The organism is Sphingomonas leidyi (assembly GCF_011761945.1).
Taxonomy (GTDB): domain Bacteria; phylum Pseudomonadota; class Alphaproteobacteria; order Sphingomonadales; family Sphingomonadaceae; genus Sphingomonas; species Sphingomonas leidyi.
Genome location: NZ_JAASQV010000001.1, coordinates 833368 through 886420 on the forward strand (window position 1 = coordinate 833368; position 53053 = coordinate 886420).

Here is a 53053-nt window from a genome sequence, read left to right on the forward strand (position 1 = left end):
GGGAAAGGAGCTCGGCATGCGTTTCATCGGTTTCGGCAGGACAATTCTGGCTCTCGGCGCGGCGGCGGCGCTGCTGGCGGGGTGCGGCGGCGGGGGCGGCCGCCCGGAGCTGCCGCCCGCGGCTGCGGTAACGCAGCGCGAAGTGCCGAGCGACGAATATGTCATCGGCCCGATGGACCAGCTCCAGATCTTCGTGTGGCGCAATCCCGAGCTGTCGGCGAAGGTGCAGGTGCGCCCCGACGGCCGCATCACCGTGCCGCTGATCAGCGACATGCCGGCGGTGGGCAAGACCCCGGCGATGCTGGCGGACGACCTGAAATTCGCGCTGAGCGAGTATATCAAGGATCCGATCGTCTCGGTGATCGTCGAGAATTTCAACGGGACATACAGCCAGCAGGTCCGCGTCGTCGGCGCGACCGAGAAGCCGGCCTCGATCCCCTATCGCGCCAACATGACCCTGCTCGACGCGATGATCGCGGTGGGCGGCCTCAGCGAGTTCGCGGCGGGCAATCGCGCGCGGCTGGTGCGCTACGACCGGCAGACCGGCAAGCAGACCGAATACAAGGTACGCCTGGGCGACCTGCTGAAGAACGGCGACATCAAGGCGAACGTCAAGCTCGAGCCGGGCGACGTGATCATCATCCCCACGAGCATGTTCTGAGGTAGCGCGGGTGGGGAGCCTCTACGACGAGCTGCGCGGCGCACTGCACGCGATCTGGCAGCGGCGCTGGGTGGCGCTGGCGGTGGCCTGGGGCATCTGCCTGGCCGGCTGGCTGGTGGTGTCGCAGATGCCCAACAACTATGAATCGCGCGCGCGCATCTTCGTGCAGCTGCGCCAGATCATCCCGACCGACGGGACGACGGCGCTCAACCAGCAAAAGGATCTCGACCGGGTCCGCCAGACGCTGACCGCGGCGGTGAACCTGGAGAAGGTGGTGCGCGGCACCGACCTGGCCCGCACCGTGGCGACCGACCGCGACGTGGCGGACCGGGTGGCCGGCCTCCAGAAGGCGATCAAGCTGACCGCGCAGCAGGACAATCTGTTCGAGATCAGCGTAACCGCGCCGAGCGGCAAGCTCGCCCGCCAGATCACCCAGAAGCTGATCGACATCTTCGTCGAGGCGAACCTCTCCGACAATCGCGACCAGTCGAGCCAGTCGCTCGACTTCATGGACCAGCAGCTCGACGCGCGGCAGAAGCAGCTCGCGGACGCCGAGGCGAAGAAGGCGGACTTCCAGAACCGCTATCTCGGTTCGCTGCCCGGCACCGGATCGATCGACGATCGCGTCTCGGCGGCGCGCACCCAGCTCGCCCAGATCCAGTCCGATCTGGCGGCGGCGCAGTCGAGCCTCAACGTCGTCAACGCCCAGATGGCGAGCACCCCGGCCAATGTCGCCGGCGCTGGCGGCGGCGCGGTGACCGGCCCGGCGCGGGCGCGGCTCGCGGCGATCCAGGGCCAGCTCGCCGACGCGCGGGCCAAGGGCTATACCGACAGCCATCCCGACGTGATCGCGCTGAAGAACCAGCTCGCTGCGGCACAGAGTGCGGCGGCGCGCGAACCGGTGGTGAGCGGCGCTTCGGCCGGCGCTTCCAATCCGGTCTATATCGGCCTGCAATCGATGCGGGCCGACAAGCAGGCGACCGTCGCCGCGCTGATCCAGCGCAAGGCGCAGATCGAAGGCGACCTCAACCTGCTCCAGGCGAAGATGGCCGAAGCGCCGGGCGTGGCCGCCGAACAGGGCGAGATCGAGCGCCAATATCAGGTGCTCAAGGGCCAGTACGACACGCTGCTCGCCCAGCGCGAGCAGATGAAGATCGCGAGCCAGGCGCAGAATGTCGCCGATGCCGACAAGTTCAACGTGGTCGATCCGCCCACCCAGCCGCGCGCACCGAGCTCGCCCAACCGGCCGCTGCTGCTCACCGGCGTGCTGATCGCCGGCCTGGGCGCCGGCCTGGCCGCGGCCTTCGCGCTGGGAAAGCTGACGACGACCTTCCCGACCGCCGCCAAGCTCGAAAAGGCGAGCGGCATGCCGGTGATCGGCGCGATCGGCGAAGTGGTGACCGCGGCGCAGACCGCGATGCGCCGCAGGAAGCTGGTGCTGTTCGCCGGCGGGCTGGCCGCCTTGTGCTTCGCCTATGTCGGGCTGATCGGCGTCGAGTTCCTCCAACGCGGCATGGGAGCCTGAGATGAACGACCAGACTCCCCGCCGGCTCAAGGGGTCGCTGCTCGAACGGGCGGCGTCTTCGTTCCATTATGCGCCCCCGCCGATCGAGGCGCCGGAGGAAACGCCGGCCCCGCCGCCGGTGCGCAAGCGCGCCATGGCACCGGCGGCGCAACCCGCGGTGGTGGCCCCGCCGCCGGTGCCGCAGCCCCCGGTGCCGCAGCCCGAAGCCCAGGTCGAGCCGGCGCCCGTGCCGCCGGCGCCCGAGCCGGCCCGGGTGCAGCAGGTGCCCGAACCCATCATCGAGCCCGAGCCCGAGCCCGAGCCCGCTCCCGAACCGGTGCAGCCGGCGCTCGCGCGCGGCATCCCCGCCGAGCCCGAGCCGCAGATCGCCACCGCACGCCCGGCCGGACGCCGCACGGCGTCGCTCGACCGCGACGTGCTCGAACGGGGCGGGATGCTGATGCCCGGCGCGGCGATCACGCCGCTGGCCGAGGAGTTCCGCATGGTGAAGCGCCAGCTGCTGCTCACCGCCCGCGCCGTTGCCGCCAAGGATACCGCCAAGGCGGCCGACCGCGCCCGCATGATCCTGGTCTGCTCGGCCCAGCCGGGCGAAGGCAAGACCTTCTGCGCGATCAACCTCGCGCTCTCGATGGCGACCGAGAAGGACGTTGAGGTGCTGCTGGTCGATGCCGACTTCCCCAAGCCGGACGTGCTGCCGCGCCTGGGCCTGCCGGACGGCCCGGGCCTGCTCGACGTGCTGGCGGGATCGGTGGCGAGCGTCGAGGACTGCATCATCGACACCGACGTGCCGCAGCTTTCGGTGCTGCCGGCCGGCGCGCGCTCCATCAGCGACACCGAGCTGCTGGCGAGCGATCGTGCCCGCGCACTGCTCGACGGGCTGGCCGAGGCCAATCCGCGCCGCATCGTGATCTTCGATTCGCCGCCCGCGCTGGCCGCGTCCCCCGCATCGGTGCTGGCGCTGCACGTGGGGCAGGTGATGCTCGTGGTGCGCGCCGACAGGACCAGCGAGGGCGATCTGCGCCAGGCGGTGAACACGCTCGATGCCTGCGAGCATATCCAGCTCGTGCTCAATTCCGTGTCGTTCCAGCCGGGCGGGCGGCGGTTCGGCAGCTATTACGAATATGGGGAGGAAGGCCGGTGAAGCGGCTCATCGTCACGGGCGCGGCGCTTGCCGCCGTCATGGCCGCCGCGCCGGCCAGCGCGCAGCGCGCGCGCATCACGCCGTATATCGATGCGAGCCAGGTGGTCGCGGCCGATCTCAACGGCGGCGACGTGCTGACCTATTCGACGATCGGCGCGGGGATCGACGCCTCGGTCCAGTCGCGCCGCGTCGAGGTGCAGGTTAGCTATCGCTACGAGCACCGGTTCGATTATCAGAACAAGCTGAACAACGATCACACGCACAGCGGCCTGGCGACCGTGAAGGCGAAGGTGGCGCCGGGCTTCTCGATCGAGGCGGGCGGTATCGCGACGCGCACCCGCTCGGACATCCGGGGCGACGTGCAGACCAGCAATGTCGGCAATTTCAGCAATTCGGCCCAGGTCTTCTCGGGCTATATCGGGCCGAACGTGGCGACGCATCTGGGGCCGATGTTCGTCAACGGCGCCTATCGCTTCGGCTACACCAAGGTCGAGGCGCCCGGGCAGACCGGCGTGGCGCCGGGTCAGCCGCGGCTCGACAATTACGACGATTCCAAGGTGCATGTCGCAACCGCCAGCGTCGGCGTGAAATCGGGCACCGTGCTGCCCGTCGGCATCACTGCCAGCGGTGCCTACACGCGCGAGGATGCCGGCCAGCTCGACCAGCGCTTCGAGGGCAAATATGGCCGCGGCGACGTGGTGCTGCCGGTGGCGCAGGGCCTCGCCGTGGCAGGCGGCGTCGGCTATGAGCAGATCAAGATCACTCAGCGCGACCCGCTGCGCGATACCGCCGGAAACCCGGTGGTCGACGGGGCGGGGCGCTTCAAGACCGATCCCAATTCGCCGCGCCGCATCGCCTATGACCTGGACGGCGTGTTCTGGGACGCGGGCGTGATCTGGCGGCCGAGCCGGCGCACCTTCCTGGAGGCGCGCGTCGGCCGCCGCTACGGCTCGATGAGCTATACCGGCTCGCTCAGCTATCAGGCGAGCCCGGGCAGCGGCATCCAGATCGGCGTCTATGACACGGTGCAGACCTTCGGCCAGCAGCTGAACGGCCAGCTCGCCACGCTGCCGACCGCGCTCGCCAGCACCACCGATCCGTTCGGCAACCAGTTCTCGGGCTGTGTCTACGGCACCACGGGCGCGGCGGCGGGCGGCTGCATGAACGGGGTCTTCGCCTCGGCGGCGACCTCGGCCTATCGCGCGCGCGGCGTGACCGCGGTGGCGGTGGCCGGCCGCGGCGGCACCCGTTTCGGCATCGGCGGCGGCTGGGCGCGGCGCGACTTCATCGCGCCGGCGGGCGGCACTGCCTTCACCACCAACGGCACCAGCGACACCAGCATCTACGCCCAGCTCTTCGCCTCCACCGATGTGGGTCCGAACGGCGCCCTTCAGGGCAGCATCCTCGGCAGCTATTACAATAGCGACATTCCGGGGAATGACGGGATTTACGGTTGGGGAGCGAATACGGCCTATACCCATCGCTTCGGGCGGCTGGGCGCGACCCTTTCCGCGGGCGTGTTCGGGTTCGAGCGGGAGGGCCAGAGCTCGGCCAGCGCCCAGGCGCTGCTGGGATTGCGTTACGGTTTCTAAGCGTCGGGACGAAGCACATGTACGACGACCATTACGGATTGAGCGGCCGGCCCTTCCAGCTGACCCCGGATCCGAAATTCTGGTTCGACACGGCCACCCACCGCAAGGCCATGGCCTATCTCGGCTATGGCCTCAGCCAGGGCGAGGGCTTTGTGGTGATCACCGGCGATCCCGGCGTGGGCAAGACCACGCTGATGGGCCATCTGCTGGGCGAGATCGATCGCGAGCGGCTGAACGTGATCAAGATCGTCTCGACCCAGCTGCGCCCCGAGGATCTGCTGCGGCTGGTCTGCCAGGGGCTGGGGATCGACTCGTCGAACCTCAACAAGGCCGAGATGCTGGGCGCGATCGAGCGCGGGCTGCACACCGTCGCACGCACCGGGCGGCGCACGCTGGTGGTGGTCGACGAGGCGCAGTCGCTGCCGATCGAGAGCCTGGAGGAGCTGCGCATGCTCTCCAACTTCCAGGCCGGCGGCTATCCGCTGCTGCAGATCTTCCTGCTCGGCCAGCCCGAGTTCCGTCTCACGTTGAGCGATCCCCGTCTCGAACAGCTGCGCCAGCGCGTGATTGCGATGCACCACCTCCAGCCGATGCAGGTGGATGAAGTCGAGCCCTATCTGATCCACCGCCTTTCCTGCGTCGGCTGGCGGGGCAAACCGCGCTTCACCAACGATGCGGTGGCGGCGATCCATCGCTGGTCGGGCGGCAGCCCGCGCCGGATCAACCAGCTTGCCAGCCGCGTGCTGCTGTTCGGCGCGGTCGAGGAGATGGAGACGTTCGGCGCGCACGAACTGGCCGCAGTGATCGCGGACCTGAACGACGACACGCCGGTCTCGGGCTATCGGCCCGCGCCGGTGGCGGCGCCAGCACCTTCGCCCGCGCCCGCGCCCGCGCCTGTGCTCGCGCCCGCGCCGCAGCCGGAACCCTATGAACTGACCGATGTCGCGCCGATGCCGATGGGCGCCCCGGTGCCGCCGCCGCGCCCCGCCGATCCGGTGCCGCTGCGCCCCGAAATGGCCGTGCCGGCGAACGATCCGGCGCTGCAGCGCCGCATCACCGAGCTGGAGGGCCAGGTGCGCGACCAGGACGAGGCGCTGCGCCGCGTGCTGGGGTTGCTGGTCGACTGGGTGGAGCAGGGCGAAGGGCAGGGCCGCCGTCCCGACCTTTCGGCCATCCGCGGGAACGCGGCCTGATCCGCATGGTGGTCAACGCCCTCTCGGTCGATGTCGAGGACTGGTTCCAGGTCGGTGCCTTCGAGAACACGATCCGGCGCGATGCGTGGGATTCGCTCGAGCACCGGGTCGAGGCGAACACCGACAAGGTGCTCGCGCTGTTCGAGGCGGGCGGCGTGAAGGCAACTTTCTTCACGCTCGGCTGGGTGGCGGAGCGCTATCCCGCGCTGATCCGCCGCATCGCCGAGGCCGGGCACGAAGTCGCCAGCCATGGCTGGGACCATCAGCGCGTCTTCACCATGGGGCCCGAGCAGTTCCGCGCCGACCTGGCCACCGCCAGAAAGGCGCTGGAGGATGCGAGCGGAACCCGGGTGACCGGCTATCGCGCGCCGAGCTTCTCGATCGACCGCCGCACGCCCTGGGCGCATGAAGTGCTGGCCGAGTCGGGCTATGCCTATTCCTCCAGCGTCGCGCCGGTGAAGCACGATCATTATGGCTGGCACGATGCGCCGCGTGGAGCCTTCTGGCCGGTGCCGGGTGCCGAGCTGGTCGAGATCCCGATCACGCTGGCGCGTTTCCTGGGCCGCGAAGTGACCACCGGCGGCGGCTTCTTCCGCCTGCTGCCGGGCGAAGTGACCTATCGCGCGGTGCGCGCGGCGAACGACGCGGCGCGCCCCGCCATCTTCTATTTCCATCCCTGGGAGATCGACCCGGGCCAGCCGCGGGTGCAGGATGCGCCGTTCAAGTCGAAGCTGCGCCATTATAGCCGGCTGGGCGCGATGGCGGGCAAGCTCGAGACGCTGATCGCGGGGCACGCATGGGGACGGATGGACGAGATCGCGAGCCGCGAAGCGGAGCGGCTGAAGGCGGAGCGGCGCAAGTGAACGCGCCTCTGCTGGCCAAGCCCGTGGCGCTGCGCATCGCCGATCTGGGCAACGCGATCGAGCGGGCGCGGATCGGGGCGTTCGTGCACGATCACCCCGAGGGCACGCCCTTCCACTTGCCGGCCTGGAGCATCGCGGTGGCGCGGGGCTGCGGGCAGCGGAGCCATTATCTGGTCGCCGAGAATGCCGGGGGCGACCTGGCCGGCGTGATGCCGCTGACCGAGATCCGCTCGCCGCTGTTCGGCAACGTACTGGCATCGGCGGGGTTCGGCGTGGGCGGCGGAATCCTGACCCACGATCCGCGCATCGTCCCGCAGCTGGCCGAGGCGGCGTGGACCCTCGCCGGCCAGCGGAAATGCCCGGTGGTGGAAGTGCGCGGCGGGCCGCTGCCCGGGCCGGAATGGCGGGTGGACGACACGCGCTATCTCGGCTTCGTGCATGCGCTGGCCGAAGACGACGCCGCGCAGCTCGCGGCCATCCCGCGCAAGCAGCGCGCCGAAGTGCGCAAGGCGCTGGAGAACGACCTCGACGTCGCGACCGGCTGTAATCCCGGCGACATCGCGGCCCATTATGCCGTCTATGCCGAGTCGGTCCGCAATCTCGGCACGCCCGTATTTCCCCGGACTCTGTTTTCCGAGGTTTTACGCGAATTTGGCAATTCGGCGGACGTGCTTATAGTCCGCCGCGGCGGGGTGGCAGTGTCGAGTGTCTTGAGCCTTTACTGGAACGGCACCGTGTATCCCTATTGGGGAGGCGGCACGCGGGAAGCGCGCGCGCTGCGTGCCAACGACCGCATGTATTTCGAGCTGATGCGCCATGCCCGCACCCGCGGCTGCCGGCGCTTCGATTTCGGCCGCTCCAAGACCGGCACCGGCGCCGCTTCGTTCAAGAAGAACTGGGGCTTCGATCCGCAGCCGCTGACCTATTACGAGCGGGTGGCGGAAGGCGCCAAGGCGCGCGACGCGAGCCCGGTGAACCCGAAATATTCGCTCCAGGTGCGCGTCTGGAGCAAGCTGCCCCTGTGGATCGCCAATCGCGCGGGTCCCCTGATCGCGAAGGGTCTCGGCTGATGGGCGACATCCTCTTCCTCGCGCACCGCGTTCCCTATCCGCCCGACCGGGGGGACAAGATCCGCGGCTTCAACATCCTGAAATATCTCTCGACGAAGAAGCGCGTCCACCTGATCGCCTTTGCCGACGACCCGGCCGACCTGAAGCAGAAGGGCGGGCTGACCAAATATACCGGCAACCGCTCGATCGTGTGGCGGGCCAAGTCGCAGCTGGTGGCGGGGTTCCAGGCGCTGGTCCAGCACCGGCCGGTGTCGCTCACCGCGTTCGATAATGATGCGCTGCGCCAGGCGGTGGAGAACATCCTCGAGCGCCACCGGATCGACACGATCTACGTCTTCTCGAGCCAGATGGCGCAATATCTTCCGCCGCGGCCGCGCCAGCGCGTGATTATGGACTTTGTCGACATGGATTCGGCCAAGTTCGCCGCCTATGCCAAGAGCAGCAAGGGCCCGATGGGCTGGATGCTGGGCCGCGAGGCGCGGCTGCTGCTTGCGCACGAAAAGGCGATCGCGGGGCGGGCCGATGCGAACCTGTTCGTGAGCGAGGCGGAGGCGGAGCTGTTCCGCCAGCGCACCGGCGCCGACCGGGTGCATGTGATCGAGAACGGCATCGACACCGACTATTTCGATCCCTCGGCGCATTTCAAGCGCGTCGACGTGATGGGGTCGACGATCGTCTTCACCGGCCAGATGGACTATCGCCCGAACATCGAGGGAGTGACCTGGTTCGTCGAGACGATCCTGCCGCATATCCGACTGGCCCATCCCGACGCGCGCTTCATCATCGTCGGCCGCAACCCGACCGACGCAGTGAAGGCGCTGGCCAGGCATCCGGGCGTGGCGGTGATCGGCGAAGTGCCCGACGTGCGCGGCTGGCTGGCCCAGGCCGCGGTGGTGGTCGCGCCGCTCAAGCTGGCGCGGGGCATCCAGAACAAGGTGCTCGAGGGCATGGCGATGGCGCGGCCGGTGGTGGCGAGCGAAGCCGCCGCGACGGGCATCGACCATGGCGGCACGATCCTGGTGGGCGCGACGGTGGGCGAGATGGCAGAGCACGTCACCCGGCTGCTCTCCAACCGCCGCAAGGCGGCCGAGCTGGGCGAGGCGGCGCGGCAGCGCGTGATCGACCGCTACAGCTGGGAAGCGCGGCTGAGCCCGCTCGACGAAGTGCTCGGCCAGCCGCTGCGCCCCGCCAAGGAAGAGCGCGTCTCCCGTATCACCGACGTGCCGAAGAAGCCGCGCCGGGCGGCGTAATTCGCTGTCTCCGTTACCCATTTCTTCGTCATTCCCGGCTATTCTCCCGGCGTCCCCGCGGGGATGACGGGAGAATTTGCTTGGCCGAGATATCGATCCCCTCAGGCGTGGGTGCCAGCAGCAAGGGCCCCGCAGTTGCCGTGTTCGACGCGCGCTGGAAGCGGCATGCCGCGATCCTGGCCGGCGTGTGGCTGGCGCTGCTGGCGATCTTCCACCGCGACACCGCGGACCTGGCGACGATCTACTGGACCAACACCACGTTCGGGCATTGCCTGTTCATCGCGCCGGTGATCGCCTGGCTGGTATGGCAGCGCCGGGCCGAGCTTGCCCGGGTGGCGCCGCAGGGCTGGTGGCCCGGCCTCGCGGTCGTCGCGGCGGGCGGGTTCGGCTGGATGGTGGGCGATGCCGCGGGCGTGGCGCTGTTCCGCCACGCCGGGCTGGCGCTGATGCTCCAGGGCGCAGTGGTGACCGTGCTGGGGCCGAACGTCGCCCGGGCGCTGCTCTTCCCGCTCTGCTACATGGCGTTCCTGGTGCCCTTCGGCGATTTCCTCGAAGGGCCGCTACAGGACATCACCATCGCGATGGTGATGCCGATGCTGCATCTGTTCGGCGTGCCCGCCAGCGTGGACGGCGTGCTCATCACCACTTCCAACGGCTATTTCGAAGTGGCCGAGGCCTGTTCGGGCGCCAAGTTCGTGATCGCGATGATCGCGTTCGGCGTACTGGTGGCCAATGTCTGCTATGTCTCGTGGCGCCGGCGCGCGGCCTTTCTGGTCGCGGCGATCGTGGTGCCGATCCTCGCCAACGGCCTGCGCGCCTTCGGGACGATCTATGCGGCCTGGTGGACTTCGGTGGAGGCGGCGACGGGGTTCGACCATATCGTCTATGGCTGGGTGTTCTTCGCGCTGGTGATGGCCGCGGTGCTGGCGATCGGCTGGAAATGGTTCGATCGCGACCCCGATGCGCGCTGGTTCGATCCCGCGGCGCTGCAGGCGGTGCCGGCTCGCCGGGCGGATGCGCCGGTCGCGGGGCTGCTGGTGCTGCTGGTGGCAAGCCTGTTCCTCGGCTGGTCCAGCTTCAACGATGCGCGCGCGGCGCCCGTGCCGGCACGCGTGGCGCTGCCCGATCTGCCCGGCTGGCACCGCGTGCCCTCCAGCATTCGCGCGGCCTGGTCGCCCAACTTCCCGGGCGCGGACCATTTCCTGATCGGCCGCTATGCCGATGCGACGGGCCGGAGCGTCGACCTGGCGGTAGCGGTCTATGCGACGCAGCACGAGGGGCGCGAGCTGGTCGGCTTCGGCATCGGTGCGATCCGCGAGAATGATCGCTGGGTGAAGATCGAGGACCTGGGCCCCATCCGCCGCGGCACCGCGCTGCGCATGACAGGCCCCGGCCGCATCGAGCGCGAAGTGGTCACCTGGTACCGGATCGGCGGCGTGCTGACCGGCAGCGACAAGCGCGTGAAGCTGGAGACGCTGAAGACCAAGCTGCTCGGCGGCAGCCAGGCCGGCGTGGCGGTGCTGCTCTCGGCCGAGCAAGGGAGCGACAAGGGCGCCCATGCGACGATCCAGGACTTCCTGGGCGCGCTTGGTCCCGTGGAGAACCTCGCCGATCGCATGGCAGGGGTGCGCTGACTTCCCTCCTGCCGTCATCCCCGCCATCGCAGGGATGACGGCAGGAGGGAGGCGGGCTAAGCCGGCACATATGAGGAAGCATCGCTGAATGTGCGGCATCGCCGGCCTGTATTATCCCGCCCTCGCCAAGCCGGTGGACCCCGCGCGCATCGTGCAGATGACCGATGCGCTGGTCCATCGCGGACCGGACGGCTCGGGGGTGTGGACCAGCGCGGGCGTGGGGCTGGGGCATCGGCGCCTCGCGATCATCGACCTCGAAGGCGGCATCCAGCCGATGGCCACGCCCGACCAGGGCCTGGTCGTCACCTACAATGGCGAGATCTACAATTTCCGGGAAGTGCGCGCCGAGCTGGAGGCCAAGGGCGCCCGCTTCGCCACCGACAGCGATACCGAGGTGCTGCTGCACGGCTGGCGGGCCTGGGGCCCCCGGATGCTCGACCGGCTGAACGGCATGTTCGCCTTCGCGCTCTATGACGCCGGTGCCCAGAGCCTGTTCCTGGCGCGCGACCGGTTCGGCGTGAAGCCGCTCCATTATGCCGAGCTGTCGGACGGAGCGCTCGCCTTCGCCTCGGAGCTGAAGGGGCTGCTCGCGCATCCGCTGTTCCGGCGTACGCCGGACTTCAAGGCGGTCGAGGACTATCTGGGGCTCGGCTATGTGCCCGACGATTCCTCGATCCTGGCGGGGGTGCGCAAGCTGCCGGCGGGGCATTTCCTGTTGCTGGAGCGCGGCAAGCCGGTGCCGCAGCCGCAGCGCTGGTGGGACATCGACTTCTCGCAGCGCGCAAGCGGCAAGCTGCGCGACCTCGAGGCCGAACTGATCGACCTGATGCGGAGCGCGGTGCGCGCGCGCATGATCGCCGATGTGCCGCTCGGCGCGTTCCTCTCGGGCGGCGTCGACAGCTCGGCGGTGGTGGCGCTGATGGCCGAGGCGAGCAAGGCGGCGGTGAAGACCTGCACGATCGGCTTCGACGAGGCGGATCATGACGAGACCGGCTATGCCCAGATGGTCGCCGAGCGCTTCGCCACCGCGCATCGGACGCGCAAGGTGGCGGCGGACGATTTCGCGCTGATCGACACGCTGGTGGGCGCGTTCGACGAGCCCTTTGCCGACGCCTCGGCGCTGCCGACCTACCGGGTGTGCGAACTGGCGCGCGAGAGCGTGACGGTGGCGCTGTCGGGCGACGGCGCGGACGAGGCGCTGGCCGGCTATCGCCGCTACCGGTTCTTCGCCGCCGAGGAACGCGCGCGCGCGCTGCTGCCGCAGGGGCTGCGCGAGAATGTGTTCGGCACGCTCGGCCGGCTCTATCCCAAGGCGGACTGGGCGCCGCGCCCGTTCCGCGCGAAGACGACATTCCTGGCGCTGGCCGAAGGGGGCGAGTTCGCCTATCCCAAGGCCGTGGGCGTCACCGGCCCGGCGCTGCGCAACGCGCTCTATTCGGATGCCATGAAAAAGGCGCTGGCCGGGCACAGCGCCGAGCAGCGCTATACCGATACGATGCGCCAGGCGCCGGCCCGCGATGCGCTCGACCGTGCGCAATATGCCGATATCCGGCACTGGCTGCCGGGCGATATCCTCACCAAGGTCGACCGCACGAGCATGGCGGTGAGCCTGGAGGCGCGCGAGCCGCTGCTCGACTATCGGCTCGTCCAGTTCATGGCGACGCTGCCGCCGTCGCTGCGGATCAGGGCGGGGCAGGGCAAGTGGCTGATGAAGAAGGCGATGGAGCCCTATCTGCCCAAGGATGTGCTCTACCGGCCGAAGATGGGCTTCGTGACGCCGATCAGCGCCTGGTTCCGCAAGGCGCTGGCCGATGAGGCGGCTGCGCTGGGGCGCTCGAAGCTGCTCGCCAGCACCGGCTGGTTCGACCTGCACGCGATCGAGAAGCTCGCCGCCGATCACAAGGCGGGGCGGGCGGAGCATGGCCGGACGCTCTGGCAGCTGCTGATGCTGGAGCGCAGCCTGAACCGGATGTTCGGCTAGTCCTCAAAAATCCCCCCCCCCCGGAGGGGGAGGATTGTTCAACCGGCGCTCACCGTCATGGCCGGTGCGAAGACCGCCACCCCCGCGCTCGCCGTCAGCGTCACCAGCGCCAGGGTGGAGAGCAGGAAGAACAGGAAGCGGACCGAGACCTTGTTGAAGGTCGCCTGTACCAGGCTGTGCGCGATGCGCAGGAGCACATAGGCCCATGCGAGCCACAGATTGGGGCCCTGGCCCTGGCCGAGCAGCGCGAGCGTCAGTGCGATCGCATAGAACAGCGTCGGCTGCTCGTGCAGATGGTTGTAGTTGTGTGCCTTCCACTGGACCGCCGGTGGCAGCACCTTGTCGGCATCGGTGCCCTTGCTGCCGATCAGCTTGCCCATGTCGATGCCTGCCGCCTTCATCGCGGGAACGCGGGTGACGATCGTCCAGACCAGCATGACGAGCGTCCAGGCGACGAGCACCACCACCGGCGCCAGGATTTGACTATGCATTGCAGCCCCTCCCACTGCGTGTGAAGCCGGGAGGCTGGCCCAATCGGTTCGCAAATGCAACTAAACCGGCGCGAGCAGGCTTTCGAGGAGCAGATGCGTGCCGCGGCGCAGCGCCGCCGCGTCCTGTGCCGGCCAGACCGCGTTGCGGCAGAGCACGCCCATCACATGCGCCTGGACCAGCCAGCCCACCGTGGCGGCATCGGCATCTGCCCGTGCCTTGCCGGCGGCGATCAGGCGGTGGGCTGCGGCTTCCACTGCGTGACGGAGCCGCTCGAGATTGGCGGTATTGCGCTCGCGCAGGCCGCTATCGCCCGTGCTGGCGGCGGTGACCTCGATGCCAAACCGGGCATGGGCCGGGGGGAGGGCGGGGGCGATTCGGCGTTCGAACACCGAATCGGCCAGCGTCGCGATGCTGCCATCCTCGATCGGACCCAGTTCGGCGGCGAGCATGTCCGTCACGGCGTGGATCAGCGCGTCGCGGCTCGGGAAATGGCTGTAGAAGGCGCCCTTGCTGATCCCGGCCTGGGTGCAGACATTGTCGACCGAAGTGGCGAGCAGCCCGCGTTCGAACAGGCAATGCGCGGTCGCATCCAATATGTGCATGCGCCGCTTGGCGGCAGTCGCTTCGGTCAGACGGGGCATTCATCTCTCACTGATGCGTCAGCCGGTGCACTGCATCCGGATTGATGCCGCCATGTTGCAGCGAGGCAAGTCGAGGATAGCCGGCGATACCCTTCAGGTGCGTTCGGCAAGCGCCTTTCGGAGCCCGCGCGCCATGTGCTGCGCCAATGCGCGCTGCAGGGGCAGATAGTCGTTGGTGTCGGTCGCCCCGACGAACTGCCCCGACCACAGCAGGCGCCCGCCGCTGCGATCGACGAGATTGATCACGACGACCGTCTGACGCGGTGTCTGCCGCACGCTGATGCGGGCGAGGAGATCGGCGCCCTCGTCGGTGGTGGCGACGCTATAGCCCCGGGGCAGGCCGTTGCCGACCTCGGCGAGGAAGCTCTCGCGCAGGCCCGCATTGAACTTGGGGAAGAGCACATATTCGCACAGGCCCTGGACCCCTTCGATGGCGATACGGTGCTGGGGCCGGAAGACCGTGGCCTGCGCCCAGACGGCACCGCCGACGGCAAGGGCGGCGAACAGGCCGCCCGCGGCCGCGAGGCGACCAAGACGGCGGGACGGCCCGGCCACGGCTGTGGCTTGGATCGCGCCGATGAAGCGATAGCCGGATCTCGGCCGCGTCCGGATGTAGCGCGGCGTGTCGGCCTCGTCGCCGAGCAGGGCCCTGATGCGGCGGATACAGGTGTTGAGCGATGCGTCCCCGCCCGTTCCGGCGCGGGGCCAGAACCGATCGAGCAGTTCCTGCCTGCCCACGGTCCGCCCGCCATTGTCGATCAGATAGCCGAGGACTTCCACCACCTGCGGCGGCGCATCGAGCTGCGCGCCTCCCCGGAAGATCTGCAGCGCGGCAGGATCCAGGCGGAAATCGTCGAAGCGAAGCATCACATCGTCCACTACAAAGAAACGCCCATGCCGGTCCGGTCGCCCGATGTCAGATCAGGTCACGAGATGTCATTCGGCCCTTTCGACCGGGTACGATAGCCGATTCCCGATCGACACGCATCACGCAAGGGAATCGCCAAATGCCGTCAGAGGATGACCTGTTCCTGCCCGGTCGGCGCCATGTCCTGGGCCTCGGCCTGGCGGGGATGGCGGCGTCGGCACTCCCCATGCCGGCGGCGTGCGCGTTCGCCGGCGCGTCGATGGCGAAGCGGCTGGACGATCTGCTCGACGCCACGGCATCGGGCTATGGCACGGTCGGCTATTCCGCGGCGGTGCTGCGGCGCGGCAGGCTCGTCCATGTCCGCCACGCCGGATTGGCGGATCGCGATACCGGCGCGCGGATCACGGCCCGATCCGTCTATCCCATCTTCTCCGTCTCCAAGCTGTTCCTGATCGTCGAGTTGGCGAAGGCCGTCGGGCGCGGAGCGCTCGACCTGTCCACGCCGCTCGCCCGGGTCCGGGACGGGCTGCCGGAAGCGTGGCGCGGGATCACGCTGGCGCAGGCGCTTGCCCATGTGTCGGGGTTGCCGGACTATATCCCGGATTTCGTCGCGCCGACCGAGGACCAGGCGCTCGCCGCCATCCGCGACAAGCCGCTGCGCTTCGCGACCGGCACCCGCAACGACTATAACCAGACCAACATGTTGTTCGCCCGCATGGCGCTGGAGCAGGCCAGCGGCGCCGCGCTCACCGCGCTGGCGGCCCGCCAGTTCCGGGCGGCCGGGATGCGCCGCACCGGCTATCATACCGGCTATCCGGACGGCGCGGTGCGATTGCCGGGGCTGGTATCGAGCTATCGGCCGATCCTCGGGCGCGGCGGGCTGCCGGCTCCATTCGCGCTGCCGTCCATGCCGAACTATGCGTTCGGTTCGACGGGGGTCTTCACGACGATGGCCGACATGGTGCGGTGGAGCCAGGCGCTGCTGCGCGGCGACCTGTTGCCGCTCGGAGCGCTGCGTGCGTCCTGGCCGCCCTTTCCGATGCCTGGCGGTGCGGCCGCCTGGCACAGCCATGGCTGGGAATATTACCGGCACGGCGACGTCACCATCGTCGGCCATGGCGGCGACGTCCGCCTGGTCTGGCGGCATTTCTTCCGGACGGCGGATCCGGGCGATTGTGCGACCGTGATCTATTTCGACAATGGCGGGCGCTCGACCTTCGACCGGCACCGGCTGGCGACCCTGCTCGCCGACCTGGTGATGCCGGGGGCCGCACGCGCGACCGAACTATGGGAGGAGGAGCTGTTTCGCGGCCTCGCTTCCGGACGCTGGCGCCAGGCGATCGACCTCCTGGACGCGGCCGCACCGCCGGATGCCGTGGAGGCGATCGTGAACCGCGTCGGCTATGACGCCATGCAGATCCTCGACGTGGAAGCCGCGCTGTTCCCGTTCGCGTGGAACGTGCAGCGGTTTCCCGGTTCGTCGAACGCGCATGACAGCCTTGGCGAAGCCTGTCGCGCGCTGGGGCGCATCGAAGCCGCGCGCGCAAGCTATGCGCGTGCGCTGGCGCTCGATCCGGGCAATGCGCGGATCGCGGCGATCCTCAGGGATCTTGCCTCGCCGCCGGCCGCCAACTGATGCGATGCCATCCATTTTCTTCTTCGAGGAGCATGACGATGCGTTTCTGCCCGGGTCTCGCGATGTGCGCGGCCGCTTTCCTGGCCCAGCCGGCAATGGCCGATCCGACCGATGTGGACGTCCGCGTGATCGCGCGCGGTGCCAAGTTCCTCGGCGGCTATGCCGCGCCCGTCCGAATCGTCCTGACCGATGCCGATACCGGCGAGACGCTCGCACGGGGCACGACTTCGGGCACGACGGGCGACACCCAGCGGATCATGGGCGGGGAACGGGGCGCCAGGAAGTCCGACGCGGATTCCGCCGTGTTCCGGGCCCGGCTGGACATCGACCGCCCGCGCCGGGTGACGGTGCAGGCGACAGGCCCCCTCGGCCAGCCCCAGGCGGTGACGACTGCGACCAGCACGCAATGGATCCTGCCCGGGCATCACCTGACCGCCGGGGACGGCTGGCTGATCGAACTGCCCGGGCTGATCGTGGATATCGCCGATCCCGTCGCCTATCAGTGGACGAAGAAGGGCGAGAGGGTGGGGCTGCGCGTGGGGGTCACCATGTTGTGCGGCTGCGCGCTCTCGCAAAATGGCCCCTGGCAAGCGAGCGATGCCGAGGTCGAAGCCCATGTGACGGTCAACGGCACGGCCTCTCGCCCGGTGAGACTGCAATTCGACGTGGTATCGGGCACGTTCGCCGCGAGCCTCCCGGCCACGGCTTCCGGCCTCTACGAAGTCGAGGTCCGCGCATGGATGGGGCCGACCAACAATGCGGGCGTCGCGCGCACCGCCTTCTTCGTGCGCTGACCGGCAAAGGAAAAGGGCGGCCGGGAATGTCCCCGGCCGCCCCGTTTCCTTCGTCCTGAGGCAGGCGATCAGGCGAACAGCTTCGCCCAGCCGCGCTTGACGCGCTCGCGCCAATGGCCGCGATGATAGGCGTCCGACGCCAGCAGCGGCATGACCGAGCCCGCTTCGGCGAACACCATCTGCTCGATGCCGGTGTTGACCTTGCCCCACGACGCCGCCTCCTGGAGGGTCGAGGACGAGCAGGCGCCGTCGCGCACGTCGGCGACGGTGATCTGCACGGCGTATTTGTGCACTTCCACATCCTCATGGCCGAGGATCTCGGCGCAGACGACGGTGTCCTGGATGAAGTTCTTCGGCACGCCGCCGCCGATCATCAGCAGGCCGGTGGTGCCCGCCTGGATCTTGATCTCGGTGAGCTCGCGGAAATCGGCGATGGCATCGAGCACCATGTACGGACGGCCTTCCTTGGCGGCGTCCACCTGGTGCTTGACCAGGCCGAAGCCGGCCGACGAGTCGACGAACGCCGGGCAGAAGATCGGCACGTCATGCTCATAGGCGAGCTTGACCAGGCTGTTGTCCTTCTTGCCGTGCTCGACGAGATACTTGCCCATCTCGCGGATGAAGGCGCGCGACGAATAGGGCTTGGGATCGAGCGATTCCGCGATCTTGTTGATCGTGTGGTCGCAGTCCTGGAGCTGCTCCTCGTCGATGTAGGTGTCGTAGATGCGGTCGATATAGAGCGAGCGCAGCGTGTCGTCGTCGGGGATCTCGAGCGCCTGATAGTGCTTGTGGCCCAGGCCCTCGAAGAAATCCATGTCGACGATGGTGGCGCCGGTGGCGACGATCACGTCGACCATGTTGTTGCGCACCAGCTCGGCATAGAGGTCCATGCAGCCGCCGGCCGAAGTCGAGCCGGCGATCACCAGGACGACGGTGCAGTCCTTGTCGGCCAGCATGTCGTTGTAGATCTTGGTGGCGCGGCCGAGGTCGCGGCTGGTGAAGCTCATATCGGCCATCGCGTCGACGATCGGGCGCGCGTCGAACGACTTGATGTCGATGTGCTTGACCTGCTTCGACAGCAGTTCCGCCTTGCGGGTGTCGTTGATCGGGGCGTTGGCCGCCGCGGTCTTGGTGAGGGTGTCGGTCATGGGGTCTCCCATATCTTGCCATGCCGCCGTCATTCAAAGGGGACGCGGTAACCCAGATGCGGGGCCGATAGCCCCGAAACAACAATCCGTCATCCCCGCGCAGGCGGGGATCCATTTTCGCCGAATGCAGTGAGCCTCACTGTTACCAGCCAGAATGGATCCCCGCCTTCGCGGGGATGACGAACTTAAAGACCTGTGACGTTACAGCTTTACGACGTTCCACGCCGGGCGGCGTTCCGAAAGCTCGACATACATCGAGGCCATCGGCTCGTCCGTCACGGTGACGGTCGCGTCGGTGCCGAAGCCGTTGAACGCGGTGCGCATCGCCGAGCCATAGGCACCCAGCATGCCGATCTCGAAATAATCGCCCGAACGGGTGTCGGCCGGCAGAAGGAACGGGCCCTTCATGTAGTCGAGATCGTCGCAGGTCGGGCCGTAGAAGCTGAACTCGACGTCCTTGGCGTTCGATTCCGGCTCGCGCAGCAGCTCGACCGGGAACTTCCAGCCGATGTGCGCGGCATCGAACAGCGTGCCATAGGCGCCGTCGTTGATGTACAGCTCCGCGCCGCGGCGGCGCTCCACGCGCACCACGATCGAACTGTACTCGGCGCACAGCGCACGGCCCGGCTCGGCCCAGAGCTCGGCCGAATAGGAGATCGGCAGGCTCTCGAACGCGCGGTGGATCGTCTCGAAATAGGCTTCGAGCGGCGGCGGAGTCATGCCCGGATAGACCGAGGGGAAGCCGCCGCCGACGTCGATCACGTCCACGGTGACGGCCGACTCGACGATCGCCGCGCGCACGCGTTCCATCGCGTTCGAATAGGCATCCGGCGACATCGCCTGCGAACCGACATGGAAGCAGATGCCCAGCGCATCGGCGACCTGGCGGGTCTCGAACAGCAGCTTGGCGGCTTCGCCCGGGCCGGCGCCGAACTTCGACGCGAGGCTGAGCTTCGAATGCTCCGACGAGACGCGCAGGCGCACGCAGAGCGTCAGGTCGCTCGCGGCCACGCCGTCGCGGCTGGTGGCGCGGACGATCTTCTCCAGCTCCTCGAGGCTGTCGAGCGAGAAGGTGCGGACGCCGTGCGTGAAATACGCCTCTTCGATCGCTTCCTCGGCCTTGACCGGGTGCATGAAGCAGAGCGTCGCTTCCGGCAGCGTGCGCGCGACCAGGCGAACCTCGCCGATCGACGCCACGTCATAGGTGGCGATGCCGTTGTCCCACAGGATCCGCAGCAGTTCGGGCGAGGGATTCGCCTTCACGGCATACATTGCCCTGCCCGGGAACTTCTCGACGAAGAACCGGGCGGCCCGTGCCGCGGCGTGCGGACGGACGAGCGTGACCGGCTGAACCGGACCCTGCTTGGCGATGTCGAGGCCGGTCACGGTGGAGCCGGCGGTCGAGAGGGGCGCTAACCCCAGCGCGCGATGATGCTTGTGCAACTCAAGGGACCTCCAAGTGCCTTACGGCGATCGTTGACAAAAGCTGCCTTGCGGTTGGAAGTCCCATGGGGCAGCGGAAGGCGGCACATAAGGACGTTGGATCGGGGTGTAAAGTGATTCGAGGCCCGGAATATTACGGCGGGGGTGAATTGTGACAATTGTGCGACAACCTACACGCGCGGGCGTTCGCGACGCTGCCTCGAAGGTCGCCGAGATCCTTCCGCAAACTCCTCTGTTCGTTCAGGAAATCCGTGGAGTGCCGGTGTGCTTCAAGGCCGAGTGCCTGCAACCGATCGGCGCGTTCAAGATCCGCGGCGCCTGGCATCGACTCACTGCGCTGGACGATCCGGCGCGCGAGAAGGGCGTGGTCGCCTTTTCCTCGGGCAATCATGCGCAGGGAGTCGCCTGGGCGGCGAAGAAGCTTGGCATCCCGGCGGTGATCGTGATGCCCGCCGACGCGCCCAGGGTGAAGCGCGACGCAACGCTGGCGATGGGCGCGGAGATCGTCTCCTATGACCGGATGACCGAGAGCCGCGAGAAGATCGCCGCGCACCTTGCCCATGCCCGCGGCGCGACGCTGGTGCCGAGCTTCGACGATCCCTGGATCATCGAGGGGCAGGGGAGCGCCGGGATCGAGGCGATGACGCAGATCGTCGAGGCCCGGTTGCCCGATTTCGCGAACGTGCTGGTGCCCTGTGGCGGCGGCGGGCTGGCGGCGGGCCTGGCGCTGGCGCTGCCCGATGCCGAGATCGTCACCGTCGAGCCCGAGGGCTGGGACGATATGCGCCGCAGCCTCGATGCCGGGTGGATCGAGCCGGTGGGAGACAATCCGCCGCCCACGGCATGCGACGCGCTGCAGACCACGCGCGTCTCGCCGCTGACTTTCGACGTGCTGTCGCGGCGGGGGGCGACCGGGCTGGCGGTGAGCGAGGCGGAAGTGCGCGCGGCCCAGCGCTGGGCCGCGGCCAGGCTGCGGGTGGTGGTGGAACCGGGCGGGGCAGTGGCGCTGGCGGCGTTGCTTGCGGGCAAGCTGGACGTGAAGCCGGGCTTGCTCGTGATCCTTTCCGGGGGCAATGCCGATCCCGATGCCTATGCCCAAGTCCTTGCCGGGAAAGACTGACCCGGTGGCCAGCCGCCTCGGCGCCGTGATTGCCAACGTCATGAGCGTCGGTGCGCGCGCGCTCGGCTATTTCCTCTGGGGAGTGCTGCGCATCGCCTATCGCGGCGATCCCCGGATGATCGCGCTGTTCGGCGGCGTGATCGGGATGACCGGGCTGCTCGTCTGGCTGATCGCCGGCTGATGCCCGATCCCGGCCTGGAGCCGCTCTGGCTCAGCATCGCGGTGATCGCCATGGGCGCGCTCGTCTGGGGCGGGTGGGAACAGTTCCGGGCGGACCGGACCAAGGCGATCCTGATGTGGGTCTGCGCCGTCGTGATCCTCGGCAATCTGCTGATCCTGCAGATCTGAAACGCGCCGGGGTCGCATCGACATCAGCATTGCGAGGTGTCGCCAATATTCCTCTCCCTCCGGGGGAGGCTTTCCGAATGCCGAGCGGGCCCATGCCCGGCTGACACATCTGGTTACACAAGATCGTTGGACGCGCCCGTGTGCCGCGCGCATATCCTTCGCCTGCCCGGCTGATGAGGTGCGTGATGCGCAAATCCCTGATCCTGCTGCCGTTCCTGCTCGCCGCCATGCCCGCGTCCGCGCAATCCGCGCCGGCGCGCGAGATCGCCTATGGCACGGCGCAGCTGCAGAAGCTGGATTTCTACAAGGGCGCAGGGGATGCCGCGCCGCTGGTGGTGTTCGTCCATGGCGGCGGCTGGCAGCGGGGCGACAAGGGCAATGCGACCGGCGCGGCGAAGATCGCCCATTTCACCGGGCGCGGTTTCGCCTTTGCCAGCGTCGACTATCGGCTCGTGCCGGGCGCGACAGTGGAGGAACAGGCGCAGGACGTCGCCGATTCGCTGGCCTATCTGGCGCGGCATGCGCGCGCGCTGGGCGTGGATCCGGGCAAGATCGTGGTGATGGGGCACAGCGCGGGCGCGCATCTGGCGGCGCTGGTCGCGACCGATCCCGTCTATCTCCGCAAGGCGGGCTGGGGCCTGGACCGGCTTGCCGGCGTCGTGCTGCTCGACGGCGCGGCCTATGACGTGCCCGCGCAGATGGCCGATGGCCCGCGGATCATGGGCGGCACCTATGATGCCGCGTTCGGCCGCGATCCCGCCCGTCAGCGCGCGCTCTCGCCCACCTTGCAGGCCGCCGCGCCCAATGCCCGCGACTTCCTGATCCTGCACGTGGAGCGTGTGGACGGCACGCGCCAGTCCGAAGCGCTGGGGCGCGCGCTCGCGGCGGCGGGCGCACGGGTGACGGTGCAGGGCTTTGCCGGCCGGGGACTGCGCGGCCATATGGAAATCAACCGGGCGCTGGGCGATCCCGTCTATCCGGCGACGGCGGTGGTGGATCGCTGGATCGACGGCGTGCTGGCGCGCTGAGCATTGGCGTAGGAGGCGCGAGCCCCTAGATGGGCCGCATGTCGCTTCTCGCCGAACTCCATTACGACGCGTCCGATTTCGACGTGATCCGTCCGGGCACCCATGTCGTCTGCGCCGTCAGCGGCGCGCCGATCCCGCTCGACCAGCTCAAATATTGGAGCGCCGAGTTCCAGGAAGCCTATCGCAGCGCGGCCGAGGCAACCGCCGCGATCCTGGCGGGCGGAGCGAAGAATCTGAAGAAGGATTGAGGGGCGGCGGAGCCAGGTCCGCCAGTCCGCCCCCGGCCGTCAGCCCCGTCCTTGCAGGGGTGACGGCGTCCGGCGGGCGTCTGCCAGCCCCTCAGCGGATCGGCGAGTTGGGGTCGAGCCGCATGTCGAGATAGCGGTCCACGCTCTTCATCAGGTCGTCCATCTCGTGCTCGAAGAAGTGGTTCGCGCTCGGAATGGTGTCGTGATGGATGGTGATGTGCTTCTGGGTGCGCAGCTTGTCGACCAGCTTCTGCACCGCGCCCGGCGTGACCACCTCGTCATTCTCGCCCTGGATGATGATGCCCGAGGACGGGCAGGGGGCAAGGAAGGTGAAGTCGAACATGTTCGCCGGCGGCGCGATCGAGATGAAGCCGCGGATTTCCGGACGGCGCATCAGCAGCTGCATGCCGATCCAGGCGCCGAAGCCGAAGCCGGCGACCCAGGTGCTGCTCGCTTCCGGGTGGAAGCTCTGTACCCAGTCGAGCGCGCTCGCCGCGTCGGACAGTTCGCCGATGCCGTTGTCGAACGTCCCCTGGCTCTTGCCGACGCCGCGGAAATTGAAGCGCAGCGTCGCGAAGCCACGGCGCTGGAAGGTCTTGTAGACTTCCTGGACGATGCGGTTGTTCATCGTGCCGCCCGCATTGGGATGCGGGTGGAGGATCATGGCGACCGGTGCGCGCGGCTTGGGAGCGGGAGCGAAACGGCCTTCGAGGCGCCCCTCGGGGCCGGGAAAGATGACTTCGGGCAAGGCAGACCTGCTTTGAATTGGAGGCGCGCTGTGGAGCGCGGTGCGTTGGGCGCTATATAGGCAGCGCGCCCCTTTGCGCAATTACAACGAGATTCGCTTGGCCGACCGCATCTATCTGGACCATGCCGCGACCACTCCCATGCTGCCGCAGGCGCTGGCGGCGGTGGAGGCGGGGATGCGCCACTGGGCGAATCCCAGCTCACCCCATGCCGAGGGGCGCGCGGCCCGCGCCGCGCTGGAGAAGGCGCGCAGCGACGTCGCCGCCGCCTATGGTTGGGCGCACGAGCTGGTCTTCACCAGCGGTGCCAGCGAATCGCTGCAGATCGCGCTTGGCCGCTCGATGGCGCCGCGCCGGCTGATCAGCGCGGTCGAGCATGATTCGGTGTTGCGCCATTCGGAGGGTGCGCAGGTGCTGCCCGTCGACGGCGACGGGGTCCTGGATCTCGACGCGTTGCGCGGCGCGCTGGCGGCGGGGCCGCGCGCGCTGGTGGGAGTGCAATGGGCGAACAGCGAGACCGGTGTGCGCCAGCCGATCGCCGAGATCGCGGCTATCGTGCACGCGGCGGGCGCCATCCTGCTGGTCGATGCGGCACAGATGCCCGCGCGCGCCGACGATGCGGTGCTGCGCCATGCCGATCTCGTGGCGGTCTCCGCACACAAGCGTGGTGGACCGCCGGGGATCGGTGCGCTGCTGGTGCGCGATTTCGGCGTGCTGCTGCCGATGGGCGGGCAGGAAAAGGGCTATCGCGCGGGCACCGAGAATCTTCCCGGTGCACTGGGCTATTCGATTGCCGTCCAGATGCCCGAGGATCTGGCGCGAATGGCGGCGCTGCGGGCCCGGCTGGAGGCGGCGATCGTCGCGGCGGGCGGCGACCCAGTGGGCGCGAACCGTCCGCGCAGTCCGCTGATCGGAGCCTATCGGATGCCGGGCGTCTCCTCCGCCGCCCAGCTGATCCGCTTCGACCTGGCCGGCATATCGGTCTCGGCGGGCAGCGCCTGTTCCTCGGGCAGCATGCGGCCGAGCCATGTCCTCGCCGCGATGGGCTGGGAGGAGCCGGCATTGCGCGAAGTGGTGCGGGTGAGTTTCGGGCGCAATACCACCGAAGCGGAGGTGGATGCCTTCACGACGCTCTGGCGTCAGATCGCGATCGAGGCCAGAACCAGAGCCGCATGACCTATCTCGACTATCAGGCGACCACACCGCTCGCGCCCGAGGCGCTGGCCGCGATGCTGCCCTTGCTGGAAGGCAATTTCGCCAATCCGCATTCCGCCCATGCCCAGGGCCGCGCGGCAAGGGCGGCGGTGGAAGTGGCGCGCGACGATGTCGCCGGATTGTTGCCTCCGGGCGGGACGGTAAGCTTCACCAGCGGCGCGACCGAGGCGCTCAACTGGGCGATCAAGGGCACGAGCGGCGGGATCGTGACGATCGCGACCGAACATGCCGCCGTGCTCGACACGGCCGCGGCGGAGCGCCGCAGGGGCAGGGACGTCGTCGTGCTGCCGGTCGGCACCGAAGGGCTGGTCGACCTCGCCGCCGCGCGTGCGGCGATCGGTCCGGGCGTCGGCCTGGTCGCGGCGATGCTGGTCAACAACGAGATCGGCGTGATCCAGCCGATCGCGGAACTGGCGCATCTCGCCCATGCCGCCGGCGCGCTGTTCCTTTGCGACGCGGTGCAGGGCTATGGCCGGGTGCGCATCCCCGATGGCTGCGACCTGATCGCCGTCTCGGCGCACAAGATCCACGGGCCCAAGGGCGTGGGCGCCCTGTGGATCCGCGACGGGGTGACGCTGGAGCCGCTGATGCATGGTGGCGGGCAGGAGCCGGCGGGCCGTTCGGGCACGCTGTCGCCCGCATTGTGCGCGGGGTTCGGTGCGGCGGCAAGGCTCGCCAAGCAGCGCCTCGGTGCCGATCATGCCCATGCCGAGCAGCTCTTTCGCGCGGCGCTTGCCCGTATCCCCGGCGATTGGGTGCTGAACGGCGCACAGGGAGACCGCTATCCCGGCAATCTCAACCTGCGCCATGACGGGCTCGACGTCGCCCGGCTGATGTCGGACCTGCGCGACATCGCCTTTTCCGCCGGATCGGCCTGCGCGAGCGGATCGGGGCGGCCGAGCCATGTGCTCGAGGCGATCGGCCTCTCCGCTGCCGAGGCGCGCGCAAGCATCCGCATCGGCTTCGGGCGCTATACCACCGAGGACGCGTTGCTCCATGCGATCGACCGGATCGCCGCCGCCGCCCGGCGGCAGAGCCGCGCGGCATGATCCGCGTCACCTTCATCAGCGCCGACGGGCGCGACCGGCACGAAGTGACGGCGGAGACGGGGCTGCGCCTGCTCGAAGTGGCGCAGAATGACGGCCAGCCGCTGGAGGGCACTTGCGAGGGGCAGATGGCCTGCTCGACCTGCCACGTGATCGTCGATCCCGAATATTTCGCCCGGCTGCCCCGCGCTGCGGAGGAAGAGGAGGACATGCTCGACCTGGCGGTGGGCGCGGTGCGCACCAGCCGGCTCGCCTGCCAGATCCTGCTAACGCCGGACCTGGACGGGCTGGTGGTGCACATGCCGGCCGGTCATCGCGACATGCAGGGGCGCTGAGGCGTATCGCGGGGGATTCCGGATGACCCTGGGCTGAGCGATCCGTTCAGCCTGTCGAAATCGGTTCAATTTCAGGATCGAGCATGGAACCGAAACGATCGTTCCGGTTTCCGACATCGGGGGGCTCTTTCCCCCGCAAGCAGGAGAGAGAAGATATGAAATTGCTTCCGATCCTCGCGGCCGCCGCTGCCGCGACCCTCGCCATCCCGGCCGCCAATGCCGCCGCTGCCCCGGCGGCCCCGGCGATCGCCGGCAAGGCGGACATCCAGCACCACCGTCCGCACCATCGCAAGCGGCCCCAGTGGCGCACGGTGTGCAAGACCAAGTGGCATCACGGCCATCGCCAGCGCGTGTGCCGCAAGGTGCGCGTCCACCGCTAAGGGTTTCGGGCGGGAGCGTGCCTGCGTTCCCGCCCTTGCCTAACCGCCTGACTTTGCCCATATGCGCCGCGGGAGTCGGGCGGACGCAGTCGTCGCCAACCTGGTCAGATCCGGAAGGAAGCAGCCACAACGATTTCGCTGCGGGTCGTTCCGGCTCCCACCGCATCCTCGCATCGCCCTCTTGCCCGCGACCGCCGCGTAATCACCTGAACGGCGGCGAATAGTCGGTCAGGCGCATGGTCCGGTCCTCTATCTCGCCCATGATCGGCGCGTCGGGGCTCAGCGTCGCCTTCTTGATCGCGATCCATTCCGAATCGGCCATGAACGCCGCCCAGCAGGCCTTTTGCGTCGCCTCGTCGGGCCAGCGCAGCAGATAGACGAATTCCGGCTTCCCGTCGCGCCGGGCTTCCCAGGTTGCGACGATGTCGAAGCCGTGGCGCTTCATGATTCGCATCGCGTGGTCGCGGAAGCGGGAATGGAAGACGGGCCTGCTGGCTTCGTGGAGCGCATAGACGCGAAGCTGGTAGAGCGGCCCGTCTTCGGCGCGCGCCCGGGTCGGGGCCGTCGCCAGCGTCGCCGCCATCGCCAGTCCGAGCGCCATTCTGGTCATCGTCATCGCATTCCTCCCATGCCGGGCTTAGTCCATCGGCTTGGACGCGGCGACGGGAACACGCTAGGAACGCAGACGATGTCCGATTCCCTGCTTGGCCTCGACGAACCCCCGCAGCCGCGCGACCCGAATGCGTCCGGGGCCTATCGCGTGCTGGCGCGCAAATACCGGCCGCAGACCTTTTCCGAACTGATCGGCCAGGACGCGATGGTCACCACGCTGGGCAACGCGATCAAGCGCGACCGGCTGGCGCACGCCTTCCTGCTCACCGGCGTGCGCGGCGTCGGCAAGACCTCTACCGCGCGGCTGATTGCCAAGGCGCTCAACTGCATCGGCCCGGACGGGCAGGGCGGACCGACGATCGATCCCTGCGGCGTCTGCGAGCCGTGCCGGGCGATCGCCGAGGGCCGTCATATCGACGTGATCGAGATGGACGCCGCCAGCCATACCGGCGTCGACGACGTACGCGAGATCATCGAGGCGTCGCGCTATTCCGCCGTCTCGGCGCGCTACAAGATCTACATCATCGACGAAGTCCATATGCTCTCCAAGAGCGCGTTCAACGCGCTGCTCAAGACGCTGGAGGAGCCGCCGGCGCATGTGAAGTTCCTGTTCGCCACCACCGAGGTGAACAAGGTGCCGGTGACGGTGCTCTCGCGCTGCCAGCGTTTCGACCTGCGCCGCATCCCGGCCGAGCTGCTCGCCGAGCATTTTGCCAGAGTGACCCAGGCCGAGGGCTTCGAGGCGGAGCCCGAGGCGCTGGCGCTGATCGCCCGCGCCGCCGAGGGATCGGCGCGCGACGGGCTGTCGATCCTCGACCAGGCGATCGCGCATGCGGGCCTGGAGGGCGAAGGCGTGAAGGCCGAGGCGGTGCGGCAGATGCTGGGCCTGTCCGACCGTGGCGCGATCCGCACCCTGTTCGGGCTGCTGCTGGAGGGGGACGCGCCCGGCGCGCTGGCCTCGCTCCGGGGGCAGTACGACCTTGGCGTCGATCCGCAGGCGGTGCTGCGCACGCTGCTCGAGACGGTGCACGCAGTGACGCTCGCCAAGCTCGGCACCGATGCCAATTCGGGCCAGTCGGCCGAGGAGCTGAAATCGCTCGAGCGCTGGGCGGCGGGACTGAGCTTCCCGGCGCTCCACCGGCTGTGGCAGCTGGTGCTGCGCGGGCATGACGAAGTGGCGCGGGCGGTGCTGCCGATCGAAGCGGCGGAGATGGCGCTGCTGCGCGTCATCCATGCCTCGCAACTGCCCGATCCGGGCGAGCTCGCGCGCCAGATCGCCAGCGGCAGCGTCACCATCTCGGGTGGCGGCGCTCCCGCGGCGGCGGGGCCGAACGGTGCGGCGATGCCCACCAGCCTGGGCCAGCTGGCCGACTATCTCGAGGAGAAGCGCCGCTTCCAGCTCGCCACCCAGGTGCGCGACTATCTTCGCCCGGTGCGTTTCGCGGGTACCGAGGTGGAGTTCGCGGCGGCGCGGCCGCTGCCGTTCGATTTCATCAAGGAACTGGGGGCGGCGCTCAAGGAGTTGACCGGCACCAACTGGAAGCTCCTGTGCGTCGACGTGCCGGCCCAGGCGATGACGCTGCGCGAGGAACAGGCGGCGAGCGAGCAGGCCGAGCGCGATGCAGTGCTTGCCTCGCCGATGGTCGCCGCCGCGATGGAAGCCTTTCCCGATGCCGAGCTGATCGGCTGGAGCAAGACCGGAAGTTAGGAAGTATTTATGAAGAGTCTCGAAGACATCATGGCCATGGCGCAGAACGTCCAGGCCGAACTTACCAAGGCGCAGGCCGATCTCGACAAGATCGAGGTGGAAGGCGCGTCGGGCGGCGGGCTGGTCAAGGTCCAGGCTTCCGCCAAGGGCCGGATCATCGGCATCCAGATCGACGATTCACTGCTGAACCCGGCGGAGAAGGGCATGCTCGAGGATCTGCTCGCGGCAGCCTTCAACGACGCCCGCGCCAAGGCCGACGCCGCCTCGCAGGAGGCGATGTCGAAAATGACGAGCGGCTTGCCGCTGCCGCCGGGCTTCAAGCTGCCCTTCTGATTTCCGGAACCATTCCAACACCTTCTCGGTTGCCGATGGGCAAGATCGAGGAGGAGTGCAATGGTCGAACGCGGAACCGGGCGTCGCGGCGGCGGCGGCAGCCTGCTGATCGGGCTGGCGCTGTTGGTCGCGGTGGTGATCGGCGCCATCTATCTGTTCAACCAGGATGGCCGCGAGGATGCGAAGGCCGACGCGACCGGCAAGGCGGCCGACAAGATAGGCGACGCAGCCAGGGATGTCGGCGACGCGGCGAAGAGCGCGGCGAACAGGATCCAGTGACTGCATTCCTCCCCGAGGCGGGCTCGGGGAGGAATTCTATCGGTCAAGCAGTTTCAAGGCGATCGGCAATACGTGCTCGCGCGTCATCGGTGCGAGCGGGAGTTTGCCGGCACAGGCGATAGCCACCCAGATCGCTTCCTCGATCTCTGCGGCTATCGCGGGATCATGGGGCGCGGTGAGGTGGAAGAGCTCTGCCTCCACCCTATGGCCCGGCTCGTTGGCGGCGGAGGCGTGGAAGCGGCCGAGCCAGGGAGCATCCGTGATTGCAAGGCCGATCTCCTCGGCCAGTTCGCGGCGCAGCGCCTCGATCGGCGCTTCGCCGGGTTCGATCTTGCCGCCCGCCTGCATATAGGCCGCGGTCCCCCTTTTCCGGACCAGCAGCATATGGCCCGCACCGTCGTCGATCAGCGCGGCGGCGATGCGGATCGGCGGCATCGCCCCATCCGCATCAACGGACACAATCGTCCAGCCCATCACCACGCACGGTGCCGATGCGGGCAGTTATTGCGTTTCCGTAACGACGCGTGAAGCCGCGCGGATCGATGCCGGCGCGCTTCTTGGGCAGCGGCAGCACCGCGGCGATCTGGGCGGCTTCGCGAGGAGACAGGCGCGAGGCGTCGTGCTTGAAATAGCGCATCGCGCCGGCGTTGACGCCATAGGTGCCGATCCCCGTCTCCGCGACGTTGAGATAGACTTCCATGATCCGCCGCTTGCCCCAGATATTCTCGATCAGGACCGTGAAATAGGCTTCCAGCGCCTTGCGGACATAGCCGCCGCCCTGGAACAGGAAGACGTTCTTCGCGGTCTGCTGGCTGATCGTCGAGCCGCCGCGGATGCGGCCGCCCTGCTGGTTGCGGGCATAGGCCTGTTCGATCGCAGTGAGATCGAAGCCGTGATGGGTGCAGAAGCGCGCATCCTCGGCAGCGATCGCGGCGCGTGTCATGTTGGGATCGATCCGGTCGATCGACATCCAGCGCTTGGTGGCGCCATGGCCTCCGACAATGTCGCCGATCTGCGTCCAGGTGATCGGCGGCGGCACGAACCTGTAGATCGCCACCATGCCGATCGAGACGGCCAGGAAGGCAAGGATTGCCTTCAGGATCCAGAACGCGATGCGGCGGAGCAGGGGCTTGCGGGGCTTGGATGCACGCTCTTCCTTCCCCGGCCTTCGCCGGGCAGGAGCTTGTGGAGGCGCTTCGCTGCGGGACGCGAAAGGATCGGGCTCCTCGCCCAGCGGGCGGAGGTCCGCCATCGGCGGCGCGCCCAGCCCGGGCTGCTGCGCCGTGGTCGCGCGCGGAGTCCAGTCGCGCGGACGCGGCGCGGATGCGGAAGGCGCCGGCGGGATGTCCGCCGGCGCCTCGGGCTGGCGCGGAGGCTCCGCGCCGGTATCGCGATCCTGATCCCCCATGGCCTCGTCAGGCGGTCAGCAGGCGCTTCTCGCCGGCGATGCGCATCATCGCCTTTTGCAGCTTCTCGAACGCGCGCACCTCGATCTGGCGGACGCGCTCGCGGCTGACGTCATAGACCTGCGAGAGTTCCTCGAGGGTCTTGGGATCGTCCGTCAGGCGGCGCTCGGTGAGGATGTGCCGCTCGCGCTCGTTGAGGTCCTCCATCGCCGACACGAGCATCTCGTGGCGGACGGTGGCTTCCTGGGCCTCGGCGACGCGCTCGTCCTGCAGCTGGTCCTCGTCGGCCAGCCAATCCTGCCACTGACCCTCGCCATCCTCGCGCATCGGCACGTTGAGCGACGTGTCGCCGCCCATCGCCATGCGACGGTTCATCGAGGTGACTTCCTCCTCGGTGACGCCCAGATCGGTGGCGATCTTGGCGACATGCTCGGGGGAAAGGTCGCCGTCCTCGAACGCGTCGAGCTTGGCCTTCATCCGGCGCAGGTTGAAGAACAGCTTCTTCTGCGCCGCGGTGGTGCCCATCTTCACGAGCGACCAAGAGCGCAGGATGAATTCCTGGATCGAGGCGCGGATCCACCACATGGCATAGGTCGCCAGGCGGAAGCCCCGATCGGGCTCGAACTTCTTCACGCCCTGCATCAGGCCGATATTGCCTTCCGAGATCAGCTCGGAGACGGGCAGGCCATAGCCGCGATAGCCCATGGCGATCTTCGCCACGAGGCGCAGGTGCGAGGTGACCAGCTGGGCCGCGGCATCCGTGTCGCCATGCTCCTGGAAGCGCTTGGCGAGCATGAACTCCTGCTCGGGGCTCAGGATCGGAAACTTCTTGATCTCGGCCAGGTAGCGGTTGAGGCTGGCCTCACCACCGAGCGCGGGGATCGTCGCCGGGACGTTGCTTCCGCTTGCCATGATCATATCTCCCTTTCACTTAAAGGGCGCGCCCGGCCGAAGCCTGCGCCGCCTGAAATCATACGATGAGGTTATCGAACAGTTCCTGCATATCGGCAGGGATTTCGCTTTCGAACGCCAAAGCGGTGCTATCGATGGGGTGAATGAACCCCAGATGGGCCGCGTGCAAGGCCTGGCGCCGGAAATTCAAGGTTTCCAGAAGTTGACGGTGCCCCTTGCGGACACTGCCATAGACCGGATCGCCGACCAGCGGATGGCCCAGAGAAGCCATATGGACCCGCACCTGATGGGTGCGGCCCGTTTCCAGCCGGCATTCGACCAGCGTCGCGTCCTGGAGTTCGCGAAGCCTGCGCCAATGCGTGACGGCGCGCTTCCCGTTCTTCACGATCGCGACCTTCTTGCGATTGTGCGGCGAACGCGCGAGCGGCGCATCCACCGTACCTTCGGATAGTCTCAAAAGTCCTGACACGATCGCACGATAGCGCCTGTCAATTGAATGGGACTTGAACTGCTTCGCCAATCCCTCGTGCGCCCGGTCGGTCTTGGCCGCCACCATCAGGCCCGAAGTGTCCTTGTCGATCCGGTGGACGATCCCCGGCCGCGCCACGCCGCCGATGCCGGAGAGCGAGCCCCGGCAATGGTGGAGCAGCGCGTTGACCAGCGTCCCGTCGAGATTGCCCGCCGCCGGGTGGACGACCAGCCCGGCCTGCTTGTCGATCACGATCAGATGCTCGTCCTCGAACACCACCTTGAGCGGAATCTCCTGCGCTTCGTTGTGCGCCGGCTCGGGTTCGGGCACCGCGACGCTGAACAGCGTGCCGGCCGGTGCCTTCTTCGCCGGATCGCGCACCAGCCCCTGCGGACCGGTGACCGCGCCCGAGGAAATCAGCGCCTTCAGCCGTTCACGCGACAGGGTCGGCACCGCGTCGGCGAGCGCACGATCCAGACGCCAGCCATCGGCTGTGTCCGCGATACGTGCCTCGATGATGGAAACCCCCGGATTCATGTTTGACCTTAAATGGGGACGAGGTTGGCGATTTCAAGATCTGTACCGATCGGTATCCGACAGATTTCCGCGGGTTTCGACGCCCTGTCAAGATGTTGGAATCCCTGGGGTGGGGACTTGCCGCCGCGGATGACGCGCGCCGGGCCATGTCCTATCGTGAACGGCGATGCCCGTGCGAATTCCCCTGGCCGTTCTCGATGCGATCCGACGGGAAGCCGTCCTTGCCGCCCCGCTTGAGGCGTGCGGGCTGCTGTTCGGTTCGGACAGCGCAATCAGCAGCTATCAAGCTGTTGAAAATGTGGACGAAGCGCCGGATAGGCATTTCGAGATCGATCCTGCCGCGCTGTTCGCAGCGCTTCGAGCCGAGCGCGGGGGCGGGCCGAAGCTCCAGGGCTATTGGCATTCGCATCCAGGCGGCGACGCGACTCCTTCGGTCACGGATGCGGCGATGGCTGCCCCCGACGGCAAGCTCTGGCTGATCGTCGGGGGAGCCACCGTCACCGCCTGGCGCGCCGTGGAGCGGGGGGAACTCCACGGGCGCTTCGATCCGGTGGCGATCGCCTGACGCTCAGTTGCCGGGTGCCGGCGCGGCGGGTGCCGCGGGCGCGGGCTGTCCGGCCGGCGGGGGCGGGCCGAAGCGGCGATGCGGGCCGCCCGGGCCTTCGCGGCCGGGACCGAAGCCGGGGCCGCGATGCGGTCCGCCATGCTGCCAGCCGTGGCGGTGGCGGCGGTGCATCCGCTCCTCGAAGCGGCCGAAGCGCAGCTCCTGGCGCGAGATCTTGCCGTCCTTGTTGACGTCGAACCGCTCGAAGCGTGCGGCGGCGGCCTTCATCCATGCGTCGCGCGTGATCATGCCGTCCTTGTCGAAGGGGCTGTGATGGGGGCGGCGGGCCATCTGGGCCTTGGGTGCCGTTTGGTCCTGCTGCGCCGGGGCGGCCAGCGCGGCGCCTCCGCCGAAAGTGATCGCGCCGGCAGCGAGCAGCGCGGCGAGCTTCAGTTTGATCATGCGATTTCTCCGCTCCAGTGACGTCTGGACGAGACCGGGGATAGGACGGGCCTGTCGCGAAGGTTTCTCGGCCGGGGGGCGAAATTGTCGCAATTTGTCGGCTGCTGGGGTCAGGGCGCATTCCGCGAACCCCGTCATCCCCGCCTGCGCGGGGATGACGACAGAAAATCACATATTTGTTTGGGTTCTCAACCTAGCGGGCGTTCGCGCCATCCTCGTCGAGCGTCGGCAGGGTGAAGACGAAGATGGCGCCCCCCTCGGGGGCGTTCCCGGCGGAGAACACGCCGCCGTGCAGCTCGATGATGCGCTTCGATATCGACAGGCCGATGCCCATGCCGGCGCTGGTCCGGCTGGCCGAGAAGCGCTGGAAGAGATGCGCAAGCGTTTCCGGCGGAAGGCCGGGGCCGTTGTCGCGGCAGCGCAGCTCGATCATGGGGCCGTCGGCACGTCGGGCGGTGACCCAGATGCGCGGGTCCCGCTGCCCGCTCGCGCGCAGCGCCTCCACGGCATTGCGCATCAGGTTGACCAGCACCTGCTGGACCTGGACGCGATCGACAAAGGCACACAGATCGACCGGCGCGACATCGCAGTCGATCTGGGCGGCGAGGCGGCTCGATCCGACCAGCACGAGCCGCGCCGCGTCCTCGATCATCGGGCGGAGCGGCTCGACGCTTCGCTCGGTATCGTTGCGCTCAGTGAAGCTGCGCAGGCGGCGGATGATCTCGCCGGCTTGCATCACCTGCGCGCGGGCATGGTCCACCATCTCGGTGCCCGGCCCCTCGGCGCCGGTGCTCCGCGCGAGCATGGCGGCGGCCGAGAGATAGTTGGCGGCGGCGGTGAGCGGCTGGTTGAGCTCGTGCGCAAGGTCGGCCGCGGCTTCGCCCATTGCGCTCTGCCGCGCGAGATGGGCCAGCTCGGCATTGAGCTGGGCGATCTGGTCCTCGACGCCGAACTGCGCCGACATGTCGCGAACGAAGATGGTCAGGCATGCCATGTCTTGCGCCTGGACCCGGCCGGCGCGCGCCTCGAGCGGGAAGAGCGAGCCGTCGCTGCGCTGCCCGACGGCGCTGAGCGGCTCGGCGTTCCATGGGCTCAGCTCGCGTTCGCGCAGGTCGGCCAGCTCCTGGCGCGTGCGTTCGGCATGCGACGGCGGAGCGAGAAGGATGACCGGCTCGCCGACGACCTGCTCGGCGCGATAGCCCCAGAGGCGCTCGGCGGCGGCGCTGAAATCGAGGATCGTGCCTTCCTCGTCGACCAGGATCACGGCGTCGGGCACCATCGTCAGCACCGCGCTGAGCTTCGCCTCGCGGATCGCCAGCGCCCGGCTCTGCGTATCTGCATGGCCGATCGCGCGCATCAGCACGCCCGCCAGGATCACGACATTGGCCGCGAGCACGGCGAACTGGGCCGCGCCGAAGCCGAGCAGGTCCGCCTGATATGCCGCGAAGCCGAGCAGCGAGGGGATGGCGGGCAGAATGATGATCGCGGGCGCCAGCCGTATCAGTAGATGCCATCCCCGCTCGTTCGGTTCGTGGCGCATGGCATGGAGGATGAGCCCGGCGGCCGGGAGCAGGGCGAGCGCGCTCGAGATCGCCGAGCGCCCGAGAAAGGCCGGCGAGATGCCGCCCGGCTCGCTGACGAGCGCGGCCGTTGCCAGCAGGGTGAGCGCCGCCGTTCCGCTGGCCAGGATGATGCCGATGACGCGATAGGCGCGGCGATCCACGGTCAGGGCGAGCGCGGCGAGCCCGCCCAGCGCCTGCACCGCCACCGTGCCGCCCGGGCTGAGGCCGTCGTTGCGCACGCCGAGGCGTTGCACCGCGTCGAAGAAGAAGAGGCGCTCGATGGCGATCGCGCCGGTGAGGTACTGGAAGGTGATGAGGCTGAGCAGGATCGCTGCCGGGGCGGCGGCCAGCCGGGCCAGCCGGGGGTGGCCGCTCACTGCCAGGAACGCCGCCAGGGTCACGCTGCAGCCGTTGATCGCGCTGAGCGGCGCCACTGCGTAATGGGGATTGCCGAAGCCGCGCAGCACCGGCAGGTCGAGCAGCCAGCCGAGCAGCGGCAGCGAGAGGACGATGCAGCCGATCCCGGTCATCCATTGCGGCAGGGCGGCCGCGCCGAAGCCGATCCGATCGCGGCCCGGTATCGCGGCGTCCTGCCTGTCTGCGGCCCTGCTCGTCATGGCTCGTTCCGGGTACCGGGCCAGTGCCTGCCCGGCGGCATTGTAGCAGCAAGCGCGGCATGGTGCGTAATCCGGAAAAACCGCAGGGAGGCCGGGGAACGTTTCGGCGGCGCAACCCGTTGATGGACGAACGCTAAATGGAGAGCATGAAGATGCTTTGGACCATCGTTGTCGTCCTGCTGATCCTCTGGCTGCTGGGCTTCACCTTCCACATCGCCGGCGGGATCATCCACCTCCTGCTGGTGATCGCCATCGTGGTCGGCCTGATCCAGCTCTTCACCGGGCGGAAAGTGGTCTAGGGGCCTCCGGGCGCTTCATCGCCCGCCGGCACCGTACAGGCGCTGCCATGCGCGGCGCGATCGGTGCGTGCCTTGCCGATGCGCGGATTCGCGCAGGCGATTGGTCTCTCCCGTGTTTTCCGGGGATGGTAGCGTTGCCCGGATGGCGCGTACAGGCATGCGCTTGCAGCATGGCGCGCCCTGCGCCAAAGAGGCTGCACCTGCGGGGGAGCAAGCATCTTGAACATCAGCCCGACCGATTTCGCCAGCCTGCTCTGTTCGCGGCTCTGCCACGATCTGCTGAGCCCGGTGGGGGCGCTCAACAACGGGCTGGAACTGCTCGCCGACGAGCATGACCCCGAGATGCGCGCCCGCTGCCTGGAGCTGCTCAACGAGAGCGCCAAGGCGAGCGCCAACAAGCTGAAGTTCTTCCGCCTGGCCTTTGGTGCGGCGGGCGGCTTCGGCGAGACGGTCGACACGCGCGAGGCGCAGGGGGCGATCGAGGGGCTGTTCGGCGAGAACCACCGCGTGAATGTGGGCTGGATGGTCGAGGATCCGGTGCTGCCCAAGCAGGCGATCAAGGTGCTGATGAACCTGGCGCTGATCGGTGGCGACGCGCTGATCCGCGGCGGCCAGCTCGATATCGGCGCCGAGATCGTCGACGGCCAGATCGAGATCGTCGTGCGCGCCGACGGCCCGCGCATCGTGCTCGATCCCGAGCTGCGCGGCGCGCTGGCCGGCGGCAAGGACGACATGCCGATCACGCCGCGCGCGGCGGCGGCGTATCTGATCCACGCGCTGGTCACCCAGGGCGGCGGCATGCTCCAGGTGAGCCCGCCCGATGCCGAGGTGCTGCTGTTCGGGGCGTCGTTCCGGGTGGGATAGCGATGCCGTGCCTGTAGCTCCGAGTTCAGGCGATGGCGACAAGACAAGGGCCCTCCGCCAAATCCTTCGCATCTGGGTTTCAGGCCGCTCACGGCGAGGTCTGAAGGGGAGCGCGCATGGTCAACAGCACATCGCGCAGGGATTTCGCCGGCCGGCCCGCGAGGCGCTCGACGTCGCCCGTCACGATGTCGAAGCTGCCCGCTACATAACTCCTTTCGATATCGACCATCGCGTCGATATATTCCGGCGGCATGCCTGACCGTATCATCCCGGCGCGCAGTTGCGGTTCGTCCAACTTGATGAAACGCATCGGCTTGCCCATGGTCTCGGAAAGAAGCGCGGCGCGCTCGGGGCCGGAGAGCGTTTCCGGGCCCGTGGCATTGTAGATCGCACCAGCATCCGAGTCGCTGTCGCCGAGCAGGATACCGGCGGCCGCGGCGCCAAGGTCGTCGCGGGAAACATACCCGATCCTGCCATCGCCCAATCCCGCAAGCGTGCCTGACGGGAGAAGCATGGGTGCCATCTGTGCGAGTGTTTCGGCATAATAATTCATGCGCAGGACGGTCCATCGCGGCGCGGTTCTGAACAGATGCTGCTCGCCGACGAAATAGGGCGCATACATCGACTGTTTGGGCCAGTCGCGGGTGGCGCACGACGAAATCAGCACGCTATGGCGTATGTTTGCCCGAGTTGCCGCGTCGATCGCGGCGATGAAGTGGCGATCGCGGACGCCCGGCCGGGTATCGTGGCTGGGAATGATGACGAGGCGGTCCAGGCCGGCATAGGCGCTGACAAGTGAGTCTGGACGGTCGTAATCCCCGTACCGCGCTTCAATCGATACCGCGCCGATTTCCGGCGTTCGGGAGATCGCGACAATCTCATGAGCCGCCCCCCGCGCCTTCAGATCCTCGACGATGGCCTTGCCGAGCTGGCCGCTGGCGCCACTGACTCCGATTTTCATAGACTGTCACTCCCACGAACAAATTGTTCGTGACGATATGATCGGACGTGCTTAGTGGCACAAGAATGCACAAATTTGTGCGTGCCAACGATCTTTGACGAGGGATGGATTGAGGATGCGCAGAAGGACCCTTCATCTGGACGCGTCCAAGGTTGGTGCGGAGTGGCAGAACGGCGATGATTGCCGCGAGATTCTGCAGTTGCTCGACCGGATCGGCGACAAATGGACGGTCATGGTCGTTGGCGCGCTCACGCCAGGGCCGATGCGGTTCAACATGCTGATGCGGGAGATCGACGGAGTGTCGCATCGCATGCTGACGCTCACTCTGCGGGGGCTGGCCCAGGATGGTTTGGTCAAGCGGACGGCATATCCCACCATCCCGCCCAAGGTGGAATATGAACTTACCGAACTTGGTCGGTCGCTGATCGAGCCGTTGAGTGCGCTCGCGGCGTGGGTGACCCGAAATCGCCCGGCGATCGAAAAGGCCCGTGCTTCGTTTCCAGATGCCGCTTGAACCGGGCCGTCCATATCTCCGGTTGCGAGACACTGTCATGCGACGGAGTGAGAGGAGGGCAATGATCGCGAAGGAGCTAACGCCCTTTTAACCACCCATCCCGCACAACCGCCCCGCAAATTTGCTTTCCGGGGCCCCATGGACGACCTGCTGCAGGAATTCATCGCCGAGACGCGTGAGACGCTCGAAGCGCTTTCGGGCGAGATCGTCGCGTGGGAGGCGCATCCTGCGGACCGCGCCCGCCTCGATGCCATCTTCCGCTTCGTGCACACGGTGAAGGGAAGCTGCGGCTTTCTCGACCTGCCGCGTCTCGGCCGGCTCAGCCATGCCGCCGAGGACGTGCTGGCCCAGGTGCGCGAGGGGAGGCGCGCGCCGGATCGCGGGCTCGTCAACGCCGTGCTCGCGGTGGTCGACCGGATCGGCGAGCTGGTGGAAGCGATCGAATCGGGCACCAGCCTGGACGACAGCGGCGACGACCTGCTGGTCGCCGCGCTGGCCGAGGGCGCCGAGGAAATCGCCCATGCCGGCCCGATCGTCAGCCGCGCGCCTTCGCGCAGCGTGCGCCTCAACGTCGACCTGCTCGACCGGATGATGTCCGGCATGTCGGACATGGTGCTGGCCCGCAACGAACTGGCCCGCCGATTGCGGAACGGCGAGATCGACCCCGCCATCGAGGCCGCGCTCGAGCGCCTGTCGCTCACGGTGGGCGAGATGCGCGACACGGTGACGCGCACCCGCATGCAGAAGATCGACGCGCTCTTCTCCGCGCTGCCGCGCATGGTGCGCGACACGGCGGCGGGGCTGGGCAAGTCGGTGATGCTCCAGGTCGACGGCTCCGACGTCGAGCTCGATCGCGAGATGATCGAAGTGATGCGCGATCCGCTGGTCCACATCATCCGCAACTCGATCGACCATGGCATCGAGACGCCGGCCGAGCGCCGCGCCGGCGGCAAGCGCGAGAATGGCCGGCTGTCGGTCTCCGCGCGCCAGTCGGGCAATCAGATCATCATCGAGATCGCGGACGATGGCCGCGGCATCGATACCGAGCGGCTGATCCAGAAGCTGGCCGCCAATGGCCGCGACGAGGCCAAGCTGCGCAGCCTTTCGGCGCGTGCCAAGCTCGACCTGGTGTTCGAACCGGGGCTTTCGTCCAGGGACGTGGTGACCGAGATCTCGGGCCGGGGCGTGGGCATGGACGTGGTGCGCGCCGCGATCGAGCAGATCGGCGGCCGCGTCGAGCTCGACAGCACGCCGGGCAAGGGCCTGCGCATTGCCATCCATGTGCCGCTGACGCTTTCGATCATCTCGACGATCGTGGTGGGGGTGGACGGCCAGCGCTTCGCCATTCCGCGCCAGTCGATCGAGGAGATCGTGACCGAGCGCGGCGAGGCGATCCGGGTCGATCTGGTCGGCGGCTCCCCGGTCGCGACCGTGCGCGAGCGCCGCATGCCGCTGATCCACCTGGCCGACATGCTCGGCCTGCCCGCCGCCGTCGCGCGCGACGAGGGCAGCCAGATGCTCGCCATCGTCAGCGTCAGCGAGGGCAGCTATGCGCTCGCGGTCGACACGGTGCTCGACAATGAGGAGCTGGTGATCAAGCCGGCCTCGCCCGCGGTGATGTCGACCGGCCTCTATGCCGGCCAGACGCTGCCGGATTCGGGCCTGCCGATGCTGCTGCTCGATTGCGCCGGCATGGCCAAGGCGGCGAGCCTGGATTTCAGCCGCGACGGCCAGCAGATCTTCGAGGAGGAAGAGGAGGCCGAGGCCGCGCCGGGCCTGCCCGCCCTGCTGTTCCGCGACCTGGACGGCGTGCGCCGCGCGGTGCCGCTGGCGGCGGTCGACCGGGTGGAGCAGGTCGATGCCGGCAATGTCCGCTTCGCCGCCGGCCGCTTCCGGGTGACGATCGACGACCGCATCCTGCCGCTCGCCGCGCATGGCGACCTGGACGGACTGGAGCGGATCAACGTGCTGCGCCTCAAGGACGGCACCAACGAAGTCAGCTATGCGATCGAGGAAGCCGCCGACATCGTGATGCTGCCCGAGGAGATCGCGCCGGCCCGCGAGCCGGGGCCCATCGCCGGGGTGGTGCTGGTGGATGGCGAGCAGGTCGAACTGGTCGACATGCTGTGGATCTTCGACGAGCATGCCGAGCGCGAAGTGGAGGACAGCCCGCCGCTCTGCCTGATCGCAGGCGACGACGATGGCTGGATGGCATCCTTCGTCAAGCCGCTGCTGGAGGCGTCGGGCTACCGCGTCGCGCTGCGCCTGGCGCCTGGCGAGACGCCTGCCGTGGTGCTCTCGACCGAGGATGGCCGGGAGACGACCGGCCTGCCGGCTCCGGTCGTCCGGCTGCGAAAGAAGCGCGCCGCGGGCGGCTCGGGCGACGACAGCGTCTATAGATATGATCGTGCGGGATTGCTTTCCGCGCTCCAGGCCCGGGTTTCCGGCAAGGCAGGCCGTTGATGTCGCATCTCTATCTCATCGCCCAGATCGCCGGGCGCGCCGTGGCGATCGATTCCGAGCAAGTGGAATCGGTGGTCGATATCGGCGAGGTGACGGCGGTGCCGCGCGCCTCGGCGCATGTCCGCGGCCTTGCCGCACTGCGCAGCCGCGTGGTGACGGTGGTCGACACCCAGTCGGCGCTCGGCATGGCGGGCGGCAGCCCGGCGCGACGCGCGGTGATCACCCATGTCGAGGGGCATCATTATGCGATGCTGGTCGATGCGCTCGACGATGTCGCGCCGTTCGAGTTGCTGCCGCTCGCGCATGGCGTCACGCTCGACCCCGCCTGGCGCGGGGCGGGGCGGGGAATCGTGGAGCGCGACGGCGAGCCGATCCTGGCGATCGACCTTGCCAGCCTGGTGCCCGGCTATGCCGGGCCGAATTAATCTCGCGATTAACGTGGCGCTTACGCCTTTCGTGCACTGTCCACTCCACCTAGAGCGCTGAAAGCGGGGAACAGGGGAAAATGAAGACTTGTCTGGTCGTCGACGATTCCAAGGTGATCCGGAAGGTCGCCCGGCACATCCTGGAAACGCTCGACTTCGAAGTGCGCGAGGCGGGTGACGGCCGCGAGGCGCTCGACTCCTGCCTGCAGACGCCGCCGGACGTGATCCTGCTCGACTGGAACATGCCCGTGATGAGCGGCATGGACTTCCTGCGCGCGCTGAAGGATTCCGGGCTGCCGCAGCGCCCGAAAGTGGTGTTCTGCACCACCGAGAACGGCATGGCCTATATCCGCGCCGCCATCGAGGCCGGCGCCGACGAATATGTCATGAAGCCGTTCGACCGCGAGACGCTGGAAAGCAAGCTGCAGATCGTCGGCGTCGCCTGAGCGGCGCATGAGGGAGCCACAAGTGGCGCAGGCATCTCTTGCGGACACCGGATATGGCGGCACCCCCGCCGGACCGGCGCAGGTGCTGATTGTCGACGATTCGGTCGTCGCGCGATCGGTGCTGGGGCGGATGGTGGAAGGCACGCGCCGTTTCCGCGTCGCTGCCGCCTATAGCGATGTGCGGGCGGCGCTCGAGTATCTGAAGACGCACAGCGTCGACATCATCCTGCTCGATATCGAGATGCCGGGGATCGACGGCATCACCGCGCTGCCCGATGTGATCGCGGCGGGACGCGGGGCCAAGGTGCTGATCGTCTCGTCGGCGGCCGAGCAGGGCGCGGCGGTGACCGTGCAGGCGCTGGCGCTGGGCGCGGCGGACACGCTGGTAAAGCCCGGCATCGGCGCGTTCGGCGGCCGCTTCGCCGAAGTGCTCGAGGAGCGGCTCTCCCGCCTGATCGAGGCCCAGGCCCATGCCCATGCGCAGCCCGAGCCTGCGGTGCAGCATCCGCAATATCAGTTTCCCGCCCAGGCGCCCGAGGGCTTCGATCTGGTTGCGATCGGCGCCTCGACGGGCGGCATCCACGCGCTCAGCCAGTTGCTGCGCGCCATCCCGGCGCGCTTCCAGGTGCCGATCCTGGTGACCCAGCACCTGCCGGTCTCGTTCATGAGCTATTTCGCCACGCAGCTCGCGGTGCTCGGCGGCCGGCCCTGCGAAGTCGCGGCCGACCGGATGCGCATCCGGCCCGGCCGGATCATCGTCGCCCCGGGCGACGCGCATCTGCGCGTGGTCCGCACGTCCGACGGCGCGGCGATCCGCCTGACCCATGAGAAGGCGGCGAGCGGCTGCATGCCCTCGGTCGATCCCATGTTCGAAAGCGTCGCGGAAGTGTTCGGGGCGCGCGCGCTGGGCGTGGTGCTGAGCGGCATGGGGCGCGACGGCTGCGAGGGCGCCAGGGACCTGGTCGATGCCGGCGCGCGCGTGCTGGCGCAGGATCGGGCCAGCTCGGTGGTGTGGGGCATGCCCGGCGCGGTGGCCAATGCGGGCCGGGCGAGCGCGATATTGCCGCCGGACGAGATCGGGCGGCTGATCGCCCGCGGCGGAGGCGGGGCATGATCCCGGGCTCCACGCCGATCGCCTCGGCAGGCGCGATGAACATGATCGCGGCACTACTCGAGCAGCGCGCCGGCCAGCAGATCGCGGCGAACCGCACCTGGCGGATCGAGACGGCGCTGAAGCCGATCCTGCGCGCGCGCGGGCTGGCCAGCCTGGACGAGCTGGTGGCCCAGCTGATCGCGGCGCGGACCGGGGAACTGGCGGACCTGGTGGTCGATGCGCTGCTCAACCAGGAGACCAGCTTCTTCCGCGACGCCGCCGTGCTCGACATGATCGTCGACGCGGCGGCGGAGATGCAGGCCGAGATCGGCACCCGCCGGCTGCGCATCTGGTCCGCCGGCTGCTCGACCGGGCAGGAGCCGCTGAGCCTCGCCATGCTCTTTTCCGAACGCGGCCTGCCCGATCCCGAGATCGTGGCGACCGACGTCTCCCCCGCGGCGCTGGCGCGCGCACGGAGCGGCCGCTTCTCGCAGTTCGAGATCCAGCGCGGCCTGCCGGTGCGCCGGATGATGACCTGGTTCGACACGGTGGGCGCCGATTGGGCCGCCAAGCCCGAGCTGGTGCGCAAGCTCCAATTCCGCCAGCACAACCTGACTCTCGATCCCGCTCCGGCGGGCATGTTCGACATCATCCTGTGCCGCAACGTGATGCTCTATTTCTCGCTCGCGGTGCGCCGCAAGGTGTTCGACAGCCTGGCTTCGGCGATGCGGCCGGGCGGGTTGCTCGCTCTGGGCGCGGGCGAGACGGTGATCGGCCAGACCGATCATTTCGCACCCTGCGAGCGCTATCGCGGCTTCTATCGTCCGGTCGACGCGCCGGGGACGCTGCGCGCGGCGGGTTGATCGCGGCGGCCCTGCGCGGCTAGCGTCGTGCGCGATGCACAACGGCCTGGCCTTTCTCGACGCGCCTTCGCCCAATTTCGACGCGCGGGCGCTGCCGGTCACCATGATCGTGCTGCACTATACCGGCATGGAGAGCGCCGCCGCCGCGCTCGACCGGCTGCGCGATCCCGCGGCGAAGGTCTCTGCCCATTATCTGGTCGACGAGGACGGAACGATCCACCGGCTGGTGCCCGAGGAGAAGCGCGCCTGGCATGCCGGCCGCTCGCACTGGCGCGGGATCAAGGACGTGAATTCCGCCTCGGTCGGCATCGAGATCGTCAATCCGGGCCATGAGCATGGCTATCGCCCGTTCCCGGCCGGGCAGATGGGCGCGCTGATCCCGCTCGTCGCCGAGATCAAGGCGCGCTACGGCATCACCCGCGGCAACGTCGTCGGCCATTCGGACGTGGCGCCGGCGCGCAAGCAGGATCCGGGCGAGCTGTTCAACTGGCACGCGCTCGCCCGCCTGCGCCTGGCGCTGCCGCGGCCCACGAAGAACCTGATGGATCCCGGCTGGCCCGATGCCGGCTTCATCATGGCGCTCGAGCGTTTCGGCTATGACGTGACCGACGAGCAGGCCGCGGTCGTCGCCTTCCAGCGCCGTTTCCGACCCGAGATGATCGATGGCGAGATCGACATGGAATGCCGCTGCCTGCTGCTCGCGCTGCTCCTGCCCAAGCCCCAGGGCGACGAATAGTTACGCAGGCATGCACCATTCCCATGCAGGATATTGCAAGTATAGGATGATCTATAGGAAGGGGGAGGTGGTTCCGCCGTGAGCAGCAATATCGGCCTTACATCCCTGGGCCCGGTCCAGGCCTATCTCTCCGGCGTCGCCCGCGCCGACGCGCGCGGCGGCGTGCCCGCTTCCGTCAACATCCCCACCGTCAGCGAGGCGACCGAAGCCGTGCAGCGGATCGCGCGCGTGCGCGGTGCCGATGGCGTGACCGGGCTGGGATCCGACTATCGCAAGATCGCGCTGGCGTCGGGCCTGAACGTTACCTGGCGAGTCGAGGTGATGGCCTGGGGTACCGCCGTGCTGCGCGCCGCCGAGCCGGGGAAAACGCCCTGAGCCCTTGCAGTCGCGCGCGGCTTCGCTAGAGCGGTCCGCGCCAGAGGGTTGGGCGGCCGCGGGTGCGCAAGCACGCGAGGAAAGTCCGGGCTCCACGGAAACACGGTGCCGGGTAATGCCCGGCGGGGGCGACCCCAGGGAAAGTGCCACAGAGAGCAGACCGCCTACCTCCTTCGGGAGCGGCAAGGGTGAAAGGGTGCGGCAAGAGCGCACCGCGCGACCGGCAACGGAAGCGGCACGGCAAACCCCACCGGGAGCAAGACCGAATAGGGGCGGCGCATGGGCCTGGTTCCGGCCCGTCGCCCGGGTTGGTTGCTGGAGCGGCGGAGCGATCCGTCGCCTAGAGGAATGGTCGCACATCGCCGTCAGGCGAGGACAGAACCCGGCTTATAGACCCTCTGGCATTTCACCTGATGGAGCGGCATCGCGCTTGCGCCGACCGAACGAGGGGCTATCTGGGCGGCATGGCAAGATCGACACGCTCGACCGACTGGGGGTTTCCGCGCTGGCGCGCCTATGGCGCCGAGCGCGAGGCCGTGCAGGTGCGCATGTGCGATCGCCATGGCTGCGACCAGCCGGGCGACCGGCCCGCCCCCAAATCGCCCAACAGCCGCGAGCGCTGGTATTTCTGCGAGGCGCATGCCGCCGAATATAACCGCAACTGGGATTATTTCGCCGGCCTGACCGCGGAAGAGGCGGCAAAGCGCGAGGCGGACGAGCGGCGCGACGCGTCTGGCTTTGCCGAGGCGAAGTATAATGGCTGGGCGGGGCCGGGCGACGGCAGCCGCTCGCGCGACGAGATGCGGGCGCTCGAAGTGCTCGAGCTCGAGGTCGATGCCGATTTCGAGGCGGTGCGCGGCGCGTGGCGGCGGCTCGCCAAGGTGAATCATCCCGATGTGAAGCCGGGCGACGCCGAAGCCGCGCAACGCTTCCAGGCGATCCAGGCGGCCTATGACGTGCTCAAGGCCGCCGAGGAACGGCGGACATGGAAGGGCGATTGAAGCCTCGCGTCCCCTCCAATTGGGGGCAAACCATCCTGGTCTGCGCGAAATGCTCGAAGAAGCTGAAGGGCGGCTTCGGGGCCAGGGAACGCACGCCGCTCGCCAAGGCGCTGCGCAAGCATCTCGGCTTGAAGAAGGGCCGCAAGGCCGAGTTGGGGATCGTCGAGGTGAAGTGCATGGGCGTCTGCCCGCGCGGCGCGGTGACGGTGGTCGATGCCGGTGGGCCGCGGGAATGGCTGCTCGTGCCGAAGGGGACGGACCTGGATGTGGTGGCCGCGGAATTGGGGCTGGGGCACAAGCCGTCCTAGCCGTCACGCGTCCCCTCCGGACCGGCTCCAGGATGACGATGGTGCGTGCGCGAATTCAGCCGGCGTAGCGTAGCGCCGTCTCGCGCACCAAGGCGATCATGTTCGGAATTCCCTGGGTCCGGTTCGAGCTCAGCTGGTTCTTCAGGTCGAACGGCGCGAGCGCGGCTTCGATGTCGGTCGCCAATATCTCGGCCGGGGCCTTGTCCTGTACCGTGAGCAGCACCAGCGCGATGATGCCCTTGGTGATCGCCGCATTCGAATCGGCGAGGAAATGGAGCCGGCCGTCGTCGCGCCTGGTGGGGTAGACCCACACCGCGGCGGAACAGCCGCGGACCAGGGTGGCGTCGGTCTTGAGCGCATCGGGCATTGCCTCCAGCCCGCGGCCCAGGTCGATCAGCAGGCGATAGCGGTCATCGGCTTCGAGGAACGCATATTCTTCTGCCAAGTCGTCGAGGCTGGTCATGCCCCGCCGCTAGCCGGGTGGACCTCAGAGGTCCACCCCGGCCGCGATCGCTTCGAGCTTGCGGATGCGCTCCTTGAGATCGGCGATCTCGATCCGCGAGGCCGCAGTGGGCATGGCGGGGGCCGCTTCCGGCCCGTGATGGGCATCCAGCTCCTGGCGCTTCAGGGCCAGCCAGCCGCGCCAACCCGAAAGGCCGGCGGTGGTGATCATGCCGAGCCCGGCGAGGCCGGAGACGGCGAGGGTGAGGTACATAGTCGGATCCTGGGTCACGTCATGCCTCCCTTGGTCTGACGCATTCAGTTCTTGTCGCGCAGCGATTCGATCTCGCGGTCGAGACGAAGGCTGCCTTCGGTGTCGGTGATCACGCGTTCGAGGACCTGGACGCGCTCCTTGAGAGCGCGGATCTCGTCGCGGAGCCGGGCGTTCTCGACGGCGGCGACGCCATCCGTGGCAGTGCCGCCGCGATGGAGCTCGTCGCCGTCCTTGTCCTTGCGGATGCCGTAGCGCGCCTTGATGACGCTGCCGATCGTGACGATCACGACAATCGCGAAAACCATCTCGAACGGGTTCATTCCATTACTCCTTCAAGCGCGCTGCGTGGGATCAGTTCTGCTGGGCGGCCCGGGCGAGCCGCTCGGCGCGGCGGACGGGGCGGTCCCGCTTCTCGGCGAGGACAATAGCTCCCCCGCACAGTGCCGTCAGCACTGCGAACACTATGATGGCAATCATGTCGGACTTTCCTCTTACTGGCGGCGCATGCTGCGCCGCGTGGGAACTCTCAATTCAGTGGCGGGGCATCCCGCAGCTTCTCGATCTCGTCGGAGAGGTCGATGCCCTTGTCGGTCACGATCCGCTCCAGCACCCGGACCCGCTGTTCGAGCCGTTCGGTCTGCGCCGCATATTGGGCGGCCTTTTCGGCGACCATCTGCGCCTCGAGCTCCAGCTTGCGCTGCTGCAGGGCGATCCAGGGCTTGATGAACACGCCGCCGAGGATCGCCAGCAGCCCGCAGGAGATGCCCAGGATGGGGATGAGCAGGGGGCTGATCGACATCGGTATCTCCTCAGTTGTGCGGGCCGCGCAGCTGCTCGATCTCGCGGTCGAGCATATGGGCGCCGTCGGTCACGATCCGCTCGACATTGGCGAGCCGGTCCTTGACCGCGCCCAGTTCGGCGCGGAGCTGGGCATTTTCCTGGCTGAGCAGCTTGATCCGCTCCATCGCCTCGTCGCTGTTCTGCGGGTAGATCGCCTGGCCCCACGAACCGTCGAGCGGGTAGCCATGCTTCACGCGCATCCAGGTGGTGAGCACCCAGCCGAGGATCCCCGCGATGCCGACGATCGTGATCGCCGGGGCGAAGGCGGTGAAGAGTTGAACCTTTTCCATCTCTTTTCTCTCCTTGGGCCGTCGCTCAGCGCAGGCCGTCGATTTCGCGGGCCACGCGCTCGGCGGGGTCGGTGGCGATCCGTTCCAGGACCGCGATCCGCTCCTCCAGCCGGCTGATCTGGCCGGTCAGCCGCTCATTCTCCGAGGCGAGCAGCGCGATCTTGCGGTCTGCCTCCAGGTCTCCGCCCTGGCCCCGGAAGCTGCGGCGGCCGCGGCGGCCATCCTCATCCTCGATCGGGTAGCCATGCTTGGCGCGGACCCAGGTCTGGAAGGCCCGGGACGCCATCACCGCAGCGACGATCAGTACCGGTACCAGCCAACTCAACTCCCTCATTTCATCCTCCCTGTTGACGACCTGGCGATTGGCTCAGCGCAGGCTGTCGATCTCGTCGGCGAGCCGGGTGTTGCGGCTCGTATAGTACATCTCGATATCGGCCAGGCGGCGGTCGATGTCGCGGAACTTCGAGCGGACCTCGGCGGTCGAGCGGCTCGGGTTGCTGCGCACGCCCTGCCAGAACTTGGCTTCCTCGGGCCCCTGGTAGAGGCCATAGGGCTTGGCCGGGGCCAGCCAGGCGATCAGCAGATAGGCGACCAGGCCCATCGGAAAGGTGCTGAAGGTGACCAGCACCATGCCGAGGCGGAGCCAGATCACGTCGATGCCCGTATAGTCCGCCAGGCCCGAACACACGCCCAGCCACTTGCCGTTGGCCTTGTCGAGATAGAATTTGGTGCGGCTCGACATCTCAGTTCCTCCGGGAAATATCGTAGGGGCTCTGTTCGGGAAGCGGGTCCCGGACCGGGCGGAAATCGGGGTTGTCGGCGGCGATGATCCGCTCGACGGTGAGCAGGCGTTCCTCGAGCTGGCGGGCGGTATAGTGCAGCTCGTCCAGCAGCTTCTCGTCCTCGTTGGTGATCGTGCCCGACTGCTTCCACTTGGTGATGTAGTGCATGATCACCCAGGGGAGGCCGATGAAGAGCATCCCGACGATGACGATGGGAAGGAAGACGTCTTCCATCGCTTATTCTCCCTTGCCGAGGCGCTTCTTCAGGGCTTCGAGCTCGGCATCCACCTTCTCCGACGAGCGGAGTTCGGCGATTTCCTCGTCGAGCGTCTTCGGCGCGGCGCCCAGGCCGGCGGCATCGGCGCGGCCCTCGGCCAGGTCGACCCGGCGCTCCAGCACGTCGAAGCGCGAGAAGGCGTCCTGCATGCGGCTGCCATTGGTCATCTCGCGCAGGCGGACCCGGTTGCTCGCCGTCTCCAGGCGGGTGACGATCGAGTTCTGGCGGGCACGGGCCTCGCGCAGCTTGGTCTGGAGCTTGTTGATGTCCTCCTCCGAAGCGCGCAGCGCCTCGTCGAGCACCGAGATCTCCTCCGAAAGCTGCTCGCACATGTCGACGGCCTTCTGCTTCTCGACCAGCGCGGCCTTGGCCAGATCCTCGCGGCCCTTCGAGAGCGCCAGCTCCGCCTTCTCGGTCCAGCTCTCCTGGAGCTTCTCGAGCTTGGCGATATGGCGGCGCATCTCCTTCTGGTCCGCGATGGTGCGGGCCGCGGAAGCGCGGACCTCGACCAGGGTTTCCTCCATCTCGAGGATGATCATGCGGACCATCTTCGCCGGATCCTCCGCCTTGTCCAGCAGGTCGGTGACGTTGGCTGCGATGATGTCACGGGTTCGCGAGAAGATACCCATTTCGTCGTTACTCCTTCGTTTCTGTTTCCCGCCGGGAGGGGCCTAGGGGGTGACCCCTCCCGTCAGGTTTCCGCTCGCGAGGGGCTGCGAGCGGGAGACCCTTGTCGTTTCGTTCAGGCCATCACCGGGCCGACCGTGCCGGCCATGATGACCAGGCTGGCGGCTACCGAAAGAGCCACCGAGAAGAAGGCGTTGCGGTAGTAGGCGGCGTTGGCGGTCATGTTCCTGTTCCTTGAACCTTGGCGTTTTCCTGGCCCGTCAGCGGGCTTGCTCAAAGCATTGCAGGGGGCGTGCCAATTTGTGAAAACCGCAGAAATCTGCCGTTTTTACCATTCATTCGGCGTTCAGGTGCGGGATTGCACTTGCCAAGTGTTGGGAAAATACACCAAGGATTTGGCATGGAGCGCATAACCCAGGTCATCGGCCAGTCCTCGGCATTTCTCGACGCGCTGGAACGGGCCAGCCGGGCCGCGGCGCTCGATCGCCCGGTGCTGGTGATCGGCGAGCGCGGCACCGGCAAGGAGCTGGTCGCCGAGCGCCTTCACCGCCTGTCCCCGCGCTGGGACCAGCCGCTGGTCACGATGAACTGCGCGGCCCTGCCCGAGACGCTGATCGAGGCCGAGCTGTTCGGCCATGAGGCGGGAGCCTTTACCGGCGCGACCAAGGCGCGGGTGGGCCGGTTCGAGGAGGCGCATCGCGGCACGTTGTTCCTCGACGAGCTGGGCACGCTTTCGATGGGCGCGCAGGAACGGCTGCTGCGTGCCGTGGAATATGGCGAGATCACGCGGATCGGCTCGTCGCGGCCGGTACAGGTCGATGTCCGCATCGTCGCGGCGACCAACGAGCATCTCCCCGAGCGCGTGGAGAAAGGCAGCTTCCGCGCCGACCTGCTCGACCGGCTGAGCTTCGAAGTGGTGACGCTGCCGCCGCTCCGGCACCGCGGCGGCGATGTCGAAGTGCTGGCGGAATTCTATGGCCGGCGCATGGCGTCTGAGATCGGCTGGGTGGACTGGCCGGGCTGGGGCCCCCACGCGCTCGACATCCTCACCCATTATGACTGGCCCGGCAACGTCCGCGAGCTGCGCAACGTCGTCGAGCGCGCGGTCTATCGCTGGGAGCAGGATGGGCCGATCGACGCGATCGAGATCGATCCCTTTCAGTCGCCCTGGCGGATGCGCCCGATGCAGGGCAGCGCTTTGTCCGCGCCGGCGCCCGCCGCCGAGCTCGCGCCGATCGTGCTGGAGGCGCAGCCCGCGATCGTCGCGGGGGCGGCGGACTTCAAGGGCCGGGTGGCGCGCTTCGAGAAGGAACTGCTCCAGCGTGCGCTCGCCGATCATCGCTTCAACCAGCGCGCCACGGCGGAAGCGCTGGGGCTCACCTATGACCAGCTGCGCCACGCGCTGAAGCGGCATGAACTGCTCCAGGCGGGGGGCTGATCGTCGGCCCGTCGCCATCTCCATTCTACTCCTCGTCATCCCCGCCTTCGCGGGGGTGACGGCGTAAGATAAGCTCTTGCAAATCAAGCTAATGATTAGCGTTTGCAACAGTAATTCCGCCAATCGCCCGCGATCGGAATTTTCATTTGCCCGACGCAACGATTTTTCCGCGACAGCGGCGAATTTTGCGCGCTAGGGGAGGGACCGCATCGCCCGGCGGTTCGTTGGCCGGGTGAACCCCCTGGTGACCTGGAGAGACCCGCATGGCTTTCGAACTTCCCCCGCTTCCGTTCGACAAGGACGCGCTGGCGCCGCACATGTCGGCGGAGACGCTCGACTACCATTACGGCAAGCACCACAAGGCCTATGTCGACAAGACCAACGGCTTCATCGCCGAGAAGGGCCTGGAGGGCCGCAAGCTCAGCGAAGTGATCGCGCATGCCAGGGCCACCGGCGACAAGGGCCTGTTCAACAACTCGGCGCAGATCTGGAACCACAGCTTCTTCTGGCAGGGCCTGACCGGCGAGAAGACCGCGCCGAGCGGCAAGCTCGCCGAACTGATCGACGCGCAGTACGGCTCGACCGACGAGCTGGTGAAGAAGCTGATCGCGGAATCGACCAACCATTTCTCGAACGGCTGGGGCTGGCTGGTGCTCGACGGCGATGCGCTGAAGGTCACGTCGCTCCACGACGCCGATACGCCGGTGGTCTATGAGGGCATGAAGCCGCTGCTCACGATCGACGTGTGGGAGCACGCCTATTACATCGACTATCGCAACCTGCGTCCGAAATATCTCGAGACGATCACCGCGAACATCATCAACTGGGACTTCGTCTCCCAGAACCTCGATGGCGCCGGGGTGAGCCGCGCGGATCAGGACAGCTGATCCTTCGCGACCTGGATCTCGAAGGGGCGTCCGAGCGATCGGGCGCCCCTTTTCATGGGCCGCGTCTTGCGGCGACGGGGTGTTCAGCCGGCGTTCAACCGGGGCGGGCGAGCTTTGCCCTTCATCTGCTTGGGAATGCCCCGATGCGCCGCCACCTGATCCTCGCGCCCCTGCTGCTCGTCGCCGCGCCTGCTTCAGCGCAGATTTGGGGCGGGCCGGTGATGCAGGGTCCGTCGGGTAGTGCGATGAGCCACGACCAGAGCGCCGCCGAGACTGCAAAGATCCGCAGTGATATCCGTGCCGGCCGCGACAGCGGGCAACTGACCCGGGGCGAGGCCAGGCAGCTCAAGCGCGAGGCCTATCAGATAGATACGCTGGAGGAGCGCTACTCCGCCGGCGGGCTCTCGCCTTCGGAAGAAGCTGAGCTGTTCGCCCGGCGCGAAGCGCTGCGCAGCGATGTGATCGCCAAGCGCAGCGGCCAGCGCAAATAGCTCAGACCTCGCCGTAGAGCTCGCGCTGGACGCGCTCCAGTTCCTCGGCGTAGCGGCGCCGGGCATGCCGTTCGGTGATCAGCCCGAGGACATCGCCATCGGGGCCCGCCACCACCAGATCGTCCGCCACGACGCGGTCGAACGCCTCCAGCACCGCGCCGATCCCCATCTCGGGAGCGAGCCTGGCCTGGGGCAGCTTCCCCAGCGTGCCGATCTCCACCACCGGCTCCACCTCCGGCGACCAGGCGGCGGCCGTATCGACGATGCCGGCATAATGGCCCTCCCCGTCGAGCAGCACCACGCGCGTGGTCGAGCCGAGCGGGAAGCGATCCCGGAACGCCGAGACGCTGGCATCGGCGGCGAACCGGGGCACGTCGCGGCGCATCATCTGCCCGGCGGTGAGCGCCCGCATCCAGCCGACGTCGCGGCCGCTGCGCAGCGTCTCGCCGCGCAGATGCAGCCGCCAGGTAGAGAAGCTGTAGCCGAAGGTCGCGCGCGCCACGGTGGAAGAGATCAGGC

At 68.1% G+C, this 53053-nt stretch carries 65 protein-coding genes and 2 other RNA genes (1 of these 67 cut by a window edge); 42 read left to right on the forward strand and 25 right to left on the reverse strand.

Annotated elements, in window-relative coordinates:
- Positions 1-16: 16 nt before the first annotated feature.
- The 10 genes from FHR20_RS04125 to FHR20_RS04170 all read left to right on the forward strand — a co-directional run bounded on the left by FHR20_RS04125 (position 17) and on the right by FHR20_RS04170 (position 12910).
- Positions 17-661 (forward strand): XrtA/PEP-CTERM system exopolysaccharide export protein, encoded by a 645-nt coding sequence (locus FHR20_RS04125; protein ID WP_086129062.1) that lies wholly within the window; start codon positions 17-19, stop codon positions 659-661.
- A gap of 10 nt (positions 662-671) precedes the next feature.
- Entirely contained in the window at positions 672-2186 is a 1515-nt protein-coding gene (locus tag FHR20_RS04130) for an XrtA system polysaccharide chain length determinant (RefSeq protein WP_167298341.1), read from the forward strand.
- A 1-nt stretch (position 2187) separates the two neighbouring features.
- The gene (locus tag FHR20_RS04135; protein ID WP_243857114.1) at positions 2188-3327 is read left to right on the forward strand and encodes an AAA family ATPase; all 1140 of its coding nucleotides are present in this window, start codon (positions 2188-2190) and stop codon (positions 3325-3327) included.
- Positions 3324-4919, forward strand: a complete 1596-nt coding sequence (locus FHR20_RS04140) for a hypothetical protein (RefSeq protein ID WP_341786403.1) — start codon at positions 3324-3326, stop codon at positions 4917-4919. Before FHR20_RS04135 ends, FHR20_RS04140 begins: the two co-directional genes overlap by 4 nt.
- A 17-nt stretch (positions 4920-4936) precedes the next feature.
- On the forward strand, positions 4937-6112 hold the full coding sequence (locus FHR20_RS04145; protein ID WP_167298342.1) for an ExeA family protein: 1176 nt from the start codon (positions 4937-4939) through the stop codon (positions 6110-6112).
- An 8-nt stretch (positions 6113-6120) separates the two neighbouring features.
- A complete protein-coding gene (locus FHR20_RS04150) occupies positions 6121-6975 on the forward strand; it encodes an XrtA system polysaccharide deacetylase (protein WP_167299363.1) in 855 nt (284 codons plus the stop codon).
- Positions 6972-8045: a FemAB family XrtA/PEP-CTERM system-associated protein gene (locus FHR20_RS04155; protein ID WP_167298343.1), complete on the forward strand. Its 1074-nt coding sequence runs from the start codon at positions 6972-6974 to the stop codon at positions 8043-8045. The genes FHR20_RS04150 and FHR20_RS04155 overlap by 4 nt, the downstream gene beginning before the upstream one ends.
- Complete coding sequence (locus FHR20_RS04160) at positions 8045-9295, forward strand: TIGR03087 family PEP-CTERM/XrtA system glycosyltransferase (RefSeq protein WP_167298344.1); 1251 nt, start codon at positions 8045-8047, stop codon at positions 9293-9295. Before FHR20_RS04155 ends, FHR20_RS04160 begins: the two co-directional genes overlap by 1 nt.
- 80 nt (positions 9296-9375) lie before the next feature.
- Positions 9376-10929, forward strand: coding sequence for an exosortase A (xrtA, locus tag FHR20_RS04165; RefSeq protein WP_208413395.1), 1554 nt, complete (start codon positions 9376-9378; stop codon positions 10927-10929).
- A gap of 88 nt (positions 10930-11017) precedes the next feature.
- Positions 11018-12910 carry an XrtA/PEP-CTERM system amidotransferase gene (locus tag FHR20_RS04170; protein ID WP_167298345.1) on the forward strand — a complete coding sequence of 631 codons (1893 nt, stop codon included), beginning with the start codon at positions 11018-11020 and terminating at the stop codon, positions 12908-12910.
- A 38-nt stretch (positions 12911-12948) separates the two neighbouring features.
- On the opposite strand, the gene FHR20_RS04175 is transcribed toward FHR20_RS04170, so the two are convergent.
- From FHR20_RS04175 to FHR20_RS04185, 3 genes are all read right to left on the reverse strand, one after another.
- Entirely contained in the window at positions 12949-13401 is a 453-nt protein-coding gene (locus FHR20_RS04175) for an MAPEG family protein (protein WP_167298346.1), read from the reverse strand.
- 60 nt (positions 13402-13461) lie between these two features.
- Positions 13462-14043, reverse strand: a complete 582-nt coding sequence (locus FHR20_RS04180) for a TetR/AcrR family transcriptional regulator (protein ID WP_167298347.1) — start codon at positions 14041-14043, stop codon at positions 13462-13464.
- A gap of 93 nt (positions 14044-14136) precedes the next feature.
- Positions 14137-14910 carry a winged helix-turn-helix domain-containing protein gene (locus tag FHR20_RS04185; RefSeq protein WP_167298348.1) on the reverse strand — a complete coding sequence of 258 codons (774 nt, stop codon included), beginning with the start codon at positions 14908-14910 and terminating at the stop codon, positions 14137-14139.
- Between the two features lie 140 nt (positions 14911-15050).
- Here FHR20_RS04185 and FHR20_RS04190 point away from each other — a divergent pair, with 140 nt between their 5' ends.
- Both FHR20_RS04190 and FHR20_RS04195 read left to right on the forward strand, forming a co-directional pair.
- The gene (locus FHR20_RS04190; RefSeq protein WP_167298349.1) at positions 15051-16547 is read left to right on the forward strand and encodes a serine hydrolase; all 1497 of its coding nucleotides are present in this window, start codon (positions 15051-15053) and stop codon (positions 16545-16547) included.
- 38 nt (positions 16548-16585) lie between these two features.
- Positions 16586-17341, forward strand: coding sequence for a hypothetical protein (locus tag FHR20_RS04195; RefSeq protein ID WP_167298350.1), 756 nt, complete (start codon positions 16586-16588; stop codon positions 17339-17341).
- 68 nt (positions 17342-17409) lie between these two features.
- On the opposite strand, the gene FHR20_RS04200 is transcribed toward FHR20_RS04195, so the two are convergent.
- Together FHR20_RS04200 and FHR20_RS04205 are read right to left on the reverse strand one after the other, a co-directional pair.
- Positions 17410-18489, reverse strand: a complete 1080-nt coding sequence (locus FHR20_RS04200; protein ID WP_167298351.1) for a 1,9-bis(guanidino)-5-aza-nonane synthase — start codon at positions 18487-18489, stop codon at positions 17410-17412.
- A gap of 201 nt (positions 18490-18690) precedes the next feature.
- Positions 18691-19932, reverse strand: coding sequence for a type III PLP-dependent enzyme (locus FHR20_RS04205; RefSeq protein ID WP_167298352.1), 1242 nt, complete (start codon positions 19930-19932; stop codon positions 18691-18693).
- Positions 19933-20083: 151 nt separating this feature from the next.
- Here FHR20_RS04205 and FHR20_RS04210 point away from each other — a divergent pair, with 151 nt between their 5' ends.
- The 5 genes from FHR20_RS04210 to FHR20_RS04230 all read left to right on the forward strand — a co-directional run bounded on the left by FHR20_RS04210 (position 20084) and on the right by FHR20_RS04230 (position 22676).
- Complete coding sequence (locus FHR20_RS04210; RefSeq protein ID WP_167298353.1) at positions 20084-21052, forward strand: pyridoxal-phosphate dependent enzyme; 969 nt, start codon at positions 20084-20086, stop codon at positions 21050-21052.
- Positions 21053-21056: 4 nt separating this feature from the next.
- Positions 21057-21233, forward strand: a complete 177-nt coding sequence (locus FHR20_RS04215; protein WP_167298354.1) for a hypothetical protein — start codon at positions 21057-21059, stop codon at positions 21231-21233.
- Entirely contained in the window at positions 21233-21400 is a 168-nt protein-coding gene (locus tag FHR20_RS04220; protein ID WP_167298355.1) for a hypothetical protein, read from the forward strand. Before FHR20_RS04215 ends, FHR20_RS04220 begins: the two co-directional genes overlap by 1 nt.
- A 185-nt stretch (positions 21401-21585) precedes the next feature.
- Positions 21586-22428 (forward strand): alpha/beta hydrolase, encoded by an 843-nt coding sequence (locus FHR20_RS04225; protein WP_167298356.1) that lies wholly within the window; start codon positions 21586-21588, stop codon positions 22426-22428.
- A gap of 38 nt (positions 22429-22466) precedes the next feature.
- A complete protein-coding gene (locus tag FHR20_RS04230; protein WP_243857115.1) occupies positions 22467-22676 on the forward strand; it encodes a DUF2093 domain-containing protein in 210 nt (69 codons plus the stop codon).
- Between the two features lie 91 nt (positions 22677-22767).
- Here FHR20_RS04230 and FHR20_RS04235 read toward each other — a convergent pair whose 3' ends face one another.
- Positions 22768-23424: an alpha/beta hydrolase gene (locus tag FHR20_RS04235; RefSeq protein ID WP_086129079.1), complete on the reverse strand. Its 657-nt coding sequence runs from the start codon at positions 23422-23424 to the stop codon at positions 22768-22770.
- A 97-nt stretch (positions 23425-23521) separates the two neighbouring features.
- Between FHR20_RS04235 and FHR20_RS04240 the strand changes: the two genes are divergently transcribed.
- The 5 genes from FHR20_RS04240 to ffs all read left to right on the forward strand — a co-directional run bounded on the left by FHR20_RS04240 (position 23522) and on the right by ffs (position 26563).
- Positions 23522-24598: a cysteine desulfurase family protein gene (locus FHR20_RS04240; RefSeq protein WP_167298358.1), complete on the forward strand. Its 1077-nt coding sequence runs from the start codon at positions 23522-23524 to the stop codon at positions 24596-24598.
- A complete protein-coding gene (locus tag FHR20_RS04245; RefSeq protein WP_167298359.1) occupies positions 24595-25686 on the forward strand; it encodes a cysteine desulfurase family protein in 1092 nt (363 codons plus the stop codon). Before FHR20_RS04240 ends, FHR20_RS04245 begins: the two co-directional genes overlap by 4 nt.
- Positions 25683-26018 carry a 2Fe-2S iron-sulfur cluster-binding protein gene (locus FHR20_RS04250; protein WP_167298360.1) on the forward strand — a complete coding sequence of 112 codons (336 nt, stop codon included), beginning with the start codon at positions 25683-25685 and terminating at the stop codon, positions 26016-26018. Before FHR20_RS04245 ends, FHR20_RS04250 begins: the two co-directional genes overlap by 4 nt.
- Before the next feature lie 155 nt (positions 26019-26173).
- Entirely contained in the window at positions 26174-26398 is a 225-nt protein-coding gene (locus FHR20_RS04255; protein ID WP_167298361.1) for a hypothetical protein, read from the forward strand.
- A 67-nt stretch (positions 26399-26465) separates the two neighbouring features.
- Positions 26466-26563: signal recognition particle sRNA small type (gene ffs, locus FHR20_RS04260), an RNA gene on the forward strand.
- Positions 26564-26600: 37 nt separating this feature from the next.
- Here the strand turns inward: ffs and FHR20_RS04265 are convergent.
- Positions 26601-27014 carry an NIPSNAP family protein gene (locus tag FHR20_RS04265; RefSeq protein ID WP_208413396.1) on the reverse strand — a complete coding sequence of 138 codons (414 nt, stop codon included), beginning with the start codon at positions 27012-27014 and terminating at the stop codon, positions 26601-26603.
- Positions 27015-27086: 72 nt separating this feature from the next.
- Here FHR20_RS04265 and FHR20_RS04270 point away from each other — a divergent pair, with 72 nt between their 5' ends.
- The 3 genes from FHR20_RS04270 to FHR20_RS04280 are packed head-to-tail and all read left to right on the forward strand — an operon-like array spanning position 27087 to position 29330.
- Entirely contained in the window at positions 27087-28718 is a 1632-nt protein-coding gene (locus FHR20_RS04270) for a DNA polymerase III subunit gamma/tau (RefSeq protein WP_167298362.1), read from the forward strand.
- A gap of 9 nt (positions 28719-28727) precedes the next feature.
- The gene (locus FHR20_RS04275) at positions 28728-29051 is read left to right on the forward strand and encodes a YbaB/EbfC family nucleoid-associated protein (protein WP_086129085.1); all 324 of its coding nucleotides are present in this window, start codon (positions 28728-28730) and stop codon (positions 29049-29051) included.
- 60 nt (positions 29052-29111) lie between these two features.
- A complete protein-coding gene (locus tag FHR20_RS04280) occupies positions 29112-29330 on the forward strand; it encodes a hypothetical protein (protein WP_167298363.1) in 219 nt (72 codons plus the stop codon).
- Between the two features lie 36 nt (positions 29331-29366).
- Here FHR20_RS04280 and FHR20_RS04285 read toward each other — a convergent pair whose 3' ends face one another.
- From FHR20_RS04285 to FHR20_RS04300, 4 genes are all read right to left on the reverse strand, one after another.
- A complete protein-coding gene (locus tag FHR20_RS04285) occupies positions 29367-29765 on the reverse strand; it encodes an NUDIX hydrolase (protein WP_167298364.1) in 399 nt (132 codons plus the stop codon).
- Between the two features lie 13 nt (positions 29766-29778).
- Positions 29779-30582 carry a monofunctional biosynthetic peptidoglycan transglycosylase gene (gene mtgA, locus FHR20_RS04290; RefSeq protein WP_167299366.1) on the reverse strand — a complete coding sequence of 268 codons (804 nt, stop codon included), beginning with the start codon at positions 30580-30582 and terminating at the stop codon, positions 29779-29781.
- A gap of 163 nt (positions 30583-30745) precedes the next feature.
- Positions 30746-31648 (reverse strand): RNA polymerase sigma factor RpoH, encoded by a 903-nt coding sequence (rpoH, locus tag FHR20_RS04295; protein ID WP_086129404.1) that lies wholly within the window; start codon positions 31646-31648, stop codon positions 30746-30748.
- 58 nt (positions 31649-31706) lie between these two features.
- The gene (locus FHR20_RS04300; protein ID WP_167298365.1) at positions 31707-32654 is read right to left on the reverse strand and encodes an RluA family pseudouridine synthase; all 948 of its coding nucleotides are present in this window, start codon (positions 32652-32654) and stop codon (positions 31707-31709) included.
- Positions 32655-32826: 172 nt separating this feature from the next.
- On the opposite strand from FHR20_RS04300, the gene FHR20_RS04305 reads away from it, so the two are divergent.
- Positions 32827-33219 carry a M67 family metallopeptidase gene (locus tag FHR20_RS04305; RefSeq protein ID WP_341786404.1) on the forward strand — a complete coding sequence of 131 codons (393 nt, stop codon included), beginning with the start codon at positions 32827-32829 and terminating at the stop codon, positions 33217-33219.
- Between the two features lie 3 nt (positions 33220-33222).
- On the opposite strand, the gene FHR20_RS04310 is transcribed toward FHR20_RS04305, so the two are convergent.
- On the reverse strand, positions 33223-33660 hold the full coding sequence (locus tag FHR20_RS04310) for a hypothetical protein (RefSeq protein ID WP_167298367.1): 438 nt from the start codon (positions 33658-33660) through the stop codon (positions 33223-33225).
- A gap of 193 nt (positions 33661-33853) precedes the next feature.
- Positions 33854-35839, reverse strand: a complete 1986-nt coding sequence (locus tag FHR20_RS04315) for a sensor histidine kinase (protein WP_167298368.1) — start codon at positions 35837-35839, stop codon at positions 33854-33856.
- A gap of 152 nt (positions 35840-35991) precedes the next feature.
- Between FHR20_RS04315 and FHR20_RS04320 the strand changes: the two genes are divergently transcribed.
- A complete protein-coding gene (locus FHR20_RS04320; RefSeq protein WP_144034313.1) occupies positions 35992-36138 on the forward strand; it encodes a lmo0937 family membrane protein in 147 nt (48 codons plus the stop codon).
- Positions 36139-36357: 219 nt separating this feature from the next.
- Positions 36358-37002 (forward strand): histidine phosphotransferase family protein, encoded by a 645-nt coding sequence (locus FHR20_RS04325; RefSeq protein WP_167298369.1) that lies wholly within the window; start codon positions 36358-36360, stop codon positions 37000-37002.
- Between the two features lie 88 nt (positions 37003-37090).
- On the opposite strand, the gene FHR20_RS04330 is transcribed toward FHR20_RS04325, so the two are convergent.
- Positions 37091-37963: an SDR family oxidoreductase gene (locus FHR20_RS04330; protein ID WP_167298370.1), complete on the reverse strand. Its 873-nt coding sequence runs from the start codon at positions 37961-37963 to the stop codon at positions 37091-37093.
- A 115-nt stretch (positions 37964-38078) separates the two neighbouring features.
- Here FHR20_RS04330 and FHR20_RS04335 point away from each other — a divergent pair, with 115 nt between their 5' ends.
- The 11 genes from FHR20_RS04335 (at position 38079) to FHR20_RS04385 (ending at position 46187) form a co-directional block, all read left to right on the forward strand.
- Positions 38079-38477 (forward strand): winged helix-turn-helix transcriptional regulator, encoded by a 399-nt coding sequence (locus FHR20_RS04335; protein WP_167298371.1) that lies wholly within the window; start codon positions 38079-38081, stop codon positions 38475-38477.
- Positions 38478-38615: 138 nt separating this feature from the next.
- Complete coding sequence (locus tag FHR20_RS04340) at positions 38616-40940, forward strand: chemotaxis protein CheA (protein ID WP_167298372.1); 2325 nt, start codon at positions 38616-38618, stop codon at positions 40938-40940.
- Entirely contained in the window at positions 40940-41365 is a 426-nt protein-coding gene (locus tag FHR20_RS04345) for a chemotaxis protein CheW (protein ID WP_167298373.1), read from the forward strand. Before FHR20_RS04340 ends, FHR20_RS04345 begins: the two co-directional genes overlap by 1 nt.
- Before the next feature lie 80 nt (positions 41366-41445).
- Positions 41446-41811 carry a response regulator gene (locus FHR20_RS04350; protein WP_086129096.1) on the forward strand — a complete coding sequence of 122 codons (366 nt, stop codon included), beginning with the start codon at positions 41446-41448 and terminating at the stop codon, positions 41809-41811.
- A 130-nt stretch (positions 41812-41941) separates the two neighbouring features.
- Positions 41942-42925: a chemotaxis protein CheB gene (locus tag FHR20_RS04355; protein WP_243857209.1), complete on the forward strand. Its 984-nt coding sequence runs from the start codon at positions 41942-41944 to the stop codon at positions 42923-42925.
- Positions 42922-43767 carry a CheR family methyltransferase gene (locus FHR20_RS04360; RefSeq protein WP_167298375.1) on the forward strand — a complete coding sequence of 282 codons (846 nt, stop codon included), beginning with the start codon at positions 42922-42924 and terminating at the stop codon, positions 43765-43767. The genes FHR20_RS04355 and FHR20_RS04360 overlap by 4 nt, the downstream gene beginning before the upstream one ends.
- 34 nt (positions 43768-43801) lie before the next feature.
- The gene (locus FHR20_RS04365) at positions 43802-44503 is read left to right on the forward strand and encodes an N-acetylmuramoyl-L-alanine amidase (RefSeq protein ID WP_167298376.1); all 702 of its coding nucleotides are present in this window, start codon (positions 43802-43804) and stop codon (positions 44501-44503) included.
- Positions 44504-44581: 78 nt separating this feature from the next.
- On the forward strand, positions 44582-44878 hold the full coding sequence (locus FHR20_RS04370) for a hypothetical protein (RefSeq protein WP_086129099.1): 297 nt from the start codon (positions 44582-44584) through the stop codon (positions 44876-44878).
- Positions 44879-44918: 40 nt separating this feature from the next.
- Positions 44919-45284, forward strand: an RNA gene (gene rnpB, locus FHR20_RS04375) — RNase P RNA component class A.
- 58 nt (positions 45285-45342) lie between these two features.
- Positions 45343-45879, forward strand: coding sequence for a J domain-containing protein (locus FHR20_RS04380; protein WP_086129407.1), 537 nt, complete (start codon positions 45343-45345; stop codon positions 45877-45879).
- The gene (locus FHR20_RS04385) at positions 45864-46187 is read left to right on the forward strand and encodes a thioredoxin domain-containing protein (RefSeq protein WP_167298377.1); all 324 of its coding nucleotides are present in this window, start codon (positions 45864-45866) and stop codon (positions 46185-46187) included. The genes FHR20_RS04380 and FHR20_RS04385 overlap by 16 nt, the downstream gene beginning before the upstream one ends.
- Positions 46188-46242: 55 nt before the next feature.
- Here the strand turns inward: FHR20_RS04385 and FHR20_RS04390 are convergent, their stop codons facing one another.
- Genes FHR20_RS04390 through pspA form a run of 10 tightly spaced genes read right to left on the reverse strand, consistent with a single transcriptional unit; the run spans position 46243 to position 49720 of the window.
- Positions 46243-46650 carry a SufE family protein gene (locus tag FHR20_RS04390; RefSeq protein ID WP_167298378.1) on the reverse strand — a complete coding sequence of 136 codons (408 nt, stop codon included), beginning with the start codon at positions 46648-46650 and terminating at the stop codon, positions 46243-46245.
- 24 nt (positions 46651-46674) lie between these two features.
- Positions 46675-46902 carry a hypothetical protein gene (locus tag FHR20_RS04395; RefSeq protein WP_167298379.1) on the reverse strand — a complete coding sequence of 76 codons (228 nt, stop codon included), beginning with the start codon at positions 46900-46902 and terminating at the stop codon, positions 46675-46677.
- Positions 46903-46946: 44 nt separating this feature from the next.
- Entirely contained in the window at positions 46947-47222 is a 276-nt protein-coding gene (locus FHR20_RS04400) for a hypothetical protein (protein WP_167298380.1), read from the reverse strand.
- A 31-nt stretch (positions 47223-47253) separates the two neighbouring features.
- A complete protein-coding gene (locus FHR20_RS23005; RefSeq protein ID WP_256924105.1) occupies positions 47254-47379 on the reverse strand; it encodes a hypothetical protein in 126 nt (41 codons plus the stop codon).
- Between the two features lie 49 nt (positions 47380-47428).
- Positions 47429-47701 (reverse strand): hypothetical protein, encoded by a 273-nt coding sequence (locus tag FHR20_RS04405; protein ID WP_179188024.1) that lies wholly within the window; start codon positions 47699-47701, stop codon positions 47429-47431.
- Positions 47702-47711: 10 nt separating this feature from the next.
- Positions 47712-48032, reverse strand: coding sequence for a hypothetical protein (locus tag FHR20_RS04410; protein ID WP_208413397.1), 321 nt, complete (start codon positions 48030-48032; stop codon positions 47712-47714).
- A gap of 25 nt (positions 48033-48057) precedes the next feature.
- Positions 48058-48366, reverse strand: a complete 309-nt coding sequence (locus FHR20_RS04415; RefSeq protein ID WP_167298381.1) for a hypothetical protein — start codon at positions 48364-48366, stop codon at positions 48058-48060.
- Positions 48367-48399: 33 nt separating this feature from the next.
- Positions 48400-48774, reverse strand: coding sequence for an envelope stress response membrane protein PspC (gene pspC / locus FHR20_RS04420; RefSeq protein WP_167298382.1), 375 nt, complete (start codon positions 48772-48774; stop codon positions 48400-48402).
- 1 nt (position 48775) lies between these two features.
- A complete protein-coding gene (gene pspB, locus FHR20_RS04425; protein WP_167298383.1) occupies positions 48776-49048 on the reverse strand; it encodes an envelope stress response membrane protein PspB in 273 nt (90 codons plus the stop codon).
- A 3-nt stretch (positions 49049-49051) separates the two neighbouring features.
- Positions 49052-49720: a phage shock protein PspA gene (pspA, locus tag FHR20_RS04430; RefSeq protein WP_167298384.1), complete on the reverse strand. Its 669-nt coding sequence runs from the start codon at positions 49718-49720 to the stop codon at positions 49052-49054.
- Positions 49721-50118: 398 nt separating this feature from the next.
- Between pspA and pspF the strand changes: the two genes are divergently transcribed.
- From pspF to FHR20_RS04445, 3 genes are all read left to right on the forward strand, one after another.
- Complete coding sequence (gene pspF / locus FHR20_RS04435) at positions 50119-51156, forward strand: phage shock protein operon transcriptional activator (protein WP_167298385.1); 1038 nt, start codon at positions 50119-50121, stop codon at positions 51154-51156.
- A 263-nt stretch (positions 51157-51419) separates the two neighbouring features.
- Positions 51420-52043 (forward strand): superoxide dismutase, encoded by a 624-nt coding sequence (locus FHR20_RS04440; protein ID WP_167298386.1) that lies wholly within the window; start codon positions 51420-51422, stop codon positions 52041-52043.
- A 143-nt stretch (positions 52044-52186) separates the two neighbouring features.
- Positions 52187-52534 (forward strand): hypothetical protein, encoded by a 348-nt coding sequence (locus FHR20_RS04445; protein ID WP_167298387.1) that lies wholly within the window; start codon positions 52187-52189, stop codon positions 52532-52534.
- A gap of 1 nt (position 52535) precedes the next feature.
- Here FHR20_RS04445 and FHR20_RS04450 read toward each other — a convergent pair whose 3' ends face one another.
- Positions 52536-53053, reverse strand: partial view of a chloride channel protein gene (locus tag FHR20_RS04450; protein WP_167299368.1) — the 3' portion only. It continues 1207 nt past the right edge of the window; 518 of the gene's 1725 nt are visible here — the last part of the coding sequence; its start codon lies beyond the right edge, outside the window; it ends in the stop codon at positions 52536-52538.

What these genes read in the sequence shown, in the direction of transcription:
- FHR20_RS04125 (WP_086129062.1), top strand. Translation starts at nt 17, where the DNA reads ATGCGTTTCATCGGTTTCGGCAGGACAATTCTGGCTCTCGGCGCGGCG.
- FHR20_RS04135 (WP_243857114.1), top strand. Translation starts at nt 2,188, where the DNA reads ATGAACGACCAGACTCCCCGCCGGCTCAAGGGGTCGCTGCTCGAACGG.
- FHR20_RS04145 (WP_167298342.1), top strand. Translation starts at nt 4,937, where the DNA reads ATGTACGACGACCATTACGGATTGAGCGGCCGGCCCTTCCAGCTGACC.
- FHR20_RS04160 (WP_167298344.1), top strand. Translation starts at nt 8,045, where the DNA reads ATGGGCGACATCCTCTTCCTCGCGCACCGCGTTCCCTATCCGCCCGAC.
- FHR20_RS04170 (WP_167298345.1), top strand. Translation starts at nt 11,018, where the DNA reads ATGTGCGGCATCGCCGGCCTGTATTATCCCGCCCTCGCCAAGCCGGTG.
- FHR20_RS04175 (WP_167298346.1), bottom strand. Translation starts at nt 13,401, where the DNA reads ATGCATAGTCAAATCCTGGCGCCGGTGGTGGTGCTCGTCGCCTGGACG.
- FHR20_RS04180 (WP_167298347.1), bottom strand. Translation starts at nt 14,043, where the DNA reads ATGCCCCGTCTGACCGAAGCGACTGCCGCCAAGCGGCGCATGCACATA.
- FHR20_RS04185 (WP_167298348.1), bottom strand. Translation starts at nt 14,910, where the DNA reads ATGCTTCGCTTCGACGATTTCCGCCTGGATCCTGCCGCGCTGCAGATC.
- FHR20_RS04190 (WP_167298349.1), top strand. Translation starts at nt 15,051, where the DNA reads ATGCCGTCAGAGGATGACCTGTTCCTGCCCGGTCGGCGCCATGTCCTG.
- FHR20_RS04195 (WP_167298350.1), top strand. Translation starts at nt 16,586, where the DNA reads ATGCGTTTCTGCCCGGGTCTCGCGATGTGCGCGGCCGCTTTCCTGGCC.
- FHR20_RS04200 (WP_167298351.1), bottom strand. Translation starts at nt 18,489, where the DNA reads ATGACCGACACCCTCACCAAGACCGCGGCGGCCAACGCCCCGATCAAC.
- FHR20_RS04220 (WP_167298355.1), top strand. Translation starts at nt 21,233, where the DNA reads ATGCCCGATCCCGGCCTGGAGCCGCTCTGGCTCAGCATCGCGGTGATC.
- FHR20_RS04225 (WP_167298356.1), top strand. Translation starts at nt 21,586, where the DNA reads ATGCGCAAATCCCTGATCCTGCTGCCGTTCCTGCTCGCCGCCATGCCC.
- FHR20_RS04230 (WP_243857115.1), top strand. Translation starts at nt 22,467, where the DNA reads ATGTCGCTTCTCGCCGAACTCCATTACGACGCGTCCGATTTCGACGTG.
- FHR20_RS04245 (WP_167298359.1), top strand. Translation starts at nt 24,595, where the DNA reads ATGACCTATCTCGACTATCAGGCGACCACACCGCTCGCGCCCGAGGCG.
- FHR20_RS04250 (WP_167298360.1), top strand. Translation starts at nt 25,683, where the DNA reads ATGATCCGCGTCACCTTCATCAGCGCCGACGGGCGCGACCGGCACGAA.
- FHR20_RS04255 (WP_167298361.1), top strand. Translation starts at nt 26,174, where the DNA reads ATGAAATTGCTTCCGATCCTCGCGGCCGCCGCTGCCGCGACCCTCGCC.
- FHR20_RS04265 (WP_208413396.1), bottom strand. Translation starts at nt 27,014, where the DNA reads ATGACGATGACCAGAATGGCGCTCGGACTGGCGATGGCGGCGACGCTG.
- FHR20_RS04270 (WP_167298362.1), top strand. Translation starts at nt 27,087, where the DNA reads ATGTCCGATTCCCTGCTTGGCCTCGACGAACCCCCGCAGCCGCGCGAC.
- FHR20_RS04275 (WP_086129085.1), top strand. Translation starts at nt 28,728, where the DNA reads ATGAAGAGTCTCGAAGACATCATGGCCATGGCGCAGAACGTCCAGGCC.
- FHR20_RS04280 (WP_167298363.1), top strand. Translation starts at nt 29,112, where the DNA reads ATGGTCGAACGCGGAACCGGGCGTCGCGGCGGCGGCGGCAGCCTGCTG.
- FHR20_RS04285 (WP_167298364.1), bottom strand. Translation starts at nt 29,765, where the DNA reads ATGCCGCCGATCCGCATCGCCGCCGCGCTGATCGACGACGGTGCGGGC.
- mtgA (WP_167299366.1), bottom strand. Translation starts at nt 30,582, where the DNA reads ATGGCGGACCTCCGCCCGCTGGGCGAGGAGCCCGATCCTTTCGCGTCC.
- rpoH (WP_086129404.1), bottom strand. Translation starts at nt 31,648, where the DNA reads ATGGCAAGCGGAAGCAACGTCCCGGCGACGATCCCCGCGCTCGGTGGT.
- FHR20_RS04300 (WP_167298365.1), bottom strand. Translation starts at nt 32,654, where the DNA reads ATGAATCCGGGGGTTTCCATCATCGAGGCACGTATCGCGGACACAGCC.
- FHR20_RS04310 (WP_167298367.1), bottom strand. Translation starts at nt 33,660, where the DNA reads ATGATCAAACTGAAGCTCGCCGCGCTGCTCGCTGCCGGCGCGATCACT.
- FHR20_RS04315 (WP_167298368.1), bottom strand. Translation starts at nt 35,839, where the DNA reads ATGACGAGCAGGGCCGCAGACAGGCAGGACGCCGCGATACCGGGCCGC.
- FHR20_RS04320 (WP_144034313.1), top strand. Translation starts at nt 35,992, where the DNA reads ATGCTTTGGACCATCGTTGTCGTCCTGCTGATCCTCTGGCTGCTGGGC.
- FHR20_RS04330 (WP_167298370.1), bottom strand. Translation starts at nt 37,963, where the DNA reads ATGAAAATCGGAGTCAGTGGCGCCAGCGGCCAGCTCGGCAAGGCCATC.
- FHR20_RS04335 (WP_167298371.1), top strand. Translation starts at nt 38,079, where the DNA reads ATGCGCAGAAGGACCCTTCATCTGGACGCGTCCAAGGTTGGTGCGGAG.
- FHR20_RS04340 (WP_167298372.1), top strand. Translation starts at nt 38,616, where the DNA reads ATGGACGACCTGCTGCAGGAATTCATCGCCGAGACGCGTGAGACGCTC.
- FHR20_RS04345 (WP_167298373.1), top strand. Translation starts at nt 40,940, where the DNA reads ATGTCGCATCTCTATCTCATCGCCCAGATCGCCGGGCGCGCCGTGGCG.
- FHR20_RS04350 (WP_086129096.1), top strand. Translation starts at nt 41,446, where the DNA reads ATGAAGACTTGTCTGGTCGTCGACGATTCCAAGGTGATCCGGAAGGTC.
- FHR20_RS04355 (WP_243857209.1), top strand. Translation starts at nt 41,942, where the DNA reads ATGGTGGAAGGCACGCGCCGTTTCCGCGTCGCTGCCGCCTATAGCGAT.
- FHR20_RS04360 (WP_167298375.1), top strand. Translation starts at nt 42,922, where the DNA reads ATGATCCCGGGCTCCACGCCGATCGCCTCGGCAGGCGCGATGAACATG.
- FHR20_RS04365 (WP_167298376.1), top strand. Translation starts at nt 43,802, where the DNA reads ATGCACAACGGCCTGGCCTTTCTCGACGCGCCTTCGCCCAATTTCGAC.
- FHR20_RS04380 (WP_086129407.1), top strand. Translation starts at nt 45,343, where the DNA reads ATGGCAAGATCGACACGCTCGACCGACTGGGGGTTTCCGCGCTGGCGC.
- FHR20_RS04385 (WP_167298377.1), top strand. Translation starts at nt 45,864, where the DNA reads ATGGAAGGGCGATTGAAGCCTCGCGTCCCCTCCAATTGGGGGCAAACC.
- FHR20_RS04390 (WP_167298378.1), bottom strand. Translation starts at nt 46,650, where the DNA reads ATGACCAGCCTCGACGACTTGGCAGAAGAATATGCGTTCCTCGAAGCC.
- FHR20_RS04395 (WP_167298379.1), bottom strand. Translation starts at nt 46,902, where the DNA reads ATGTACCTCACCCTCGCCGTCTCCGGCCTCGCCGGGCTCGGCATGATC.
- FHR20_RS04400 (WP_167298380.1), bottom strand. Translation starts at nt 47,222, where the DNA reads ATGAACCCGTTCGAGATGGTTTTCGCGATTGTCGTGATCGTCACGATC.
- FHR20_RS23005 (WP_256924105.1), bottom strand. Translation starts at nt 47,379, where the DNA reads ATGATTGCCATCATAGTGTTCGCAGTGCTGACGGCACTGTGCGGGGGA.
- FHR20_RS04405 (WP_179188024.1), bottom strand. Translation starts at nt 47,701, where the DNA reads ATGTCGATCAGCCCCCTGCTCATCCCCATCCTGGGCATCTCCTGCGGG.
- FHR20_RS04410 (WP_208413397.1), bottom strand. Translation starts at nt 48,032, where the DNA reads ATGGAAAAGGTTCAACTCTTCACCGCCTTCGCCCCGGCGATCACGATC.
- FHR20_RS04415 (WP_167298381.1), bottom strand. Translation starts at nt 48,366, where the DNA reads ATGAGGGAGTTGAGTTGGCTGGTACCGGTACTGATCGTCGCTGCGGTG.
- pspC (WP_167298382.1), bottom strand. Translation starts at nt 48,774, where the DNA reads ATGTCGAGCCGCACCAAATTCTATCTCGACAAGGCCAACGGCAAGTGG.
- pspB (WP_167298383.1), bottom strand. Translation starts at nt 49,048, where the DNA reads ATGGAAGACGTCTTCCTTCCCATCGTCATCGTCGGGATGCTCTTCATC.
- pspA (WP_167298384.1), bottom strand. Translation starts at nt 49,720, where the DNA reads ATGGGTATCTTCTCGCGAACCCGTGACATCATCGCAGCCAACGTCACC.
- pspF (WP_167298385.1), top strand. Translation starts at nt 50,119, where the DNA reads ATGGAGCGCATAACCCAGGTCATCGGCCAGTCCTCGGCATTTCTCGAC.
- FHR20_RS04440 (WP_167298386.1), top strand. Translation starts at nt 51,420, where the DNA reads ATGGCTTTCGAACTTCCCCCGCTTCCGTTCGACAAGGACGCGCTGGCG.
- FHR20_RS04445 (WP_167298387.1), top strand. Translation starts at nt 52,187, where the DNA reads ATGCGCCGCCACCTGATCCTCGCGCCCCTGCTGCTCGTCGCCGCGCCT.